Genomic DNA, 57,671 nt, shown 5'->3' on the forward strand with positions numbered 1-57,671 from the left:
GGAAAATAGAAAACTCTACTAAGGAGTTAAACAGAGCAGAGAAAGTTCCGTGAGTTGATAAGCCAATCACTAATGCTAATAGTAACGTGCTTTTCTCATTGCGATTGTGTTCCGTCATTGATTCTCCTTATATTATTTAGTGAGATCGGGGTCAGTTTGATTTTGTTTTTCTTGTTCACGGCGATACCAGTAATACGCACCTTTTGCGATCATGCGTAACTGAAGTACAAGCCGTTCTTCCAGATGCCGCCTTTTTTCTTCATCGATATCAAGCGCTTCTGCACCCGCGCTAAACACGATGGTCACCATAGACTCTGCTTGTAGCTCTGTAAAATAGCGTGGCATATGGCTTTCTTGTTCAAGGTAATCTGCTAATTCAGCAATAAAATGTTGGATTTCCCGTGCAACTGCAGCACGAAACTCAGCAGAAGTACCAGAGCGCTCTCGCAATAATAACCTAAAGGCATTGGGGTTATTACCGATAAATTCCATAAAAGTTGAGATTGACGTTCGGATCACACTACCGCCCTTCGCGATACGCTGCCTTGCTTGTCGCATAAGCTGGCGTAACATCAAACCACTTTCATCAACCATAGTCAGCCCTAACTCATCAACGTCTTTGAAATGACGATAAAATGAAGTGGGTGCAATACCTGCCTCACGCGCAACTTCGCGTAAGCTAAGGCTTGTAAAACTACGTTCTGCACTTAATTGGCTAAATGCGGCTTCAATGAGCGAACGACGAGTTTTTTCTTTCTGTTTTGCTCTAACGCCAATATGATTGCTCACGGTGATCCTGATTTCTATGTCATTAAACAGCCATTAATATACCAAAATATGAAAACTTGGGTGTGACCACCTCTCTAGCATACCTCAAATTTATTAGGCTGTTTGAGGGAAAAAGCGATTAAGTGTACAGATTACCGCTTTTCAGAATTTCACTAAATCATTTTTCAATAGGTGAAGGCTTTTTATTCGTAGAACCGTGCTTAATTTCCCGTCATTTGGTTAGAGAACTCGCTAAGCAATAAAAAAGCTTTTTTGTGAATACGCTTCAAAATAAAAACATTAAATAAAGCCATTAATTAAAAGTACATGAGTAAAGCGGGTAAATAATCGGCGGATATGCTAACATCATGTTGTCATTTTGTTTTAGAGCAGGTCTTACCTCATGCAACACATCCATTTTGATGCAATTGTCATTGGTTCCGGGCCGGGTGGAGAAGGCGCCGCCATGGGACTGGTGAAGCAAGGAAAAAACGTCGCCGTCATAGAACGTTATGATAGTGTCGGCGGTGGCTGTACCCACTGGGGAACCATTCCCTCCAAAGCCCTCCGCCATGCAGTTAGCCGAATTATCGAATTTAACCAAAATCCACTCTACAGCGATAATTCTCGCTCCTTACGCTCCTCTTTCTCTGAAATCCTCAAGCATGCTGAAAGCGTGATCAGTCAACAAACTCGTATGCGCCAAGGTTTTTATGAGCGTAATGGCTGCCAAATGTTCTCTGGTGAAGCCACTTTTATTGATGAACGCCATGTGAGTGTTCGCTATTCCGACGGTAGTTGCGATGTTCTCAGTGCAGATAATATCGTAATTGCGACAGGGTCGCGTCCTTATTGCCCATCCGATGTCGATTTTAACCACTCTCGTATTTACAACAGTGATACCATCCTAAATCTAACCCATGAACCACGCCACGTGATTATTTATGGTGCAGGGGTGATTGGTTGTGAATATGCGTCTATCTTTCGCGGGTTAGGTGTCAAAGTTGATTTAATCAACACACGCGATCACTTACTTGCCTTTTTAGATCAAGAAATGTCAGATGCACTTTCTTATCACTTCTGGAATAGCGGTATCGTTATTCGTCATAATGAAGAGTATGAAAAAATTGAAGGTGTTCCTGATGGCGTGATTGTCCATCTTAAATCAGGTAAAAAAGTCAAAGCAGACTGTTTACTGTATGCGAATGGTCGCACGGGGAATACGGATAAGTTAGGTTTAGCGAATGTGGGTATTGAAGCAGATAACCGTGGCTTGATTAAAGTCGATAGCGCTTACCGCACTTCTAATGAACATATTTATGCTGTTGGTGATGTTATTGGCTATCCAAGCCTTGCATCTGCTGCCTATGACCAAGGTCGTATTGCCGCTCGAGCTATAGCAGAAGACTTAGGTAATGCACACTTAGTTGAAGATATTCCTACCGGCATCTATACCATCCCTGAAATTAGTTCTGTTGGTAAAACAGAGCAAGAATTGACAGCGATGAAGATCCCCTATGAAGTCGGACGTGCTCAATTTAAACATTTAGCACGCGCCCAAATTGCAGGTATGAACGTGGGCAGTCTGAAGATCTTATTCCACCGTGAAACATTGCAAATTTTAGGCATCCACTGTTTCGGGGAAAGAGCCGCTGAAATTATTCATATCGGTCAGGCTATTATGGAACAGAAAGGGGAAGGAAATACCATCGAGTATTTTGTGAATACGACCTTCAACTATCCTACGATGGCAGAAGCATTCCGCGTTGCCGCATTAAATGGCTTAAACCGCCTGTTTTAAGCTATTAAGTGATTGCCGAACCTAATACGGCAATCACTTCTCTAGCCACACCCTACTTATTAGCGCGCTTTATTACTGTAATAGCTACTCATCAAATTATAAATAGCCTCAGCAAGCTGTTCATAGCGACCACGTAACGGTGAGCCTGGGCGATAAACTAATACTACTGTACGTTTCGGCTCTGGATGAATACAGTTCAGATAGCAAATACCATCACGGCAGGATTCATGAGGCACGGCCAAATCAGGCAATAATGTAATTCCACTTCCTGCTGCCACCATATTTCTCAGCGTTTCTAGGCTTGTTGCTCGGAAATGTGTATCTTCTTTAGCACCCGCTTGAAAACAAAAGCCCATCGCTTGGTCACGTAAGCAGTGGCCATCTTCCAACATTAATAATTTCTCGCCAGATAGCTCATTCATCTCGATAGTGTCACGCCCCTGCCATGAGTGACCTTCATAGATGGCGAGCTTCATTGGCTCTTCAAACAAGGGTACAACAATAAAAGGATCTGTTTCTTTCACTTGCGCCAAAATAGCACAATCTAATTTACCGCTATCCAACTGAGCCAACAGTTGCTGTGTCTGTTCTTCATGTAGGTAAATTTCAAGTTTAGGGAAGAGCTTGTGCAATTCAGGAATGATAAGGGGCAAAAGATAAGGCGCGATCGTTGGGATCAACCCTATATGTAAAGGGCCAGACATGCTTTCCCCCTGTAGAGCCGCCATTTCCTGTAAAACTTTAATTTCGCGTAAAATCGTCCTTGCTTGTTCAACAAGTAGCAATCCTTGTTGAGTAAATAAAACCTTGCGGCTAGTCCTTTCTAGTAACATAACCCCAAGTTCTTCTTCTAGCTTACGTATTTGGCCACTCAATGTTGGTTGACTCACATGACAAGAGTCTGCTGCACGACGAAAATGCTTATGCTCAGCTAATGCCACTAAATATTCCAGATCGCGAATGTTCATTTTGTCGCCCTTCTTAATATAAACTGCCAATCAGTATACCAGATATCTAATGCTTTTAACTATCAATTAGAATTGACATGTTCAATAATTCTTCATCATTTGCAACGTGACATTTTGTCTCGCTCACTCAATTTATATCAAAATGTAAATTTAAGTGACTAGTTATGAATTAAAAAAATAGGGATAAAATAATATAATTAATTGAAATAATTATTATTTTTTATATTTTGCATGAAATAAAATTTCACCCTAAATGCAAAAAATAGAAACAATTATTCATCATATAGCAACACATTATTTACATTATTGTTTTTGATTTAGTTACTCAGGCTACGCTCAAAAAAACACCACAGGTGATAAAATATCAAACTGAATTATTAAAAATAAATGAAATTTAACTCCACAAAAACATCATCAAAGTAATTATTTTCAATATTTTACGCCAATATTTTGCAACATATTATTAACCTAAAAGGACTTTAAATTTATCAAATAGAGCTATATTTATGTAAACAAGAAGGAGAAAAATAGAGACACAAAAGGAAAAGGAAGGTTGACGTTAATGGAATAGTGATTTTCTTGAATGCTGAACACCTGATGTGGGTATAGCTAAAGGAGAAACGCTATGAAAAGCATACAACGTACCTTGAGCCATCAACTAAACCCACTCACATTCATTTATCGAGTGAGTAGATTTCAAACGCCTTGCTCACGACAGAATTACTCGATAAACAACGCATTCATCGTTTTGGGCAACGATTATCTGCCCTAATGATATCTCTTAGTCACAAATAGAAAAGCAAACCAAGTTCGATGATTGATGCTATCACTTTCATGATGAGATACACCGCTATGCTAAGAACATGACATCATGCAAAACAAGATAGTGTAAGTATGCAGGCCAACACCGACACATAAACCGTTTAATACAAAAAAGTAGGCCAATTTCATTTTAGTCAGTCAATTTTTATCGAATAGGTATAACGCTATCGTTATATAAAGAAGCTTCATCTAAAAATTAAAAATAAAACAATTAATCGCAATATGCGTATTTCAATCTGTCACCGTTTGATTACAGTGAAAACAGAATAAATCGTAGATGGCGTAATTTAATAATTCACTTACTCGATGAAATATTTAGATACATTATGTTTATTTTTATCATTGTTTTATTAATTTCCATTAAAAAATAAATAAAAAATCATTGCAATTTACTTTATATTTCTAATTAAAAAGACAACCAAAATCGCCTCTACATCAACAGATAAAACCATCAAAAAGGAGACAAAAAGAAGCATATAAAGCCAAATACCTACAATGAGTCATTATACACAGAATTAAACTCTAATTATCTTAATTGGGAGGGAATGCGTACAATCAATATTATTAATCAATTTCAAATATATTTACTCACATTTGCTTTTTAAAATTAACACCCAAAGCAAACTTTAATCTATATAATTCGCTTCATCCAAACTTGTGGAAACAATATAAGCGAATTAAGTTACTTAAATATATATCGAGGACTAATACCATGATTAAGAATACAATCAAAACAGCGTTATCTTTTGCTCTGATCGCAACTGCTTTATTTACAACTAACGTTCAAGCAAAAACTAATAGCACAACAATTACATTTAAAGCAATGATTGTATATCCTCCTTGCAACTATTCTTTTAATAACAACAATGCTCAATTAAATTGTTATAATAGTGAAGAGAATAAAGTAAAAACATCAAGTTTTAATTATACAAAGCAATCACCATCTAGCGAATGGAAGAAAACTGAAGACAACCGCAGCATTTATCAATTTAATTGGACTAATAAAGAAAAAGGCTTAGCTATGGTTTCAGTTAAATACCTCTAATATAGTAAAAGGCAATCAAAAACAGTTAGTTATAAACCATAATTCAGCAATAGGTTTTAAGTATGAAAGCGTTACACTTAAATCTGAAAAGAGTCTTATTTGCTCATTAATGGTATTATTACTCGCCCTGCATTCAGCGTTGCTGATACAGGTTCAATAAAATAAGCATACATTAGAGTGACTGTTCTGACAGGCTCTATCCTGTACGAATGGCTCTTGAAATCGATAGTTAATATTTAATTGCTTAAATGACAAAGCAAATATGACCCAAGAAAGATGAGATCTTAAGGAGCAATGAGATTCTAAAAATTGGGAAATAATTAACGATGGTCTAGGAGCTTATATTTATAACTGGATTGGCGAAAGGATACTGTTAGGCCTTTTAACAATTAACTATATTTAAGTATTAAACTTTTAATCGCATGTACGGGGTAGTTATCTACCCCGCCATTTTATCCCACTTTAAACACTATCTTGCAAATTCAATGAGTTAAATCCCTAAACGTGCTTTAGCCTCCGTAATTGCCTTAGCGACTTGTTCCTTTGAAACTCCGCCTTTTGCTAAACGCTTATCTAGACAAGATTGCAATGAGAGGATCTGATACACATCGAGTTGGATAGTATCACTGAATTTTTGCAAATCACTTAATGCCATCTCTTCCAATGCTTTCCCTTGGCTAATCGCAGCAACCACCGCCTCGCCGACAATATGGTGAGATTCACGGAAAGGAACGCCTTTAGCAACAAGGTAATCCGCCAGCTCAGTAGCATTGGCATAGCCTTGTTTTGCGGCTTCTTCACAACGATTTCGACGAATTTGAATACCATCAAGCACCAGAGCCGCCATATGGAGACAGTCTAACCAAGTATCAAGAGCGTCGAACAATCCTTCTTTGTCCTCTTGCATATCTTTATTGTAGGCTAGCGGTAATCCTTTTAAGGTCATCATCATTCCTGTTAATGCCCCTTGTACACGACCACACTTACCACGGATCAACTCAAGTGCATCAGGATTTTTCTTTTGTGGCATTAATGAAGAGCCTGAAGTGACTTTATCTGAAAGTTCAACAAACCCCGCCTCACCACTGTTAAAGAAAATAAGATCCTCTGCAAAACGGGATAAATGCACCATACCAATACTTGCATCGGATAATAATTCGAGAACATGATCCCTATCTGAAACTGTATCAAGGCTATTACGCGTTGCCGATGAGAAACCTAGCCACGATGCCAGTTGCTCACGGTCGATATCATAAGCAGTTCCCGCTAAAGCCCCACAACCTAGCGGACTAACATCTAAACGTTTTAATGTATCTTTTAGACGACTTTCATCACGCGCTAACATTTCACTATACGCTAAACACCAATGAGCAAAAGTCACTGGTTGTGCACGTTGCAAGTGGGTATAACCGGGCATGACCGCATCTTGGTTATTTTCCGCGGTGATCACTAACGCTTTTTGCAGTTCTACCACAGCTTCTAACAATAGCGCGACTTGATCTTTACACCATAATTTTAAATCGGTGGCAACTTGGTCGTTACGACTACGTCCAGTGTGCAGTTTTTTACCTAAATCACCTACTTTATCAATCAGTTTACCTTCAACCCAGCTATGAATATCCTCAGCATCGCTCTGTAAAATGCGCTCAGGATCATCTTGCACCTCTTTTAATAAGGCATTTAGCGCTTGCTCAAGAGATTGCTGCTCCGCCTCTGATAGCACCCCAACAGTGACCAACGCTTTTGACCATGCAACCGAACCAATAATGTCTTGCTGCGCTAAGCGATAATCGAAACGCAATGAATCATTAAATTGTTTAAACCGCTGATCGGCTTCTTGACTAAAACGTCCACCCCAAAGTGCCATAACTGATCCCTATCTGATTGATAAAATAAATGTGATACCCGACAGCAAATAGCTGTCGGGAAGTGTACATCAATAAAACTATTTCGCTTTGTTCTGCCCTTTTAGCGCACGAATACGCGACGAAAGAGAATACAAACGGATAAAGCCACCAGCATGGCTGTGATCATAAACTTCATCTTCACCAAATGTTGCGAACTCTTCAGAATATAAGCTGTTATCTGCTTTTTTCTGGATAGCAGTTACTTGGCCTTTATACAATTTCAGAACCACTTCACCAGTAACGTCTTGCGCTAAAGATTCTGCTGCTGCTTGCAGTGAATGACGCAAAGGCGCAAACCAACGACCATCATAAACCACGTAGGACATTTCTAAGCCTAGTTGCTCACGCCATTTAAAGCTGTCGCGATCGAGAACGAGTTGCTCAATGCCACGTAAAGCAGCCATCATGATGGTGCCTCCTGGGGTTTCGTAACAGCCACGAGACTTCATACCAACTAAACGGTTTTCAACAATATCAATACGGCCGACGCCATGTTTAGCACCGAGGACGTTTAAAGCTTCAAGACATCCCAGCGGAGATAATGTTTGGCCATTAACAGAAACCACTTCCCCTTGTTTCACACCGACAGTCACTAGCTCTGCTTCATCTGGTGCATCTTTCGGATCGACCGTCCAGACCCAGCAATCTTGGTTTGCCGCATTCCATGTGCTTTCTAATACGCCGCCTTCGGTAGAAATATGCCATGCGTTTTCATCACGACTATAAATTTTTTCTAAACTGGCTGTCGTTGGAATATGACGCTCTTTCAGGTAATCCAATAGGGCTTCACGCGAACGCAAATCCCACTCACGCCATGGCGCAACAACTTTTAGCTGTGGCGCAAGTGCGCTATAAGTGCTTTCAAAACGCACTTGGTCATTTCCTTTACCTGTTGCGCCATGCGCTACCGCGTCGGCACCAACTTTCAGAGCCAGTTCAACCTGTGCCTTAGCAATAATAGGACGTGCCATTGAAGTCCCTAACAGGTAGCTTCCCTCATAGAGCGCGCCAGTTTTCAATACTGGGTAGATATACTCTTTGACAAACTCTTCACGTAGATCGACCACATGGCATTCCGATGCACCTGATTGCAATGCTTTTTGCTCAACGCCAACGAGATCTTCTCTGTCTTGTCCTACATCGGCAACGAAAGCAACCACTTCGCAATCATCATAGTTTTCTTTTAACCATGGAATAATTGCCGATGTATCTAGACCACCTGAATATGCTAATACAATTTTTTTAATGCCCTTTTTCATAACTTACCTATCCCGATTCCGCTCAATTAAAAAGTTTTCATTCATTCTTGGTGGTCGCGCCAACCAAACGCATCCGCTTTAGGATGCTAAAATCCGTGTGCCAATAGCAGTACCGTTAAATAGAGCTGGTAGTTGCTCTGCATGACGCCAACTGGCGATATCGACAGGACGTTGCAATGTTTTGGCTGCCTCTAATGCGGCATTAACTTTTACGATCATGCCGTCCGTGATAATGCCTTGCTCAATTAACTTCTGTGCTTTTTCCGTTGTCATTTCATTAATTTTTTGACCCTTACCATCAAGGATGCCACTGACATCTGATAGCAATACGAGATCCGCATTTAACGCTTGTGCGATGGCTGTTGCGGCTTGGTCGGCATTAACATTCATCAATAACCCTTCTTCGGTCACGCCGATGGAACTAATGATTGGTAAATAGCCTGCACCGAGTAAAAGCTGTAATAATTTAGCGTCACCCGGCTTTGCATCGCCGACATGCCCAAGTTCGTCATTTAATTGAGTGACGACAGCACTTTGCCCATCCCCCAAAGATAACCCTACTGCTTGTAACTGATATTTCGTTGCCCACGCCAACAATGTTTTATTGGCGGTGCCAGCCAACGCGCCTGTGATAATGTCTATCTGATCAGCAGGCGTCACACGCAATCCTTGCTTTTTAACCACCGGTAGTTGCAGCTTTTGCATTAGCTCATCCACCAAGCAACCACCACCATGCACGATCACTAAAGGTCGTTGATGAGATTGACGATAGGTTTGTAATGCATTAAACAATCTTTCAAGCGCTTCTTCGCTATCGAGTAATACACCGCCCAATTTAATCACTAATGGTTGCATGGGGTTTATCCTTAAATAAGTTCGTTGGCACTAAAATAGTGATTGCGTTTCATTGAAACCGAAACGAATATTCATGCACTGCACAGCTTGCGCGGCAGCCCCTTTTAATAGGTTATCTTCTGTTCCGACTAAGATCAGGTGCTCACCTTTTAACACAAAGCCGATATCACAAAACGGTGTGCCTACCACTGATTTCAGGGCAGGAACACCTTTTTCATACAAACGGACTAATGGCTTATTTTGATAAGCATCTTTGAATACTTGACGAATTTGTTCGTCTGTCACTCCGCGATTCACTTTGCAGGTAATGGTGGCCAAAATACCGCGTGAAAAATTCCCCAAGTGCGGAGTAAAAATAACTTCACGACCTAAATGGGTTGCAATTTCGGGTTGATGGCGATGCGTGAAGATGCCATAGGGTTGTAAACTCACTTCACAAAAACTGTTAGTCATTGACGCCTTACGACCTGCCCCAGAAACACCACTCGTCGCATTAATCACTGGCCACATATGGTCATCGAGTAACTTGGCGTCGATCAGTGGTTTTAGTGCTAATTGAGAAACCGTTGGATAACACCCCGGCACGGCAATTAACTGTGCTTGACGAATTTTATCGGCTTGCCACTCAGCTAAACCGTAAACTGCTTGATTTAACCACTGACTGTTTGTATGTTCGAAACCATAATATTTCGGATAGAAAGCGGCATCTTGAACACGATAAGCCCCAGACAGATCAAATACGACACACCCTGCTTCTAGGAACTGAGGCGCAATGTCATGGCTAACTTCGTGAGCGGTTGCAAGAAAGACAACATCAATACCTTGTGCCGCGGCTGCAACATCGGTTAATGGCAACACGGGCATATCGATAATGCCTTTATACTGGGGATGCAACTCAGAGAAGCACTTACCTGCATCAGCACTTTGCGCTGAAACCATCAATCCCTGAAGGTTTATTTCAGGATGACGCTGCAGATAGGCTGCCAATTCCGCTCCAGTATAACCACTGGCCCCGATAATGAGTGTGTTCAACATAGATTTCTACCTTGTGCTCGTGACCCAAACAGTTTAATGTGTATTTTTATTCAAATAAAGTGCATGAATATTGATACTATTATGGATAAAGGCTGTCAACAGTGAATATTAAATTACCTGCATTTATTGAGATTTATCGCCAATTAATTGCCACTCCTTCTATCAGTGCTACTGATGCGCAACTCGATCAGAGTAATAAAGCCTTAGTAGAATTACTGGGTGGATGGCTGGAAACCCTCGGATTTACGGTCAATATTCAACCTGTACCGGATACCCGTGATAAATACAACCTACTTGCCTCAATAGGGGAAGGAAATGGCGGCCTAATGCTGTGTGGGCATACCGATACAGTTCCTTTTGATGAAGGGCGTTGGAGTAAAAACCCTTTTGCGCTATCAGAGCATGACGGCAAGTTATACGGTCTCGGCACTGCCGACATGAAAGGTTTTTTCGCTTTCATTGTCGATGCCTTACGTGATATTGATACCCGTAAATTAACTCGCCCATTGCATATACTTGCAACCGCAGATGAAGAAACCTCAATGGCAGGCGCGCGTTACTTTGCAGCCAGTACACAACTTCGTCCTGATTTTGCCATTATTGGGGAGCCGACCTCATTACAACCGATACGTGCGCACAAAGGGCATATTTCGAATGCCATCCGTATTACGGGGCAATCAGGTCATTCAAGCGACCCAGAAAGAGGCGTGAATGCTATCGAATTAATGCATGAGTCTATTTCACATCTGATGACGCTACGTAATACATTAAAAGAGCGTTATAACAATCCTGCTTTTGTGATCCCTTACCCGACGATGAATTTTGGTCATATTCATGGGGGTGATGCGGCTAACCGTATTTGTGGATGCTGTGAATTACATATGGATATTCGTCCATTGCCGGGGCTGACCTTGCAAGATTTGGATGAGCTATTAAATGAGACGTTGGAGCCTGTAAAAGCAAGATGGCCAGGACGCTTAACAATTGAGTCTCTCCATCCCCCTATTCCTGGGTATGAGTGCCCAACGGATCATAAAATGGTGGCTGTGATTGAACAGTTACTGGGTCAGAAAGCTGAGACGGTCAACTATTGCACTGAAGCGCCGTTTATTCAGGCGCTATGTCCGACACTTGTGCTCGGCCCTGGCTCGATTGAGCAAGCGCATCAACCTGATGAGTTTATCGATATGAAATTTATTGAACCGACTCGCCAACTGCTCAGCCAACTGATCGAACATTTCTGCCTGACTGAATAAAAATGTGTTGCGCGCAATAACTTCGGGTTATTGCGCCATTTGTTAACATGAATTTTTTTCCAGTTACGACTGAAAAACCCTCACAACACTATTTCATTTAAGTGTTGACTCTGCATGAATATCCGGTAATCTTTGTTTAGACGTCTAAACGTATAGACACTTAAATGGATATAATAAACTATCGATACCATAATGGTTTCGCTATATACAAAGTCATGAGGTCAGGGTATGAGTTTCTTTCACGCAAATCAGCGCGAAGCGCTAAATCAAAATTTAGCTGAATTAGATGGACAAATTAATGTCTCTTTTGAATTTTTTCCGCCGCGCACTGAAGAGATGGAACAGACCCTTTGGAAATCTATTGATAGGTTGAAAAACCTCAAACCAAAATTTGTCTCTGTTACTTATGGCGCAAACTCAGGTGAGCGTGATAGAACCCATAGCATTATTAAAGATATCAAAGAAAAAACAGGGTTAATCGCTGCGCCTCATTTAACCTGTATCGATGCAACACGCGATGAACTCAGAGAAATAGCACGTGATTATTGGAACAGCGGTATCCGCCAAATTGTTGCATTACGCGGTGATCTCCCCGATAACAGCCGTAAGCCAGATATGTATGCAGCCGATCTCGTTGAGCTGCTCAAAGCAGAGGCAGATTTTGATATCTCCGTAGCGGCTTATCCCGAAGTGCACCCTGAGGCCAAAAGTGCACAGGCTGACTTAATTAGTTTGAAAAAGAAAATTGATGCAGGAGCCAACCGTGCGATTACGCAATTTTTCTTTGATGTAGAAAGTTATTTGCGTTTTCGTGACCGCTGCGTCGCAACAGGTATTGATGTTGAAATTGTCCCCGGTATTTTACCTGTTTCAAATTTCCGCCAACTTGAGCGGTTTGCCAAACTAACCAATGTACGAATTCCATCATGGATGAGTAGAATGTACGAAGGCCTTGATAATGACCCTGAAAGCCGTAATTTGGTGGGTGCTTCAATCGCCATGGATATGGTGAAAATTTTAAGCCGTGAAGGGGTGAAAGATTTTCACTTCTACACCTTAAACCGTTCTGAACTCACATATGCGATTTGCCACACGCTTGGTGTAAGGCCATAGCCTCTATCTCCAAATAGTATGAAGGCCGCACTTTGCGACCTTCATACATCTTGTTTTATTACCAACTCCCTGACGCACCGCCACCGCCACTGGATCCACCACCACCTCCGCTGGAGCTATCACTTGATGAACTCGATGAACTCGATGAACTCGATGAACTCGAAAAGTCTGATGAGCTAAAAGAAGAGGGTAAATAATAGTAACGGCAAATATCATGCCATTCCCGTCGTTGTTGTCGGTAAGTAGGCGAAATGGTATGGATCACAAGAAACAGTATTGGAGTAGCAAACATGCTCCCTACCACAAAAAATAGCGCCACAAACAGGAATAAAATAGGGCTAAAGTCTCCTTCTAGCCATATCGCCAATAACATGAGTGCTAAATAATAGAGTATCGTCATCAACAAGGTACTAAATAACGAAGGAAAGTAGTATTTATATTGATAATACTTTTTCAGCTTGGCTAACTGTTTCTGTTTCTTTGCCCGTTTGGATTTACTCGCATACTCTATGCTATAAATTTCTTTTTCAAGATATAGCCGACGCTTTTTAGTACCATAAAATAACATCGTAAAATAAGCTGCGATAAATGATATAAAATAGAAAAGCTTATAATGTTCTACACTCTTTGGTAGCACAATTCCATTATGCACTTCCCCCATTTGATAGTCTGGTGCCTCATTCATCACATTAATCGCACGAGATACGCCATTTTGGATCCCAGCGTAATACTGGTTGTCTTTAAAATCAGGTATCATACTTTGACGAATGATACGCCCAGCAATCGCATCGGTCATGACCCCTTCATAACCATACCCAACTTCAAAGCGCATATTGCGATCGTCTATCGATACAACCAGCAATACACCATTATTTTTGCCTTTTTGGCCTAACCCCCAACGATTAAACGCGCGTAATGAAAATTGTTCTATTGTTTCATTACCTGTAGTTGGAACAATATAAACAACAAATTGTGTGCCATCACCACGCTGCTTTTCAAAATTTAATAACTGGCTATTTAAAGTGTGGTATTGCGACTCACTTAATAGGCCTGCACGGTCGAGCACCCTATCACTACCCAATGCAGGGAGTTGGATTCGCTGCGTAGCCCAGCTTCCACTGCTAAATACACAGAACAATAATAGCCAGATCACATGCCGATATTTCAATTAAAATCCACCGTAGGTACTGTTTTTATCGCCTGTTCGTTATCTGCTTTAAAATTCGCTTTTGCAGAATACCCAAAATAACTTGCAATCAAGTTGCTAGGAAACTTTCTGATTTGTGTATTGTATTGACGAACGGCTTCAATATAACGACCCCTTGCAACGGTAATACGATTTTCAGCGCCTTCCAGTTGCGTCATTAAATCTTGATATAATGGGCTGGCTTTAAGATCAGGATAACTTTCCGATATGGCTAATAAACGGGATAATGATTGCCCTAATTGTGCTTGTGCTTTTTGATACTCCGCTAAAATAGCCGGATCTGATAATGCACTTGCATCCACTTTAATTTGCCCCACTTCCGTCCTTAATTTCACAATTTCCATGAGAACTTTATTTTCATAACCAGAGTAACCTTTTACCGTATTGACTAAATTCGGAATAAGATCAGCACGACGTTGATATTGGTTAATCACTTCGGATGCGGCAGCGTCAACAACCTCATCATTTTGCTGAATACTATTGTAGTTGGTAACGACAATGACCGAAATAATAATGATAAGAGCTAAAATGGAGATAATCAGTTTACGCATTGTGATGACACTCTATCCTTCGTATATCCATTGTTGAGCACAACAGAAATAAATTGAATCTGACCTACATTCATCATTCCATTAATTCATCGATAGAAAGTGAATAGTTTGATATATGAGCGAGCTAGCTCTATTTAGTACAGAACTAATCCCTATTTTAGCAACTTAACATAAATATTGGTAAAATTCTTGCCGCCGATTTAAATAAGATAAGCGATATCACGCGGTAAAACGAAATACAGAAAAATGTGTCGGACGCTGTCAATTATTCGTCAATAGATAAATAAAAAAGAAGGCCCCATTTCAACTTGGCAGCCTTCTTACTGTTGTCGTGCGTGATGTGATATTGCACATTTTATCGGCCAAACCAGCGAATTGATCTGGCCAAAATATTATCTTCTAGCCGGTATTACGCATCCCCGCTGCAACACCTGCAATCGTCACCATCAACGCTTGCTCAACGCGAGGATCCGGATGCTCTTGCTGGCGAGAACGGTGTAGTAGCTCGGCCTGTAAAACGTTTAACGGGTCCGTATAAACATTACGTAAAGCAATTGACTCCGCAATCCAAGGTAAGTCTGCCATTAAGGCTTCATCTTTGGACACCGCCAGCACACTCTTAATATCTTCAGAGAGCTGCTCACGTAATTTCACACCCAGAGGCCAAAGGCGCTCCTCCACTAAACGGTGATCATAATATTCAGCCAGCCACAAGTCAGCCTTCGCATAAACCATTTCCAGCATGGCGATACGGGTATTAAAGAACGGCCATTGTTGCCACATTTCATCTAATATGGCTTGTTTGCCTTCTTTCTCAATCACATATTTTAACGCTGCTCCCGCCCCTAACCAAGCAGGCAACATGAGGCGATTTTGTGTCCATGCAAAAATCCATGGGATCGCACGTAATGTCTCAACGCCCCCCGTTGGACGGCGTTTTGCCGGACGAGACCCCAACGGCAACTTGCCTAATTCTAGCTCTGGTGTTGCAGCGCGGAAGTAAGGTACAAAATCAGGCTGCTCACGAACATAATCACGGTACATCGCACAAGAAACGTCAGAGAGGGTATCCATCACTGATTTCCACTCTTGTTTTGGCTCCGGTGGCGGCAGTAAATTAGCTTCTAAAATCGCGCTTGCATACAGCGCAAGGCTGCTAATCGCCACTTGTGGTAGACCAAACTTAAAGCGGATCATTTCACCTTGTTCAGTCACTCGTAATCCCCCTTTCAGGCTGCCCGGCGGTTGTGACAAGAGTGCTGAATGAGCGGGCGCACCACCACGGCCAATAGTGCCTCCACGTCCATGGAACAAGGTTAAAGTGACCCCTTCTTTGTCGCACAACTTAATCAGCGCATCTTGTGCACGATATTGCGCCCATGATGCCGCCATCACCCCAGCATCTTTTGCCGAATCAGAGTAGCCAATCATGACCATTTGGCGGTCATCAATCAGCTCACGATACCACTCAATGCTCAAGAGTTTTTGCATAACACTTTCAGCATTATTCAAATCTTCAAGTGTTTCAAACAGAGGTGCGACAGGCAGGCGAACGGATGCCCCCGCCTCTTTGAGGAGCAATTTAACGGCCAGAACATCGGAAGGAACTTTCGCCATCGAAATGACGTAAGCTGCGATGGAGTCATTTTTCGATTCTGCGATCACGCGGCAAGTTTCAAATACTTCTGCCGTTTCAGGGCTTGGTTGCCAATGACGAGGGATCAACGGCCGACGAGATTGTAATTCAGACAGTAAAAAGGCTTGTTTTTCCTCTTCACTCCAAGCTGCATAATCCCCTAACCCAAGATATTGCGTTAATTCAGCAAGCGCTTCTGTATGGCGAGTACTTTCTTGGCGAACGTCAATGCGAACGAGTTGCAAGCCAAAACTCCGTATACGACGTAACGTATCGAGTAACTGCCCATTAGCAATAATGCTCATACCACAGGCCATTAACGATTGATAACAGGCATATAGTGGATCCCACAATTGGGCATTGTCGGTCAGTAAATCGGCTGGTGGTAGTGCTTGTTCGCCTTTTACCTTGCGTTCTAAATACTCTAATGTGGAAAAGAGTTGGCTACGCAAATTTTTTGCAATTTGCCGGTAAGGTTCATCTACCTCATCTCCCCCAGCGAGCGCCCGTAACTCAGGAGTCGCTTCGGTCATGGACAGTTCAGAAACCAACACTTGGATATCTTTTAAAAAGAGATCTGCGGCTTTCCAGCGGCTAAGTAGTAATACATGGCGAGTCACTTCCGCAGTCACATTCGGGTTACCGTCGCGGTCTCCCCCCATCCAAGAAGTAAAACGAATTGGGTTTGCTTCGACAGGCAGTTCAGCACCAATTGAGTCTTCTAATTGCTCATTAAATTCACGTAGGAAAGCCGGAACCGCTTCCCAAAGTGAGTTTTCAACTACGGCAAAACCCCATTTGGCTTCATCAATTGGCGTTGGACGTATTTTACGGATTTCGTCAGTGTGCCACGACTGAGCGACCAACTGGCGTAAACGACGCATGATATTGTTGCGTTCGTAATCAGCCAGATCATCATGATCGAGTTGTGATAAGCAGGTATTCACTTCAACCAATTTATGGATCAAGGTGCGGCGTGCGATTTCAGTAGGATGGGCCGTTAGCACCAATTCGATCGACAGTTGGTTAACCGCTTGACGAAGATCACTATCGGTAAAGTTTTTCTCTTTTAAACGACTAAACAGCTTTTTAAGTGCCACAGGGTTACTCGCTGCTTCACCATGTGGCGAAATGCTATGATATTGTTCGGCAACGTTTGTCAGGTTCAAAAATTGGTTAAATGCTCTTGCAACCGGTAATAGTTCATCATTAGATAGGTTTTGCAGTGTCATCAACAGCTTTTGGCGTTGTACTTCATTGCCTGCACGCGATGATTTTGACAACTTACGAATTGATTCGACTTTATCGAGGATATCCTCACCTAATGCTTCCTTGATTGTGTCGCCAAGTAGCTTACCCAGCATACTGACATTACTGCGCATTGCGGAATATTGCTGATTCATGAGACTCCTGACCTTGTGCTTTTGGCAGAATGCTACCCCGACCTAAGTTTGCTGACGGTTAACAAACTGCGACCTAATTTCCTGTAATTAAATTTCAACCAACTGCGATAGAATTATTGTTTTGTGATGCAATCGCCAAATTTTACCCTTGCCTCTATATAGATATCAGAAAAAAAGCGCTTTGGGGGATTTTTCTGAAATTTAATTACACCCTCATTCTTATTAGTTTTTCTTATTTAAGTCTTGTTTTAGCGCAATATATTGTCGATTCAGCACTTTTAAGACATGAATCTTGCTTAAGATTTAAATCATCAGAACAAAAAGGCAAAAAATAAAGAGGAAAAAATTAAGCGGTAGATAGGCACCGTCGCCGATGCCTATCTTTAAACGAAATTAAAGTAGTTGTGAAAGGCGATTAAGGTCGGATTGGATCGCCCCCGCGGTAACATCACGACCAGCGCCGGGCCCCCGTATGACTAATGGATTATCACGATACCAACGACTTTCAATAGCAAACACATTATCACCCGGCAGCAGCGATGACAGTGGATGATCAGGCTTAACTGCCTCTACACCAACCCGAGCACGCCCTTTTACCGCATCAAACCGTGCAACATAACGCAACACCATTCCCATTTCTTGAGCCGCTTCTAAACGTTGCTGCATCTGCTCATTGATAACTGCACTATTTTCAAAGAACTCATCCAAAGAGCCAGACTCTGCTTGGGCAGGTACTAATGATTCAACACGCACATCACTCGGCTCAATTTCATAACCTGCTTCACGCGCTAAGATGATCAATTTACGCATCACATCTTGCCCTGAAAGGTCAATGCGGGGATCTGGCTCCGTCAAACCTTGCTGCCATGCTTGTTCCACTAATTCACTAAACGGCACTGAGCCATCGAATTGTAAAAACAGCCACGATAACGTCCCTGAGAAAATACCACTTATCGCTAAGATGGCATCACCACTCTCTTTCAGGTCACGTACCGTATAGTTAATAGGTAACCCAGCCCCAACTGTCGCGTTATATAACCAATGGCGGCCAGTTTTCGTAAAAGCATCACGTATTTGACGATATTGTTGGGTCTGTGCGGCTCCCGCAATTTTGTTCGCACTGATGACATGGAACCCATAGCTGGCAAAATCCACATAGCTTTCAGCAAGAGATTCGCTCGCGGTCACATCAAGCACGACTAGATCATCATATGGATGGGCGCGCATCCATAAAAATAGATTATCATCTTCATGCTCGACAGCTTCATCATCAAAGAAAGCGAGTGCTCGGCTTGGATCAATGCCTTGATAATTCAGTAAACTACGGCGGCTATCGACTACCCCTGCTAGGACAAAATCAAAATCACTGCGTGCCGAGATATTTGGTTGCTCGGCAGCAAAAAGCTCCAACCAACGCGCACCAATATTGCCCTTCCCAAACAAGACTAAGCCAATGCGTTTTTCAGCACGGAAGAGGCTTTGGTGCATACCTTGAATTAAAGGGTCGGTCTGGTTTGAACGCAATACTGCGACGAGGCTGATCCCCTCTTCTGAGTGCCAAACAAACTCGACAGGTTGATCTTTTAACTCCTCATAGAAACGATGGCTATGCAGTGGGTTCTTGCACACCCCAGCCCCCACCAATGCAACTAATGAAAAACCTTCACGAAGTGATAAGGTGCCCGGTAACCCAGCTTCTTCTAAAACATTCAGTGCACTTTCAACCACTTCAGAGGTATAGCAGAACTGTAATAAGTTTCTATCTGAGTGGATGCCATGAGCCAGTGGCCGTAACTGAGTACGTTTTAATAATAAGTCGATATCTTTATATATCTGATTAAAATCGCGCCCCTGTGCCAGCCTTAACTCAATTAGGCAAACATCATCATGGCTAGTGACTATTTTAGCACCTGTTCCTGAAGCCAAAACACGCTCAATCTTTGTCGAACCCTGCTCAGGCTGATAGCTACATCTTAACTGTAGATCGATATTACTGACGGAAACGGGTTGCAACGTGCGAGTGTGCAGCACCGGCGCAGCAAGACGAGCCAACTCACTTGCCTCATCCAGCCGCAACAATGGCAGTAAACATGCGTCTTTGATTTTACGAGGATCCGCACTGTAAACCCCCGCCACATCACTCCAAATGGTGACTTTCTCGACCCCTGCTAATGCGCCGACTTGTGTTGCAGAGTAATCGCTCCCATTACGCCCTAGTAGAACAGTCTCTCCCGCATGGTTACGAGAAATAAACCCTGTAACAACAAGGCGATGCTGAGGATATTGCACTAAAATCTGTTGTAATAAATGGCGTGATTGCGATTCATCGACCTGAGGCTGAGCCGCTCTTTCTGCACGTAAAAACATACGTGCATCAAGCCAAGCACTTTGCATACCCGCCTCTTCTAATACTGCCGACATGAGACGAGCAGACCAAATTTCACCATGACCGACCACTTCAGCGTAAGAAGCATCATTAATAGGTTTATCTAACAAAGCGCTTAAGCGTTCGAGATCTTCAACAAACTGGCGATTTAATTGTTCTGCTTTTTCTTCAGGCAATAGCCCATGGATCAATTCTTGCTGATAGCGACGTAAATATTGTTGAACTTGATGAGCCGAAATGCGATCACTTTGACTCAATTTCAACCAATTAATAAGCTGATTTGTTGTACTTCCAGCGGCGGACACGACCATTAAGTCACCAGATTGGCTATAATTCGCCATAATGTTGGCAACTCGCTGATAACATTTTACATCGGCTAAACTACTACCCCCAAACTTATGTAACTGGCGATGGCATGGCCCCGCCTCGACTGCTGTCAGTACACTCATCAAATACTCCACTAACGTTGTGCTGCTATCCTAAATGCATTGTCTAAATCTGCAATGAGATCTTGGCTATCTTCGATGCCCACAGAAATGCGCAATAAACTATCTGTGATCCCTGCTGCCGCCCGAGCCTCCGCCGACATACCTGCATGTGTCATGGTGGCAGTATGCGAAATAAGCGTTTCAACACCACCTAATGACTCAGCAAGTGTAAATAATGACAGTGTACTCAAAAACCGACGTAACTGTTGTTCATCGCCATTAAATTCAAAACTCAACATCGCCCCAAAACCTTTTTGCTGTTTCACAGCAAGATCATGGCCGATATGATCTGCTAACCCAGGATAATATAACTTTTTCACCAACGGTTGGGCTTTAAGATAATTGACGATTTCTTGGGCGTTCGCCTGCTGCTGCTTAATTCTGGGTGACAGCGTTCTCATTCCTCTTAACAACAGATAACTATCAAATGCCCCACCAGTGACGCCAATATTATTCGCCCACCATGCTAATTCTATGGCCCATTTTTCCTCTTTGGCAATCACTGCCCCCGCAATAATATCTGAATGACCATTAAGATATTTTGTACAAGAATGCACCACAAAATCGGCACCTAACGCGATAGGTTGTTGTAAGACAGGGCTTAAAAACGTGTTATCTACAACAACAAACGCCCCTGCATCATGCGCTAATCGTGCAATCTGCTCAATATCATAAATACTTAATAGTGGGTTACTTGGTGTTTCAATTAAGACTAACTTCGGCTTTTTCGCTAACGCCGCAAGAAGCTCTGATCGGTTATTTTGATTAATAAACTGAACCTGATAGGCTCCCCGTTGGTGCTGGCTATTAAATAAACGATAGCTCCCCCCATAACAATCATGTGGGGCTACCAAGAGATCACCCGGTTGCAGAAAAACAGTGCATAAAAGATGTAATGCCGACATTCCGCTGTTGGTCATTACCGCACCGCTGCCGCCTTCAAGTTGTGCAAGTGTCCTTTGCACAATATCGCGCCCAGGATTACCTCTACGCGAATAGTCATGAACTCGAGGCTCATTAAAGCCGGTAAAATTATAAGTACTCGATAGGTAAATAGGGGGCACGACGCAGCCAAACTGCGAGTCTTCATTTAATCCATTGTGAATAGCGATAGTCGACGGTTTGAGGGCCATAAACGCTTCTCCTGATTGACGGTGAGTCAAATAATACCCACTGGATGTTTGGACGTCAATATATCTAGACGTCTAAACCTCTTTACGTTTATATCAAGTAATGGAATAATCATCCCTAATGATTATGCGTAAATTGATTGTAATTTGCGCAATGTAAATTAACGCATTAATTTAAAACAGAAATTATGATAATTTATGTGATGCGTATACTAACTTATATGTCGGTTTGAGATCTGAGATTATTCATATTTGTTCTTTGAAAGATGACGGGCATATTATTTTTTTATTATTGATGAAACTAACCAAGGTAACTCATGGCTGAATGGAACGGTGAATATATCAGTCCGTATGCTGAGCATGGCAAAAAAAGTGAGCAAGTTAAAAAAATTACAGTCTCTATCCCATTAAAAGTGCTGAAAATTTTAACTGATGAGCGCACTCGTAGACAAATCAATAACTTGCGTCATGCAACGAACAGTGAATTACTGTGTGAAGCTTTCTTGCATGCCTTCACTGGACAGCCGCTGCCAAATGATGAAGATTTGCGTAAAGAGCGCAGTGATGAAATTCCTGAGGCTGCAAAAGAGATTATGCGTGAATTAGGTATTGACCCAGAAACTTGGGAATACTAAACGCTATCCCCTTATCTTATTCGTCTTAATTGGCGAAGAGTGATCAATCACTAAGATAAGGGGAATTATTCCTATTTATTTCTATTTCAGACTTTCCTTCAAGCTTTATTTTTTGTGCTTATTTACACTTTACGTGCTTCTTCCATAGAAAATAAAATACGTAAGGATTAAAGTCATGAGCTCCTATTTTCAAGCTACTGCGACGTTATTCGGTGCCGCTTTGTTGGTCACTACTGGCTGCTCTTCTTATCCACGACAAGTGGTAGACTCTCGCTCAGATGTGGCATATGAAGCACAATCTACATCCAGTGCAAAAACATTGGGTACACAATGGGGTGAAGATATCCGCTCTTCCGTCCAAGGTGTGACAGCCACTCGCATGACGAATCAACCCTATGATACTGTCACTATTTATTATCAAGGTGAACGCGTACCAAATCATGCTTACACCCAACCTTATATCAAGGTATTTCCTCTCTCTGTCGCAGTAATCAATGAGTATGGGCAACCAATGCCAATTTACCGCAATTCCCAAGGGCAATATAAACTGCCAGCCACTGAGGGTATGCGCTATACATTGCGGATCCTAAATAGCGATAGAAATAAAACTTATGAGGTAGTGACAACGGTCGACGGCCTTGATGTCCTCAATGGGCAAGCAGGTTCTTACCAAAATAATGGTTATTTAATTCGACCAGGCAAAAAACTGACCATTGAAGGTTTTCGCAAGAATAACAACCAAGTTGCCGCATTTCGTTTTGCAGCGCCTGAATCATCCTACGTGAATCAAAACGTACAAGGCGATGAACGAAATATTGGCGTTATCGGTATCGCTTTTTTTGAAGTGCGCGAAACCTTACCATTATGTGACGCTAATCCGTTCCCTGCGGATACACAATATGCACCGGCACCTTGCCGCAAATATTAATAGCTATATAGGACAATTAGCGTATTAACCAATACGCTAATATTGGTGTAATATAGATTACTCATAATCTCCAAATTAAAATTAATTGTTCCTCATTAAAAACAAAAAAAATGACTTTGTTAGATTAAAATTCAAAGTCACAAGCGATAAGTATCATTATTACTGATTTAATATTTTTCTTATTTACATTTCTATTATATAAAAAATACGCTTTTCTTTAGAAAAAAAATATTTATATTGAGCACTATTCTTTCATAGACATCCTAAAACACAATATTCAACACCCTGATTCAGCTTATTATTTTGATTTAAACCCAAACTCAACATTAAACGTTTTGTTTATTTTTCATTCTATTATAATGAGCTAATAATTGTCGAGGTAATATTAGAACATTTACTTAACAAGTAATTTGATAACTCATTATCTCATTCTACTTCCTACTATTATTACGTAATAAATTATGAGAAAAAATAAAATCAGCACATTTGTCGCTATTGGTATTTCATTACTAGCAGCACAAAGTTATGCGGCAGAAAAACCACTTGAAATAGAAAAGAAAATAAATTTGGATAACCGAAAAGGATTTTATTCTGAGGCATTGCATATTTCTGCAGATGGCAAAATCATTGTTATGAATCTTGCTAGCGATACGCAAAGAGACAATCTTTTCCGTTGGACTGAAAAAAGTGGTCTGGTGAGCTTAGGAACACTGAAATCAGATAATAGTGGCAGCATATCAACCAATGGCATATCAAAAAATGGTTCAGTTATCATCGGTTATTCAGAGACTGACGATGGGCAAGGTAATGCATTTCGATGGACTGAAAAAACGGGGATACAAAGCTTAACCCCAAATGCACACTCCTATGCACAAGCTGTTTCTGATGACGGAAGCGTTATTACGGGCCAGATATTTACAAATGATGGCAGTCACTTAGGAAATGCCTTTATCTGGACTGAAGATAAGGGCATGCGTAGCTTAGGGACACTAAAAAGCGATAATTCAGGCCGTTCCGATCCTAATGGCATCTCTGCGGATGGTTCTACTATTGTCGGTGATTCAAGCACTGACAATAATGCGATGAATGCTTTTAGATGGACAGAAAAGACAGGAATGCAGGGGTTAGGCACCTTAAAATCTGATGGTTCCGGTAACTCTGCAGCCAATGCGACTTCTGCAAATGGACTCGTTGTCGTTGGCTTCTCAGACACCGATAACAATCAAAATAATGCTTTCAGATGGACAGAAACCACAGGCATGATTGGCCTCGGTACACTTAGAGCGGATAAAAGTGGTCAGTCTAGTGCTGATTTTGTCTCAAAAGACGGCTCTGTTGTGGTTGGGAGTTCAGATAGTGAGTTTGCCCATGAACAACAAACTTTCCGTTGGACAGAAAAAACAGGCATGGTTAGCCTTGGTTCATTAAAAGCCGATAACTCTGGATTCTCCGAGGCTCTTGATATGAATGGGAGTGGTTCTGTGATTGTTGGCGAAGCCTATAATGATCACAATGAACTTAGTGCGTATCGCTGGTCTGAAAGTACAGGGATGGTTGGTTTAGGCACTCTAGCATCTGATAATAGAGGCTCCTCAACGGCATATGCCGTTTCCGAAGATGGCTTGATTATTGTTGGTGCCGCTCAAACAGATGAAGATGATATCCATGCAACCCTTTGGAAGATCAAGGGTTCAGAAACTGAACCGAATATCGTGACCGTTGACGCCACTCATTCAAGCTATGCAATGTCACGCACGGCAAACCGAGGGTTTAAAGTTCTCGATTTTTATCAAAGTAGTTTAAATCATTTAAGTAATAGCCGTTGCCAATTAGGCGACAGTAGCTACTGTGTTGGTCTTTTCTCTCAATATGATAGCCTAAGTGATAATCATCGCGTTGCAACTGGTCTGTATAGCGCATTACGTTTACCTGCTGAAAATTGGACTGTCGGTGCAGCAGTGAATTTTGCTCATAATACGACCTTAGCGGATAATTATGACACCCGAAACAATAGCCGCCCGGCTATTGGTTTATTCACTCGCTATCAACAAAACCTGAATAACAACGGTCTATATGCAGACTTATCCGCTTCATATCTAAATCAAGATGTCCGTATCACTCGTGATACATTGAAAAATACAGAAGCAGGGGAAGGAAATGCAACCATCAAAGGCTATCAAGCACGCCTAAGTATTGGTTATGGTCTTCCATTAACCTCTCAGACGCGGTTAATGCCTGAAGTTGCTTTATCCTATAAAAAAATTAGCCGTAGCAGCTATACCGAGACCAAAAATGCTGAATTTGCAGCAGAATATGCCCGTATGGGTAACAAACGTACCGATCTGCAATTAGGAATGAATATCAAACATAATCTCAATGAGGTATTCCAAGTAGATGGTAAGATTGGTACAGATATTAAACTCAATAGTGATCGTGATGCGTTTACGGGTTACATCCCTTATGTCGGTGCGTATACCTACGATAAAGGTGATGAGCGTACTGTTAACCCTTACGCAGTTGCAGGGCTCAATATTAACGTTACCCAAAACTCAACAATACGCACCAGTGTCGGTTGGCAACAAACTGACTACAAACATGACAGTGTAAATGTAGGTTTAGGCTATTCTTATCACTGGTAAGAACCCAATGGCTGGAAGGCGTTAAATGATTTTCAGCCATATTACCCCCATTAAAAAAGGGAAACTGAGTTTCCCTTTTTTTTGCATTTCACAGGCTTGATTACTTCTTCGCGCCTGGGATGCTGAAACGTTTGTTAAAGCGATCAACACGACCACCGGTAGCAACGTCACGCTGTTTACCAGTATAGAACGGGTGGCAATTACCACAAACGTCCAGGTTCAATGAGTGACCTGCAGTTGAATTGATTTTCATAACATTACCGCAAGAACAAGTTGCAGTAACTTCTTCGTATTTAGGATGAATACCTTTTTTCATGGGAAAACCTCTATTAAGGCCGTGTCGCCATTCCAGCCCTAACGCCGGACACCACACGTCGTGTTGATTAAAAATGTTTTATTGGCAAAATTAGATACCAAAGGCGGCGGATCATACAGAAAATCTCTGTATCACGCAATGAAAACCACGTAGTTTTTATGGTACCCTAACAAAATAATGAAACTATTCTCGCACAAAAACCAGACGGAATTCCAGTTATGATCGTCGTTCAGGTGGCTTTACCTGTTCCTTTAAACCGCGCATTTGATTACCGCTTAGCGGATAACATGCCAATTCCACCGATTGGCAGCCGTGTTTTGGTGCCTTTTGGTAAACGGCAAGCACTCGGTGTTGTTGTGGATCATAGCCATAGCAGCGAACTTCCTGAAGATCAGCTAAAAACCGTTGACCTTGTGCTCGATCATGAAACCTTATTCCCTGATGACCTCTGGCAGCTATTGCTGTGGTCTGCACAATATTACCATTACCCTATTGGCGAAGTGTTGTTCCACGCACTCCCCATTTTGTTACGTCAGGGGAAACCGGCTGAATTTTCACCTATTTGGCAATGGCAAGCTACACCGCTCGGGCAAGAGTGTGACCTAAATACTTTAAAAGGTGCACCTAAGCAACAACAGGCACTCGCCCTACTACGCCGCCGCCCTGTGTATCGTCATCAAGTCAGTGAACTTGAATTGAGTGAAAATACGTTACGGACTCTAAAAAAGAAAGATTATATCGAACTTTACCCCGTCCAACCCGTCACCGAAAAATGGCAGTCACAATTTGCCGTATGTGGCGAGCGTTTACGCCTTAATAGCGAGCAAGCCACCGCAGTTGGGGCCATTCGTGCAGAAGATGATCACTTTTCACCTTGGTTACTTGCAGGGATCACTGGTTCGGGTAAAACAGAAGTGTATCTCAGCGTATTAGAAAATATTCTCGCTCAGGGTAAACAAGCGTTAGTACTCGTTCCTGAAATTGGATTAACGCCACAGACCATTAGCCGATTTCGCGAGCGCTTTAATGCCCCCGTAGACGTTCTTCATTCAGGTTTGAATGATAGTGAGCGCCTTGCTGTGTGGTTACGTGCGAAACAAGGTACCAACGCAATTGTGATTGGCACACGCTCCGCACTTTTTACCCCGTTTTCCCGTTTAGGGATCATCATTATTGATGAGGAGCACGATAGCTCTTATAAACAGCAAGATGGATGGCGTTATCATGCACGTGACCTTGCTGTATTTCGAGCCAAAAAAGAAAATATTCCCATTATTATGGGCACGGCAACGCCCTCTTTAGAAACCTTATATAATGTTCAGCAGAAGAAATATCGTCAGTTAAACTTAACATTACGGGCAGGTAATGCACGTCCTGCGACACAGCATCTTATCGACCTAAAAGGGCAGCCACTAAAGTTTGGTTTATCCCATTTATTGATTAAACATATTCAAGATCACCTCGCACAAAATAATCAGGTGATCCTTTTCCTAAACCGCCGAGGATATTCACCTGCGTTGCTCTGCCATGAGTGTGGCTGGATAGCTGAGTGTCAACGGTGTGATCACTATTATACCTTGCACCAACAATTCCATCAGTTACGCTGCCACCATTGTGATAGCCAAAAACCTATCCCCCGACAATGCCCTCAATGTGGCTCAACCCACCTTGTTCCTGTGGGTATGGGAACCGAGCAACTCGAAGAAGGGATCAATACGTTATTCCCCAATGTCCCTGTTACGCGTATTGACCGAGATACTACTAGCCGCAAGGGTGAATTAGAGCAGCATTTGAATGAGGTACACGCGGGTGGCGCGCGTATTCTCATTGGCACACAAATGCTAGCAAAAGGGCATCACTTCCCTGACGTCACCTTAGTTGCCTTACTGGATGTCGATGGGGCACTGTTTTCCAGTGATTTTAGAGCTGCCGAGCGCTTTGCTCAGCTCTATATACAAGTATCAGGTCGTGCTGGCCGAGCAGGTAAACAAGGGGAAGTATTTTTACAGACTCACCACCCTGAGCACCCACTATTACAGACCTTATTAGAAAATGGTTATGATGCGTTTACCCGTGAAGCGATGGACGAACGCCGCATCGCCATGTTGCCCCCCTTTTCCAGCCATATTTTAATCCGTTCAGAAGATCACAATAATCAGGATTCAAGGCAGTTCTTACAGAAAGTCCGTCACTATATTTCTGAGCATCCACACAGTGATTCACGCTTATGGATTTTAGGCCCCACCCCTGCCATTCAAGCTAAGCGTGGCGGGCGTTTCCGCTGGCAACTGCTTTTACAGCATCCATCACGAGGTTATTTGCAGCAATTTGCCGCTCAAATTTTACCAGAGTTGCAGAGCCAGCCAGAAAGCCGCAAGGTGAAGTGGAATATTGACGTGGATCCAACGGACTGCTAGGGGATGGTGAAAGGTATTCAGCGCTTCGCCTCTCCTACTGCCATGATAAAATATCATTTCTTGATATTATTTAAGAGCTTGACCTCTAAAAATGACCAATATCCCATCATGCACCAACGCTATCACGACTAAAATAACGTCAGCAAAAACCCGTTTTAACCGAACTGTGCACCTCCCCCAATAATTAGTGATAGATATCAATCAATTAAAAAATAAGGGGAGAGATAGGCAATATCCGCCCAAACACTCTCCTCAAGCAATAGCAACAACCTAACGCTTTGTTTATAAATATTTAATACTTAATGACAGAATAATAACTCAATTTATTTCGCTTTATTAGAGATAAAAATCGCAGTCGTTAAAAAATTCCGTTCCTTTTATCTCGTTTTTAGATGATATTTTTTTACACTTATAAAACAATAGGTTAAAGCAATTAAACGTTAGGAATTTTCTGGAACGTTTTTTCGCTCAATGTACATAGATTTTTGCTAATATTTTCGATAGTTAAGCGTTTTTCATCAAAATAACGAACAAAAGCGAAAATACTTCACTCTGTTTTCACGCCTAAAATGCCATTTCGAAAGTAGTAAATATCGTCATGACAATTATTTTACGCTAAGTCACTTATCCTAGGCCGTTCGGACTATTCCGATATATTTACATCCCTACCCTCGATATATATCATTCCCCCTAACCAAAATCACCGTGCGCATTGGCTGATATTAATGATATTGAGCAAGGAATATATTGCTCTTGTTGCAATAAACCATCGTTACTCATCACCTGACTTATTATGATAACTCAGGATAATAAAAGGACGCATTATGCCAACTCCATGTTATATCTCTATCGAAGGTAAAACGCAGGGCAACATCACTGCGGGAGCATTTACCCCTGAATCCGTCGGTAACATCTATGTACAAGGTCATGAAGACCAAATGCTGGTGCAAGAGTTTTCCCACATTGTGACCGTACCGACTGACCCCCAATCCGGTCAACCTTCAGGCCAACGTGCTCACAAGCCATTCCGTTTTACGGTGGCATTAAACAAAGCGGTCCCTCTGCTGTACAACGCACTGGCGTCCGGTGAAATGCTGCCAAAAGTGGAACTGAAATGGTACCGCACGTCTGTTGAAGGGAAGCAAGAGCACTTCTTCACCACCACGCTGACCGATGCGACTATCGTCAACATCGATTGCCAAATGCCACACTGCCAAGATCCGGCCAAAGCGGATTACACGCAGCTCATCGAAGTGTCGCTTTCTTACCGTAAGGTCGACTGGGAGCACACAGTGGCAGGCACTTCCGGTGCTGACGACTGGCGTGCACCGCTGGAAGCGTAATCGCCTCATTCGACGAGCTCACCCGGGCTCGTCCTTGTCTGTTTTAACGTGATGCACTCTCCCCGTTAACCCGGAGCCTGACCATGTTCTCAAAAGATCCGAAAAAATCATCCCCTGATCTGGCGTCGATGCTGAAGGACGAAGCCATTAACCAAGCCAAGGAAGCGGCGATGTCAAAGGCATCTGCGCGAACACAACAAGCCGTCAATTTGGCCCAACAAGCGGCCAGTGCGGCGTCCTCGTTGCAGGCCCCCGCCGCGATGTTGACCCCCGGCGGCGGGCTGACAGGGGGGCTCAACCCTGCCGATCCGGATACCGCGCAAGCGGCCTTACGCAGCGCGTTAGGGTTAACCGCCGAGCCGAGCGGTTTAGTGTTTACCTGTGAAATCGGCTTATTTCCTGCGGGCACCTTTCAAGTCACCGATTTTACCCTCACCGAAGGGCTCTCTTCCTTATATCACCTTAGCCTGAATGTGGTGAGTTTGTTGCCTTATATTGAATTCCAAACGCATTTAGGCCAAGCCGCCTCACTGACGGTCAAACGGGATGGGCAGATTGTGCGCACCGTCAATGGCATTCTTGCGGGCGGTGTCCAAGGCAATACCGATGGCGTGAAAACGTGGTACCATTTTGATATCCGCCCTGAAATGTGGATCATGACCCTCAATCAGGACAGCCGTATCTTCCAAGACCAAAACGCCCCCGCGATTTTAAAGACGTTATTGGATGAAGCGCACGTCAAATCAGACTGTCTTTTTTACCGTGAAGCGCTGCATCCGGAACGGACCTACACCACGCAAAAACGGGAATCCGCCTATGACTTTTGGTGTCGCTTAGCCTTTGAGGAAGGGATCAACTTCTGGTTTGAAGAAGATCAGATGTTCTACAGTGATGAGCACATGGGCATGACCGCGGGGATCTCGTTGACTTACAACCCGCAAGCGAACACCGATATCACCGACAGTACCGCCACCACATGGCAGTACGGAGAGTATCTGTGCCCCGATCAACTGATCCAAAAAGACAACAACTATGTGCGCCCCTCTTACCCGCTGATGCACCAAGATCAGCAAGCAGGCGGTGGGCAGCACAGTGTGTTTGAAAGTTACGGGCGTTTTCAATTGGATGCCGAAGGGGAGCCCCTGACCAAAGCCCGTTTTGAGCAGTTACGCAGCGGCAGCCGCGTGGGCAATGCCACCACGAACTGCTTTGCCTTGCGCCCAGGCAAAATTTTCACCCTGCAAAATCACCCACACGCCCCGATGAATGACAGTTGGCAAGTCATCACGGTCACCCATCACGGCGTGCAACCCTTAGCCGACAATGGCGGGGGCGAAGGAACGCAATTAAGTAACACGGTCTCCTTTATACCGGGTCGTGAGGAGTGGCGTCCGCCACACCGTTATAAACCGACGGCCGATGGGGATGAATTGGCGACCGTGGTGGGGCCGCCGGGGGAAGAGATTTACGTCAATGAGTACGGCGCCGTCAAAGTGCATTTCCATTGGGATCGCTACGGCAAGCCCGATCACAGCGCTTCCTGTTGGGTGCGTGTCGCCATGGGATGGAGCGGCAACGGTTACGGCTTTTCGGCCGTGCCCCGTATCGGCACCGTTGTGCAAGTCAGTTACCTGAACGGGGATATTGACCGCCCCATTATCACGGGATGCACTTACGATGGCCGCAATGCTCCCCCTATTCGTTTTCCTGAGAACAAAACACGCACCACGTTCCGCACTCAAACCCATAAGGGCGAGGGCTTTAACGAGTTACGTTTTGAGGATGAGGACGGTAAGCAGGAAGTGTTTATTCATGCGCAAAAAGACATGAATACGGTAGTACGGGATAATCGTTCGACGACCGTGGGGGCCAACCACAAAGAAGTCATCCTACAAAACCAAACGGTTTCAGTGCATGGCTCTCAATCGACCTCAGTACAGTCTGACCAAAAGAATGTCGTCTTTGGGAATCAACAGTCTATTGTCGATGGTGAAGTGGTCATCGCTTCCGCAAAAGGGATCCGTCTTATCAGCGGTACGTCCGTTCTTCAATTGAGTCCCTCGGGGAGGGTCACCATCGCGTGTGAAAATTTTGATTTTTATGCCAGTGGTTCAGGGCAAATTGCCACGGGTGAGATCCTCGATCTCAATATGGACAATGCCGCGCCAGGGATCACTAAAATAGATCCGAATACCGACACCATTGCCAGCACAAAATCCCAATTTTTTCCTGAAAAATAAGGTTGAGTATGCATTACTTATTTCAAGAGGGTCGCCTCACACTACCCAGTGATAAATATCAAGATAATACCGTGAATATGCTGCGTTTTCCTGCCCTAGAAGGCAGCATCTCCATCACCCGTGAGGCACTGTCGCCAGACATCGAGCTAAGTGATTATCTCGCCGGACAGCTAAGCGCCATTAAACGTGAAATAAAAAATGCCGTCGTTAAAGCGCCAACCGCTTTTCGCACAGAGCAAGGTCTCACGGGGAGTGAAATTTACTGTGAGACCAAACAAAAAGGCATCAGTATTTATCAATGGATAGCGGCATTTCACGTGGAAGGCAACGTCTTAGTCGTCACTTATAGCCAAATTAAACCGTTTTCAAATGCAGAGCTCGCACACTGGCGCACCCTGCGGGACAGCTTTACACCGCACTCAAATTAACCGAAAGCAGACTTGAATTCACAATGACCATACTGACGATTGAATAAGGACATACTCATGGGAAATGAATTTTTCGCGGCGAAGCAAGGCGATAAATTGATGCACTCGTCAATATGGGCAGATATTGTCTGTGGTGTGGTTAAAGGGGCGGTCTATGCGGCGGTAGGGGCTGCTGCAGTTGTATTGACAGGCGTAACTGCCGGTGCAGCAACGGCTGTTTTTATTGGCGCGGGATTGGCGACCGGATTTGCTCTCGGCAGTGTTATTGATGCTGCTGCGGATTGGGTCGCGGATGGGATTGATAGCCTCTTTGGGCTCAGTTCGCCTGATGGCGAAATAAAAACCGGCTCACCCAATGTGCGTATCAAGGGAAAACGGGCAGCAAGAGCGGCAGGAAAACTCCCTACCCCCTTGTTATTAGCGTCTATTGCAGAAGACAATGCGCCCCCTAAAGAAAAAAAAGGGCTCGATATTGCCTTGAGTATTTTGGAAAAATCCACAATGCTTATTCCGGGCATGCTTCCCTTTGCGTTAGCCAAAAAAGCACTTAGCACCCCGAATAATGCGGCGCCTATTGACCCCCTGTCTGACGAATACCCAGAATATCCATCGCCTAAGCAAGGCTTTTTTGACAGCATACTGTCCCCCGTTAAGGCGAATAAGCACCCTCATGCTGAACCGATGCCCCTCGATATTATCAAATGTGATAAATGGCATTGTGCAAGTGAGCCCTACTTTTTAGCGGAAGGATCAAAAAGGGTTCAAATCAATAGCCAGCCGGCGTGCCGTAATGGGGATAGAAGCACCTGTGAAGCCAAAATCGATGACAATCAAGAAAAAGGGATTGTGCGCATTGGTGGGAACAGTGTGGTGGTACGCGACATCATGAGTGGCCGTAACCCGTTTGCAGAGATGTTCGGTGAAATTCTTGGCGGCCTCTTTGTGGGGGGGCTGCGAACCTTAATGCGAAAAGGCGGAATGGCTGCCATTAAGCAGTGTTTAAATAAAGTCGGTTGTACGCTGGTAAGTGAAATTGTCGGCACCGCGGTTGGTTCGATGGTGACGGCAACGGTGGTACAAGCTTTCAATAGTTTACACCATCCCGTTCATGCCGCTACGGGGTCGAAAGTCCTCAATGGTGAAAATGATACGGACTTTATTATTGAGGGGGCTTATCCGTTAGTCTGGTCACGTATCTACCAAAGTCGGAACCAACGCGAGAGCCGATTGGGCCGTGGTTGGGCAATGCCGTTTGATGTGTCCTTGGAAATCGAGTCAACCGGCAAGGGGCTTGAAAATGAAAATATCTACTACCATGACGCATCGGGGCGCCGTTTAGCCCTGGGGAAAATAGCCCTCGGCCAAACAGTGTTTTATCAGGATGAAGGGTTTAAAGTTTATCGCACCGTGAATAATATTTTCCTTGTCGAATCCACTGACGGTGACTATCAACTGTTTGAAGCCAACCCCCATAAAATCAACACCCTGCGCTTAATGAAAAGCGCTGACCGCCATAACAATGCCTTAAATTACCGTTATGCCAATGACGGTGAACTGGTGCAAATTCATGATGATGCGTATTTAACGGATATCCGCTTGCACTATGACGCACTTTCACAGCGATTAACGTCGGTAACGCATCATCAAGGGCAAGCTGAAAAAACCCTGGTGACCTATGATTACGATGAACAGCAGCGGTTAATTCAGGTCACTGACGCGGATAACCGTATCACGCGCCGTTTTGGCTGGGATGAAGAGTCCGGCTTAATGGCGATGCACCAATATGCCACGGGGTTGAGTAGCCATTATCGCTGGCAACGCTTTGACACCTTTACCCTTGAAGACAATGAACCGGAGTGGCGGGTCGTTGAACACTGGTTAAAAGAAGAAGGCCAAACGTGTTTAGAGCACACAGAACTCATCTACGATTTAGCCGAGCGCACCGTCAAAACCGTTCAGCATGGTTTAGGAAGCACCTTCCGTCGCTGGAATGAACAACAGCAAATCATTGAATACACCAATGAGCTCAATGAAACTTGGTACTTTGAGTGGGACACCAATCGCCACTTAACCAAAGCCATTGCGCCAGATACCAGTGAGTGGGTTTATACCTATGATGAACGCGGAAATTTAACGCAATCGACGGATCCCGAAAACCAATCCACTTGCTACGATTGGGACAAGGATTTTGCCTTTCCGACCGTGCAAACCTTGCCCAATGGGGCGGCGTGGCATTGGGAATATACCGATAAAGGCGATGTCCGCCGTGTGATTGACCCCTTGGGGCACATCACGGCGTTTGTTTGGGACGAGCAAGGCAATTGCATCGGGCAAGTGGATGCCAAAGGCAATGAAACCCACTATCGCTATAACCCACGCGGTCAGCTTATTCGCCAAACCGACTGTTCCGGTTACCCCACCACCCTCACCTATGATGAGTGGGGGCAATTGCGCAGTATCACTAATGCGCTCAATGAAACCACCTATTACACGTTCAGTGAAACAGGCTTATTGCTGTCAGAAAAGTTGCCCGATAACACGGAAAACCGCTACGACTATGATGATGCGGGGCAACTGGTCGGATTAACCGATGTGGGTGACCAGCACACGCTACTGCGGCGTAATCGTCGGGGGCAAGTCATTGCACGTCGTGACCCCGCGGGGCATTGGCTGCATTTTCACTATGACGCGTTAGGGCGCATGAATGCATTAGAAAATGAGCACGGCGAACAGTACCGCTTTGGCTACGATGCCCTTCATCGCTTGACCCAGGAGCAAGACCTTATTGGTCAACAAAAACAGTATCAGTATGACGAGGTGGGAAACCTGACGCAGATACTGACTACCCCCGCCAAGCCGCTGAACGGAAGTGCCGCCCTCGCGCCAGTCCTGATGCAACTGCATTACGATAAGATTGGTCGTTTACGGTCTCGTGAGAACGGGGAATACCGCACGGAATATGGGTATAGTCAGAACCAAGTGACCGTGCGTCAGGTGCCGATAGCGCGCTGGTATGAGGCGCAACGGACGGGGGCGACGGTGAGTTATGACGATGAGTTGACCCTCACTTACGACACACTGGGGCAGTTAGTCAGTGAGCGCAATGCCACCGGGGAATATCATCATCAATACGATGTGTTGGGGAATTTAACCCAGACACAACTGCCGAATAACCGGGCTTTTGAGTACCTCTACTACGGCTCCGGTCACTTACAGCAAACCAACTGGCGTGATAACGACCAACTCACCGTCTTAGCGGAATATCAGCGAGACCGTTTGCACCGTGAAACGGGCCGCACCAGCGGGTTATTGGACAATGAAACGGGGTATGACACCCGAGGGCGTATCACCCATCAAGTCGCCCGTCGGATGAATGAATCGGTGTTCACGACGCCGGTCCTTGACCGCCGCTACCGCTGGGATAAGCGCAATCACTTGATTGAGCGCAGTGTCAGTTACGGCCAAGGGAATGATTTATTTACGTCAGGGCACTGGTACTATAACAGCTATCAGTATGACCCCTTAGGGCAATTAACCCAGCATTTAGGCTCGGTGCAAACGGAACATTTTCGCTACGATGAAGCGGCAAATTTATTTAAAGATCGTCAGCAAAGTGCCCTGCATAACCAAGTGCACCATAGCGACCAATTTGATTATCAGTATGACGGTTTTGGGCGCATGGTTTCACGTTGTGAAAAAGGCAGCACTTCCGGACAGCATTATCATTACGATGCAGAAAACCGGATTATTGCGGTCGATATTCACCAAGGCCCACTGGGTTATGAGCGCGCGGAATACCGTTACGATATCCTCGGGTGGCGGATTGAAAAACGCTTATGGAAAGCCAGTGCGATAGCCAATACCCTCACTTACCCCACCCGTGAGCCGGATGAAGTGCAAACCTTTGGCTGGGTGGGGATGGTGCTTACCCATGAGCACAGTAGCACCAAACCGCACACCACGGTGTACCATGCGTATAATGACCACAGTTATACCTCCTTAGCCCGTATTGAGTGCACGGATACCCCCGCCAATCCACGGTGCGCCATCTATTACACGCACAGTGGCTTAAACGGATTGCCGGAGGCGCTCACCAACAGTGACGGTCATCTCGTTTGGCAAGGTCAATATGGTGTTTGGGGGAATTTACAGCGTCAGGCCCGCCCTACCGGTGAGTTTAACAGTGAACAAAACTTGCGTTTTCAAGGACAATATTTCGACAAAGAAACCGGCCTGCACTATAATACCTTCAGGTACTACGCCCCAGATTTAGGCCGCTTTACCCAGCAAGACCCCATCGGGCTGGCAGGCGGATTGAACCTGTACCAGTATGCGCCAAATCCGCTGACGTGGATCGATCCGTGGGGGCTGTCTGCATGTGGAGTTAAAGCAAGAGCATATGAGCAAAAAGTACAAGATTTGTATGGAGGAAAGTTATCTCAATCATCAAGAGAATATACTGCAATAGTAGATGGAAAAAGTGTTAATGGGATAGCTGATCATGTTGTTAATTTAAATGGAAAAGTAACAGCTATAGAAGCAAAATATGTGGATAGTTGGGCTAAATCAATACGCAATCCAGAGAGTTCAATTGGAAAAGCATCTTTTGCAATAAAAGAGCAGCAAACAGTTTTATCTCAAGCAAAAAAATATTCAGCTGCATTTGATGAAGTTATATACCATACAAATAGTGCCGATTTTGCAGCACACTATAATACGATTTTTAAAAATGCAGGGTTGGAGAACATAACATTCAAGGTGATGGAATGAAAATAAGCGATAAAGCACCAGGGGCAGTACCAGTTGAGTGGAGAGAGTATCGTTATGTGTCCGATGATGGAAGCAATAACTTTGTTGGTAACGGATTATTTAATAAAATAATCAATAAGATAACTCCAATCATACCTACTAGTGGAGGAGCAATAAGTGAAAACTGTAAACTATGGACTCCTGATGGAAAACTCTTTCATGCTCTCTCATACAAAGGAGACTTAAATGGGTGGCGTAAGCAAATTGAGAAAGGTGCTGCTAATTTAGGATTGATTACAGGTAAGATAATTGATAACAAACTAATTTTAACTACGGGTGAGAATTATAATATAGAAGACTGTAAGATTGAATTTTATTGAGGTGTGTCACTCAGAACCTCGGCTGACGCTTAGCCTTAAAAACCAAGCTTATTTTTTAACACTTCATACGGTGTTTTACCAGCATGAGCTGAGTGGAGACGATGACAATTATAAAATACTTCCCATTCAGCTAACTTTTCATGTAAATCGACATCATCTTTATAATCGATTAATTGATAAAATTCCTGTTTATCTGTTAAATGAGAACGCTCTACTTTCCCATTCAATCTTGGCATAGAAATACAAAAAAAAAGGAAAATCAGGAGAATGGAAAAAGTGGAAGAAGATATGCTAACTAATTTCAAAAGTGAAATGATACTTTTGCTAAAAAATAAGTTAAATTTCTTTTTAAATTCAAGAGCAAAAGAAATAAACATGAGTATTTTTTCTTTTGAAAAAGATACTTATGATGAATCTCTTTATTTGAAGTTAAAGATTAAAAATCATAAGTGTGATTTAATAAGATGGACTGATGATTATCATTCTTTTGATGATACAATAAAAAGAATGGAATCAGCAGGATATAGCAGTCAAGATATTGATATTATAAATGTTGTCTTGTCACGGTTTGGATATATTTTTCGAGTTGAGACAAAAAAAAAGACAAATAGAGATTTGAAATTATTTTTTTTCATCCTTCAAATGAATAAGATTAGTAATAGTGATGAGTTTACGGACGAAATAAAAACTGAACTCTTACAGTCATTTTTATGCGAACTATTCTTACATTATGAAACCTTTTCTAGATTTAAGTATATAAAAAATAAAATTTTTTTCTTATCCGACAATCTTGGTTACATTGATTTCTTAGATGCTATAAATGAAATTCATGATAGAAAAGAAGATATTTATCACGGGATATACATTAAATTATTTCATACTGAAATACTGAAATACATATCATTTGGTGATAGCGATCTTTATAAAGAATTAGAAATTTCATTTAATGATAGATTAATTGAACACTTAAATCCTGTGAGATTTATCAATTTAACCAAAAAAAATGAAAGCGGATTTTTTAGTATATTAAATGATATAACTGAGCCTCTACAATCAACACAAGAGCTTTTCATATCAAATTTAATTTTAATAAACTATACATTTTTCATTTTAAAAAAAATGTACCTAATATTATAGAACTGAGGAAATATATTAATAATGATGAGTATTTTATATTTATATTAAAATTGATAATTAATAGAACCATAATGTTACCTAAAAGTAAACTTATTAATATAGGCTTATCCGATTGCTTAGCTAAAATTAATGACTCTGAATGTGAACATCTAAGTAATGTACTTACTGAGTTAATATATGACCCACCGCAATTTGATAAATCTGAATCATAATATCCAAGCTATCAATTGAATTTAATTAACAAATCATCAAGAGATTTATTACACTCACAGCGGTCTGAATGGGTTACCGGAGGTGTTGAACAAATATAACGGAAATATTGTGTGGCAAGGGCTGCATCGCGTTTGGGGTAATTTACAGCGTCAGGCCCGCCCTACCGGTGAGTTTAACAGTGAACAAAACCTGCGTTTTCAAGGACAATATTTCGACAAAGAAACTGGCCTGCTCTATAATACCTTCAGGTACTACGCCCCGGATTTAGGCCGCTTTACCCAGCAAGACCCCATCGGGTTAGCGGGTGGATTGAATCTGTACCAGTATGCGCCGAATCCGCTGACATGGGTGGATCCGTGGGGGTTGCATGTTCAGCATGGAATCGATGTATTAGCTGAAGATTGATGGGTTCAAGGTGCTCACGCTCATATTGATAAAATAGCAATTGCAATTACATCAGGTAAGTATGGGAAAATAATTTATACCCTGTTTTTAGTAAAACAAATGTAGACACAATTGCTTGGAAAAAAACAGAAAAATCAGATCAATACCTAACAGAACCCAAAAATAAAGCTAAAGTAATAACTTATCTAGAGATATGCTAAAGTAAGATGGCCTACTAAAGCCGCAGAGTGGAGTCACTTACAAAAAGTATTGAATAATAATAGGTTAGTAAAAGGTGTAACAGAAAAAATCAAAGCTGTTAGAGATGAAAAAAATAATTGATATAATTGATATAATTAAATCCAAAGGTTTTTTTAACTCAATATATTTGGATGAGGATAGGAAGTACCTTTTGTCGCTTTGTCAAAAAGAGAGTTTTAAATCAGCAGAAATTTATACTATTAATATAAGTAATTTTTCTATTGAGTTATGTATAGCGAGACAAAAAAATAAAAGTTATGAAGCTATTAGTGTTTCTCAATGTACTGATAATGCTAATATTAATATGCATATAACGGATAATTTAGGAATAATGAATACCCCCCTAAATCAGTTTTTTCAGTTACAAGGTTCATCATTGCCAACATTTTCTGTTTGTTCTAAAGATGACATAGAGCAGATAGAATTACATTTTACTAATGGCTGTAAACTTATCTATGAAAACAAAAAGTCCGTACCTAACATTCTATTTAATTTCCTGTTTACAAATAATGGTTAGTTTTATAATCCTGATAAAGTTGACAGATGGTTTAAATTTTTAGCAGTATGCGCCGAATGGGGTAGGTTGTGTGGAACCATTGGGATTGAGTTGTAGTTTTTATGGTAAATCAAAGCGATGGCGAAATAATGAAACCGGACGTTATACAAAACGGCCAACGGATCCATATGAATTAGTTCATAATGACTAAGTAAAATATGGCAATGTTACTGTCCACTCCCCATTAATTAAGACACTTCAAATTAGAGATTTCTAACTGTTTACGGTATGTCTCCGGTGGGAGGTTATTTAAACTTTCGTGGGTTCGATTTAGATTGTAATCTTGCTGCCAAAACCACACCATCTCTCGTACTTGGCTTAATGATTCAAATAAATAGGCATTTAAAAATTCACGACGGAATGAGCCATTAAAACGTTCGATAAAGCCATTTTGTTGTGGTTTACCGGGTTGAATATGACATAGCTCAATCTGATTATTTGTACAATAATTCAATAGGTTGGTTGAAATAAGCTCAGGTCCATTATCCACGCGAATTTGTTTCGGCAATCCTCTATCGATTTTCAAACGTTCTAGTACTCTAATGACTCGTTCAGCAGGCAATGACGTATCAACTTCAATTGCCAGGCACTCACGTGTCCCCTCATCAATAATATTCAAGGTTCTGAAGCGTTTACCACAGTACAAACTGTCGTGTACAAAATCCAAAGCCCATTGAATATTCGGGACTTTTTCTATCACTAATGGTCTTTTTTCACGCTTAGGAAGCACCTTTTTAACCCGTCGTTTCAAGTTCAATCCTAATCGACAATAAACGCGATAAACTCGTTTATGATTAAAAGAATAGCCTTGAAATCGCAGCCGAAAATAGCATTTCCAAAATCCTGATTGTGGTGATTTCGCTAACACAGATTGTATGGCATCGATCACCACTTGATCTTTTTTACGCCAATCTAACGGTTGACGGTAAAAAGTAGCTCGGGGCAATGAAGTTAGTTTGCAAGCCTTACTGACTGATAAACCTGCCTCTTTTAATGATTGTGCACAGGACTTCTTTTCAGTCACTACCAACCCTTTTTTGCAAAAAGCTCCTTCATCGCATGATTTTCAAGGCTGACTTCCGCAAAGAGCTTTTTCAGTTTCGCATTTTCCTCCTCAAGCTCTTTTAATCGTTTAACATCATTAGCTTCCATGCCACCATATTTTGATTTCCAATTAATGGGATGGACTACCTCCTCCCTCTGAGGTTAACTGAATAAAATATACTCAGCAGGAGCATTATCATGAATGTTATCTATCTCGGTATTGATCTGGCTAAAAATGTTTTTCAGCTTTGTGGATTAAATCAGGCGGGTAAACCGGTTTATAAAAAACGCACTGATCGTAAAACGTTACTACAGACTATCGCGAATATTCCGGCCTGCCTGATTGGTGTGGAAGCCTCCACGGGAGCATTTTACTGGCAGCGTGAGTTCGAAAAACTGGGACATAAGGTAAAAGTGATCAGTCCCCAGTATGTAAAACCCTTTGTCCGCGGGCAAAAAAATGACGGTAATGATGCACAGGCTATCGCAATTGCTCTGATGCAGCCAACAATGCAGTTCGTACCACCCAAAAGCCCTGAACAGCAGGATATTCAGGCTCTGCACCGTGCAAGACAGCGTATTGTTAATCACCGCACTGCGACAGTTTGTCAAATCCGGGGACTGCTGCTTGATCGGGGAATAACAATCGGCTCGGCAGTCTCAAGAGTTCGTCGTGCTGTTCCGCTTATTCTTGAAGATGCTGAAAATGGTCTTAGCGTTAGAATGCGCAGGACGATTGCAGAACTTTATGATCTCTTTAACGATCTTGGTCGTCGCATAGGCTTTTTTGATAAAGAAATTGATGCTGTGTTCAGGCAATCAGAAGCCTGCCAGCGCATTGCCAAAGTTAAAGGCATTGGCCCTAAAACAGCAACAGCTGTTGTTGCCGCGATAGGCAAAGGAACTGAATTTAAAAATGGTCGTCACTTTGCCGCATGGCTTGGTCTGGTTCCACGACAGCACTCGAGTGGTGACAGGCAGGTACTGATGAATATGACGAAAAAAGGCGACAAGCATTTGCGAACCTTATTTATTCATGGAGCCAGGGCAGTCGTTAGAGTGGCTGCAAATAATAATGAGGGTTATTTAAATCAATGGGTTAATCAGCTAAAAGAGCGACGAGGATTTAACAAAACGACCGTTGCAGTCGCCAATAAAAATGCCAGAATTATTTGGTCAATTCTTCACAATGAAACCGAGTACAGACTGGCAGTGTAATAGCATACCTTTAAAAGTTGCAAAGTATTGAAAAATGGTCACAGGTTAAACCTGCACGATCGGAACCTGATTATTATATTGGCCTTCGTGGCCGTCCAGTTGTTGAGGCGATTGTGTGCGGATTACCCATTTGGGCACAGATATTTCTGATGCCGGATAGATGTAAGCAACAACCTAAAACCTGATTCAGTACTTGCAAAACGGAGGTAGTCCATAGATATAATAAGTCGCGTTACTGATCCCATTTTGGCGACAAATGTCTTCCACTTTCATCCCTGAATCAGCGAGCTTTAAAATATTAACGATTTGAGTTTCAGTAAAACGGGCTTTTTTCATCATGACCTCTGCAATTTTTAGGGCAGAAAATCTAATTATCGCTGTCTTATTTTAAGGGAAGCGGACAATAGCAAACTGCTCCACTTGATATTGCCCTTATGTTTCATATGGAAACTTTATGGTAACTATTTTCAATATTTGCGAAGTAGCTCTAAAAAATGACGCAAGTCACAGTTTTTATGTAAACTAGGTAACAGATATTATTGTTAAACCATTTAGAATAACTCGTTACTTGATGTGATGACGTCTTTACGCCATTCAAAAAAAGCAATCGATTAACTAAACGTAAGGAAGACGTTGTGGAACAGAAACAACACAGTGGTACTGCAACCATGAAAGATGTTGCTAATGCAGCGGGCGTATCAACGGCAACGGTCTCTAGAACATTAATGACACCTGAAAAAGTCTCTTTACAGACACGTCAGAAAGTAGAGCAAGCTGTGATGGATGTGGGCTACTATCCACATAACTTAGCAAGGAGCTACAAACGTAACGAATCAAAAACGATCTTGGCGATCGTTCCCGATATTAGTGATCCCTTTTTCAGTGATGTGATTTGTGGACTGGAAAAAGTTGCCGCGCAAGAAGGTTATTTTGTCTTGATTGGCGACTGCAAACATCAACAAAAACAAGAAAACGCCTTCATTAATCTGATTATTACGAAACAAATCGACGGGATGGTACTGTTAGGCTCGAATTTACCTTTCGATGTCTCTGCTGAAGAACAAAAAAATCTCCCCCCTATCGTGATGGCTAACGAGTTCTCTCCTGAACTTAAACTACCAACCGTACATATCGATAACCTAACATCTGCGTTTAATGCTACGCACTATTTACAGAAATTAGGTCATAAACGTATCGCTTGTATCGCGGGGCCTGAACATATGCCACACAGCCAGTATCGTTTAGAAGGGTATAAAAAAGCCATGCTGCGTACGGGTGAAAAATTACGCGAGCAATATATCGTTCGTGGTGATTTTACGCATGAAAGCGGTGCTGAGGCTGTCAAAACTTTACTTGCCCTACCTGAACCACCCACAGCGGTTTTTTGTCATAGTGATATCATGGCAATCGGTGCAATGTGGCAAGCAAAAAAATCAGGACTCATCCTTCCCGATGACCTATCTATTGTTGGGTTCGATAATCTAGAGCAGGCTCAGTATACATTGCCAGCCTTAACAACGATAAATCACCCTCGCGATGAAATTGGTCGCCATGCCATGTTATTACTGCTGGAACAACTACAAGGTAATAGTGTCACCCCTGGCTCTCGTCTCCTAGATTCTGATTTAATCATTAGAGAGAGTACAAAAGCGCCTAAAAGCTAGGCAAAGTCGTTCAGGTTAAGTAACATGTACCACCTAAATCATTCAAGCTGCAGTTTGTTGCTAAAACATCACCAACAATACTGCAACTTGAAATACGACGAGTATAAAACTGAATAATCACAGACACTCAATAACCTAGTGAATTAACAGCGTGGCACAAAAAGATTATGTAGCTCGCGGGCGGTCATCTGCCCGCCGTAAAACCAGTAAAGGCAAAGCCAAGAAAGCGCAAGGCCTACCGATGACAACATTAGTTGTTGCTGTCGGAATTGTTGTCTTGTTTGTGGGCGGCCTTTTCTATATCACTCAAAATAAGAAGGAATCCCCCCAAAGTACGGGAAGCCATTCATCATCAGTACCTGTCGATACTTTACCGCCTAAACCTGAAGAACGCTGGCGCTATATTAAAGAGCTAGAGCGTCGGGGTGTTGATACGCCAAACATTGAGCAGACGCAAAAGAGTACGGGTAGCAACATTATGCGCCCATCGGAGCTAACCCCTGAGCAGCGTCAACTACTAGAACAGATTGATTCGGATAGACGTGGCCCTGTGACGAATTTACCGGAAGTGCCTTATAATGGGCAGCCGGTTCCTCGTTCACAAGTGATCATTAAAGAACCAACTCAACCCGTCAATCCACCAGTACAACGTAAACCTGTCACCTCGACCGAGGCAAAAACAGAAAATCGCCCTGTACAATCAACGCAGCCTGCACCCGTTGAAAGCAAACCCGCGAATAATTTACAAAATATGCTGGTTCAATGTGGTTCTTTCCGTACCGCGGAACAAGCAGAGTCCGTTCGTGCTACACTCGCTTTTGCTGGCATAGAAAGCCGAGTCACTGTTGGCGGCGGCTGGCATCGTATCGTACTTGGCCCTTATTCCAAGTCAACGGCAGAAAAAATGCGCGATCGTGCAAGCGGTGTTGGTGTCTCAGGTTGTATTCTTCGTGCCTCTGGGGGTTGAAAAATACAATCCCCTCCCCCATGTACTGTTTTAACGTACTATCAAGAGCGGCTATTACAGCATTTTGCTTGCTTCAAGTTACCCGTTTAAGAAGGCTGGTAACTTGAAAAATTGATACCCGCATTTTTTTCGTCATAAAACCAGGGGCTAACTCATGACAACAATCGTAAGTGTTCGCCGTAATGGCCAGGTCGTAATTGGTGGAGATGGGCAGGCGACGATGGGTAACACCGTCATGAAAGGCAATGTCCGCAAAGTTCGTCGCTTATATAACGACAAAGTTATTGCCGGATTTGCCGGTGGCACTGCCGACGCATTTACTCTTTTTGAACTGTTTGAGCGCAAGCTTGAACTACACCAAGGCCATTTAACGAAGGCCGCTGTTGAGCTAGCAAAAGATTGGCGTACTGACCGTATGTTACGCAAACTTGAAGCTCTGCTAGCCGTAGCCGACGAACACACCTCTCTTATCATCACAGGTAACGGTGATGTCGTTCAGCCAGAAAATGATTTAATTGCTATAGGTTCAGGTGGCCCATATGCGCAAGCTGCGGCACGCGCACTACTTGAAAACACAGAATTAAGTGCTCGTGAAATCGCTGAAAAAGCACTTTCTATTGCCGGCGATATCTGTATCTATACCAACCACAATGTCAACTTTGAAGAAATTTCTTCAAAATCATAAGGATTACAGTATGTCCGAAATGACTCCACGCGAAATAGTTAGCGAACTCGATAATTATATTATTGGTCAAAACAAAGCTAAACGCTCTGTTGCAATTGCCCTACGTAACCGCTGGCGCCGTATGCAGCTGAATGAAACGTTACGTCACGAAGTCACACCAAAAAATATTTTAATGATTGGTCCAACGGGTGTCGGTAAGACTGAAATTGCTCGCCGCCTTGCAAAACTCGCTAACGCGCCATTCATCAAAGTTGAAGCGACAAAATTTACAGAAGTGGGTTATGTCGGTAAAGAAGTTGACTCTATCATTCGCGACTTAGCTGATTCTGCTGTCAAAATGGTCCGTCAACAATCCATTGAGAAAAACCGTTACCGTGCTGAAGAACTAGCTGAAGAACGTATTCTTGATGTTCTGATCCCACCTGCAAAAAATAATTGGGGTCAATCCGAGCCTGTTGATGAACAATCACCTGCTCGCCAATCTTTCCGTAAGAAATTACGTGAAGGTCAATTAGACGACAAAGAAATCGAAATTGAAGTCGCTGCGGCACCAATGGGTGTTGAGATCATGGCTCCTCCTGGCATGGAAGAGATGACTAATCAGCTACAATCTATGTTCCAAAATCTTGCGGGCCAAAAACAAAAAGCACGTAAGATGAAGATCAAAGAAGCGTTTAAACTGCTAGTGGAAGAAGAAGCCGCTAAGCTGGTCAACCCTGAAGAGCTGAAAGAGCAAGCTATCGAAGCGGTTGAACAGCACGGTATCGTCTTTATCGACGAATTCGACAAAATTTGTAAGCGCGGTGGTCAAACCTCTGGCCCTGACGTTTCTCGTGAAGGCGTACAGCGTGACCTGCTGCCACTGATCGAAGGTTGTACCGTTTCGACTAAGCATGGCATGGTCAAAACCGACCATATCCTCTTTATCGCATCGGGTGCATTCCAAGTTTCTAGCCCATCAGACTTGATCCCTGAATTACAAGGCCGTTTGCCAATTCGTGTTGAGCTACAAGCGCTGACAACAGAAGACTTTGTGCGTATCCTCACTGAGCCAAGTGCCTCTTTAACTGAGCAGTACAAAGCTTTGATGGCAACAGAAGGTGTGACGATTGAGTTTACTGACGATGGCATTCGCCGTATTGCGGAAGCGGCATGGCAAGTCAATGAATCAACTGAAAACATCGGTGCACGCCGCTTACATACCGTGTTAGAACGCTTGATGGAAGATATTTCCTATGATGCTAGCGAACGTAACGGCCAAACCATTCAAATCGATGCCGAGTATGTCAGACAGCACCTTGATGAACTGGTTGCAGATGAAGATCTAAGCAGATTTATTTTATAAGCTTATTAATTATCAGGTTTTCATGTATCCTTAAGATACGTCTAATAAAGTACAACGGTGACCCATCGTTGTACTTTATAATTTTACGTTAGACGGTAAATATTTAGCCTGTCGCGCAGCCATTACATCGCTTTCCATATGCACGTTTTCATGGACAAGCCGTATACGGTTTTTCACGCGAGGGCTTTTAATGTATTGTACACAACAAACCTGTGAAATTATTGAATGAGCTCATCTACTTCTATTAGCCGTAAGCAGGCTTGGCTAGAAAGTTTACGTCCTAAGACCTTACCATTAGGAGTCATAGCCATTATTACTGGCTCCGCACTGACCTATTTAACGGGTAATTTTAAATGGCCTGTTGCCCTATTAGCCATTATTACCGCAGGCTTACTGCAAATACTCTCTAATCTTGCAAATGACTATGGTGATGCCGTAAAAGGCTCAGATACCGCTGAACGTATTGGCCCTTTGCGTGGTATGCAAAAAGGGGTGATTACCCAAGCAGACATGAAAAAAGCATTAAAAATTAATATTATTGCTGCCTGTATTTCAGGCTTGCTGCTGGTTGTTGTCGCTTGTGAAAAACCTGAAGATGCCATTGGCTTTTTAGTGTTAGGCTTAATCGCGATTGTCGCCGCTATCACCTATACCGTCGGGAAAAAACCTTATGGCTACTTAGGGTTAGGTGATATATCCGTCCTAATTTTCTTTGGCTGGCTGAGTGTGATGGGGACTTATTACCTACAAGCCAATACACTGAACATGATCACCTTTTTACCTGCTACGGCCTGTGGTTTACTCTCCGTTGCCGTACTGAATATTAATAATATGCGCGATATCGAAAATGACGTAAAAGCAGGTAAGAATACCCTTGCTGTGCGTTTAGGCCCATCAGGCGCGCGAATCTATCATGCTATTATTATTATTGTTGCTATACTCTGCTTAGCTTTCTTTAACTTACTTTATCTTCGTGGCTGGACGGGGTGGTTGTTCTTGCTTGCCGTTCCCATGTTAATGAACCATGTGCGTCGCGTACTCAGTGATCCAACCCCTGAAGGGATGCGCCCAATGTTAGAAAACATGGTAAAAGCCGCACTATTCACTAACGTTCTCTTTTCTATCGGTGTAATATTGAGTAAGTAATTGCTTATTTTTTGACTTAGCCCCCTTGTTTTTGGGAGGTGGATTTTGCCAATCACCTCTCAAAAGGGATATACTTTATCTTTCTTGCAGCAAATAAAGACCTATACACTATGAAATATGATACTTCCGAACTCTGTGATATCTACCAAGAAAGCGTCAATGTGGTAGAGCCTCTCTTTTCCAACTTTGGTGGACGTACTTCATTTGGCGGTCAAATCATTACGGTCAAGTGCTTTGAAGACAATGGCCTACTATATGATTTGCTGGAAGAAGACGGTCATGGTCGTATTCTCCTTGTCGATGGCGGCGGCTCTGTACGCAAAGCCCTCATTGATGCGGAACTTGCTCGCTTAGCCGTTGATAACCACTGGGAAGGTATTGTGGTTTATGGCGCTGTACGCCAAGTAGACGCATTGATGGAGTTAGATCTGGGTATTCAAGCAATTGCCGCCATACCAGCAGGCTGCCCAGATGAAGGTATTGGCGAAAGCGATATTCGCGTCAATTTTGGCGGCGTTACCTTCTTCTCGGGTGACTATCTCTATGCAGATAACACAGGCATCATCTTATCAGAAGAACCACTTTCAACTCAGGATGGTAGCGAGTTTGAAGTACTAGACGACGACCTCTAATCATCAATCGCATGATCATACGGTTTCAAAAAAGAAGGGCTGATAATGATATCAGCCCTTCTTTTTATGGTTCTGTGGTACAAAGTACAATTTGGCTATTCCCCTATCACAGGGGATAGCAACGTAAAAATCCTAACGACTCATGCCAAGCTATTTCAACTTTTGATATCAATAGATAACCTACAATCATCAGCAACAGCTATAACTTATTGACCCTATGTACCCCTAGATAATTCGTGTTGCTGCTCGTCAGCGGTCATAGGTTATCGCGATGAGCATACATAAGTATGCCATTCAGGTAACCAAAAGAAGCCAACAACGCTGCTGCGCGAAATATAACCGGTATTTTAGACTTCTTCCATTTTACCCAGCAAACCACGCAGACGCTCTTGCCACGATTGTTGCTCTTGTTTCAGTTGTTCGTTTTCACGTACCAGTGATTCGGTGCCCGATTTCGCATTATCCAGTTCTTGAACAAGCGCACTATTTTTATCTTTTAGCTCATCGATTTCCATTTGTAACAGTGTGATGGTATCAATCGCTTGTTGGACTTTTGCTTCTAGTTTCTCAAATACTTCAAATGACATTCTTCTGACCTCCCATGTAAGCTTTAATATCGATTGTAAGTAGCATGATCCTCTGTGTCTAGTGGCTTGACTCTGATTCCCCAAATCCCTTATTTTAAAACACTGGTCTGATCACATCGTAAAGGTCGATTGCGTCACTATTTTTGGTCGTTTTCTTTCGTTTTGGTGATGTAACACACATATTTCAATTTCGATATTTCTCGTTTGCGCTCATTAACGATAAATTTACACTATAGGTTTTCACTTTGAAGATCTTAACCTGAAAAACATTACAATAATTTTAATTTTCGTAGGATAGAAGATATGAGCCAAACGACCACGACTACACTTACCGGTCAGTGCATCTCAGAATTTTTAGGTACTGCACTCATCGTATTCTTTGGTTTAGGCTGTGTTGCAGCAGTCCGAATCGCCGGAGCACAACTTGGCCTCTGGGAAATCAGTATCATATGGGGCTTTGGTGTTGCACTCGCTGTATACTTAACCGCTGGCATCTCTGGGGCTCACCTTAACCCTGCCGTAACCATTGCACTTTGGTTATTTGCTAGCTTCGAAAGACATAAAGTCGCACCTTACATCGTTGCACAAATGTTAGGAGGTTTCTTCGCTGCCGCCTTAGTTTATGCGATGTACTCACCTGTATTCATTGATTACGACCAAGTTCACCACATTATTCGTGGCACACAAGAAAGCCTCTTTACTGCTGGTGTATTCTCTACTTACCCAGCCCCACAAATTAGCGAAATGCACGCCTTCTTTATTGAGGTGGTTATCGCTGCCATCCTCCTGTGCCTAATTTTGGCTTTAACCGATGATGGTAACGGTATTCCACGTGGGCCTCTAGCACCGCTATTAATTGGTATTCTGATTGCCGTTATTGGTGGTTCATTCGGCCCACTAACAGGTTTCGCCTTAAACCCTGCTCGTGATTTCGGACCAAAAGTTGTTGCTTATCTCGCAGGCTGGGGGGATATTGCCCTGACAGGTGGACGTGAAATTCCTTATTTCTTAGTACCATTGATTGCTCCTATCGTTGGCGCTCTGATTGGTGCATTCGGTTACCGCATGCTGATCACTCGTCACTTACCAGGTTTCGTGCATACGAAAAAAGACGAGCCATCAAAAACATCTAGTAAAAACGCTTAATCATCACCGGAACAGGTTTAAATTATGACAACAGAAACAAATATCGAGAAAAAATATATTGTCGCTCTTGATCAGGGAACAACCAGTTCGCGGGCCGTTGTACTCGATCACGACGCCAATATCATCAGTATTTCACAGCGTGAGTTCACTCAAATCTATCCTAAGCCAGGCTGGGTAGAACATGACCCAATGGAAATTTGGGCAACACAAAGCTCAACGCTTATCGAAGTATTGGCAAAAGCAGATATTCGTACCGATGAAGTTGCAGGTATCGGGATCACTAACCAACGTGAAACCACCATTGTTTGGGAAAAAGCAACAGGTAAGCCAATTTATAATGCGATTGTTTGGCAGTGCCGTCGTACTGCGGATTTCTGTACTCATCTCAAGCAGAATGATAAAGAGCTAGAAGAGTATATTCGCCAAAATACTGGCCTCGTTGTTGACCCCTATTTCTCTGGTACTAAAGTGAAATGGATTTTAGACCATGTTGAAGGTGCTCGCGAACGCGCTGAAAAAGGGGAATTACTATTCGGTACAGTAGATACATGGCTCGTATGGAAAATGACCCAAGGCCGTGTTCATGTAACCGACTACACGAACGCTTCTCGTACCATGATGTTTAATATCCGCAATCTGGAATGGGATGATAAGATCCTTAAAGCGTTGAATATTCCGCGTGCAATGCTGCCAGAAGTTCGCCCATCGTCTGAAGTTTATGGCCAAACTAACATTGGTGGTAAAGGCGGTACTCGTATTCCTATCTCTGGTATTGCAGGTGACCAACAAGCCGCACTCTATGGCCAGTTATGTGTGAAAGAAGGCATGGCAAAAAATACCTATGGTACAGGTTGCTTCTTGCTAATGAACACAGGTGAAACAGCGGTTCGTTCAAACCATGGCCTGCTGACAACTATTGCGTGTGGCCCAAGAGGCGAAGTGAACTATGCCCTTGAAGGTGCGGTATTCGTTGGCGGCGCATCTATTCAATGGCTACGTGATGAGCTGAAACTGATTGATGAATCCACCGACTCTGAATATTTCGCAACAAAAGTGAAAGACAGCAATGGCGTCTATGTGGTGCCAGCCTTCACCGGTTTAGGCGCACCATACTGGGATCCGTATGCGCGTGGTGCTATTTTCGGCCTAACACGTGGTGCTAACCGTAACCATATTATCCGTGCAACACTGGAATCTATTGCTTATCAAACTCGCGATGTGCTAGATGCGATGCAAGCCGATGCGGAAACGCGCCTTGCAGCACTCCGTGTAGATGGTGGTGCGGTTGCGAACAACTTCTTAATGCAGTTCCAAGCAGATATTTTAGGAACGTCTGTGGAACGCCCAGAAGTTCGCGAAAGCACGGCTTTAGGTGCAGCTTACCTTGCAGGCCTTGCGGTTGGTTTCTGGAAAAGCCTCGACGAGCTACAAAGCAAAGCAACAATTGAGCGTGTGTTCAAGCCAGGTATTGAAACAACCGAACGTAACTATAAATACGGTGGTTGGAAAAAAGCCGTGGCTCGCGCACAAGAGTGGGAAGACCGCGCGTAATCCCTCTTCACTCCTGATATAGATCCATAAGGCAGCACCTTACCGTGTTGCCTTATTTATTTCATATCATAGCTAATTAATTATTTATTAAATAGTTAGCTCATTAGTGTACAAATAATAAATTAGACATTCTCTATGCCTCATTGAAAAATGCAGAAATCCTAAATGGGATTAATGATATTTTTTAAGATGATGGAGAACGGCGATGGATAGCCAGAACAAATATGTGACTGCTCCCCGCCCTGTCGGGCGAGGCTTCCCACTTCTTAGGCCGCAACCGTCTGTGTGACGGATTTACGCTGGCCTCCATGGGCAGAAACGACGAGTCCCGCCGCTTGTAATTCCAGTATGCCCTTGCGTTCGATGTTGATCGCCGCATTGATATCACGGTCATGTTCAACTCCACACTCTGGACACTGCCATATGCGCTTATGTAATGGCATTTCCGGCATCTTGTGACCGCAACAATGGCAGGTTTTCGAACTGGCGAACCATTGATCCAGTTTCACCAGATGCACGCCTTTCTCTGCGGCTTTGTATTCCAGTTTTGTGATGAATCCAGACCATCCCGCATCGCCTATCGCACGCGCCAGATGGTGGTTTTTCATCATATTTGCCGCTTTCAGCGTCTCGACAATTACCGCTTGGTTTTCGTCAACAATTGCACGAGATAACTTGTGCTGAAAATCGGCACGGGCATTGGCTACCCGTTCGTGAACGGATGCAAGTTGTATTCTGGCTTTGCGTCTGTTTGCGCTCCCTTTTTTCTTCCGGGAGAGGGCTTTCTGCTTCCGGCGCAGGTTGTGGCTGGCGTTGATAAGGTGGCGTGGATTGGCAATTTTATTACCGTCGGATTTGATGGCAAAATGCGTCAGCCCCATATCCAGCCCCGTCACGTTTGATATCAGTGCCGGCTTCTCTGGCGCTTCCATTCCGTCGTCACAGAGTAGCGAGGCGTAGTATTTCCCAGTTGTGCTGCGGCTCAGGGTGATACTTTTCAGCATTCCCGTAATTTCACGATGTAAACGCGCTTCAATTGGTGCAATTTTAGGGATTTTTATCGCGCCATCAAGGACTTTGATTCCAACACAATGATAGCTGGATTGTTTACCATGCTTACTTTTAAACGTCGGGAAACGAGCTTTCAGTTTCGGATTGAAAAAGTTGGAAAAAGCCACGTCGAGATTAATCACCGCCTGCTGTAACGCTATGGAATCATACTCTTTAAGCCATGCGTATTTACGGGATTTCTTCGCCACTGCAAGCAGTGGCTTGAGGTCTTTACGCGGGTTTAAATTTACGCCGTGCCGCTGGTAAGCCTGTTTTTTAATGTGAAGAGATTTGTTGTACGCGAAACGAACCGCCCCAAACTGAGCATTGAGGTATTCAGCCTGTTCTGGTGTCGGGTAGATGCGTACTTTTGTTGCTCTTAACATAATCAGTGCTCATTGATATAATGTTTTTATTTTAACATGTTAGGTGAATATATCAATTGAGTAATCATGATGATTTACTGGCGGGATTCCTCCGAAAGCGGCACAGTGTCAGTAAACTGGTCGTGCATCTGATCTTTACGACGAAGTACCGACGTAAGCTATTTGACGGACTGATGATCGCTCAACTGCGTGAGGCTTTTGGCTCCGCTGCGGCAAAACTTGAATGCGAAATTATTGAGATGGACGGAGAGCCTGACCATGTGCATCTGCTGGTTGCTTACCCGCCAAAACTGGCGGTCAGTGTGATGGTAAACAATCTGAAATCAGTATCGTCGCGCCTGCTGCGCCAGCAAAACACACATTTACGGATGCAAAGTAAAACGGGGCTTTTGTGGTCGAGATCATACTTTGTCTGTAGCACCGGAGGGGCAACAATTGAAACGCTCAGAGCCTACGTTCAGAGTCAGTCAACGCCTGATTGATCTTTAAAGCCCTGCGGACTTTTCGCCTTATATCCCCGCCCGCATTGGGCGAGGGTTTACGGCGGATTTTGCTAATTTTTATGCCTCTACATTGACCATGCCGCAATACGATAAAAGAAACCCGTTCTTTGATCCTGCTAACTTGCAAATTGCATGGACCTACCAACAAAGTGATTGGATAAAAAAGGCTAATGGTACGCACCATGAGTTATATTATACGGCGATACAACCATCGATTTACGGTTCATTGCTGGGAATGGCGTCACCACTTTTTGGTGGCGGGATCGCCCAATCAGATGTGTTATGGCATGAAATATTTGGGCATGGCTTAGGATTATCGCATACGAATCACCCATATTATCCATTTTCCAAACAGAGTAATGGCCCTGAAATTGCTTATGACCAAGCACGTAGCGCCTATATTACCTATCGTTATACTCACCCCGAAAATAGAAGCACTCAAGAGATCCGGCCTGCCATGTACCCAACGGCGGGGGAAAACAATAAGGCACCCTATGATGCATTTATTCCCCATTCATCTCACTACAACCAGAAAATTCAGCGGTTTTTATCACGGCCAATACCAACATCGAACAGACAGCAAAACCACCCTGTTTATTGGGTCAGTGGTTCGATAGTTACCTTACCCGATGGTAATAACCATCCTTATAGCCACCTTAATATTCAGCGTACTCTTGGGGATCTCCCTATCGTGGCACAACGAGACAAATTGCGTGATATACCCCATGTGTACTTATTAGTTGCCACTTATGCAACCCAAAATGGACTCATGACGACAGATAGCTGCCCGATTGAAGATATTAAATCCATTAGCTTAAATATGGCTGATCATGGCGAATTAGTGAAAATTCAAATAATGAAAGCCGATAATCAACAGCCGATTTACACCTATGCCAATCAGCCATTACAATATGTCACTCTCGATAATTACTGGTGTGGTAGCCCGCTGTTCTGGTCTGCTACCGATCCCCATTTAATCGACTTTTCAACGGGTCGGGTCAACAATCAAAGGATAACCCCAAATAGCGCTCTGTGTGCTACTTGGATTAGCGATGGACAACGCCACCAACAATACTTCTCTTTGAGTGACCCTTGGGGTAAGAATGGGCAAATCAATACAAAGCAACCTTTTCTCCCCATCAACCACTTAACCTTGCAGGCTGACAGGCGAACAACACCCTTGGCGCATTACAATATCGAAGCGAATGCCCACTGCTTGCCGATGTTTACATTAATCAAACTGTTGATATCACAACGCTACAACTCCCTAAAGAGCAACAGCATTATTGGGTAACCTTATTGGTCGAAGATCCATCAGGTGATATTCGTGAACAAACCCCATTAGCGCCGTGGCAGATCACTCGCCAAGGGGAGCTATTGTCGATTATTGGTACCACCGACAGCACACCAAACCTGAAAATAACGGCAATCCGAATTTATCTCGACAAACACCTGCAAGATGACACGCCCCCAAGTACGGTGACATTGACGCGAAACCACACCGCCACCATCACCGAAAATACACGCTTTTTGGATTATAACCAGCCAGTGATATTCAATCACATAGAGCAGCAACCGGAGCTAATCGCCATGATGGAGAAAACAGCAAATCAAACGATGGCAATAAATGAAGGGAGATTACCGAGCACGCCAAGGGTCATTTCAGCGCCCCTTACCGTATAAAACTAAGCAGGCGATGAGTGATCGCCTGCTATCACTGATTAAATCGTATGCTCTGTTCGATTCAAACGATGAGCCAACGGTAGCCAGCACAATAGCACTAACATAGACATCAGCAGCATCAATAAGCCCAAACTAAACTGCCCATTTTGCGGCAACAGTGCGGAAACCCATGTTGCCACCCCTGAACCCACATTTTGCATACCGCCGACTAATGCCCCAGCGGCTCCGGCCAAATAAGGGAAAGGCTCCATTGCCCCTGTTGTTGCTAAAGGGAATAGCATGCCCGCGCCGAAGAAAAACACCGAGGCGGGCACCAATAGCGTCCAGATATTCATCACTCCAAACCAGCCGGGGATCCACATTAGCAGCCCTGCAATCAAGCAGCAGATCACGGACTGCCACATTAAATGGTAAAAACTTTTACCTTCTCGCCCTGCATACCAAGCGCCAAAAAATGCGGCAGGAATAGGAATAATAAATAAGATACTGACAGTAATACTATTCAAACCAAGTACACCGCCCATCAAAACACCGCTACTGGCTTCGAAAACCGCAATACCCGCCAGCGCACCGATCAACATAATTAAATAAGAAACAAAGGAGCCACTCGACAGTAACTGGTGATAAGAACTCAACATTCTGCGTTTTTCTGAAGACTCAGGGCGTGTTTCAGGTAGCCAGCGATACATGCTCACCAGCACAAAAGCGCCAAGAATAAACAAAAAGATATAACAGGCATGCCAACTCCAAAAATGAGCAAGCAATCCACCAAACATAGGCGCGAGCAGTGGGCTAACTAATACGCCCATGTTTAATAAGCTATTTGCATAGCGCAATGAGGTTCCTTTGTAGAGATCACGAGGCATCGTACGCACCATGACCCCAGCCACCCCTGTACCCAGCCCTTGCAAGCCACTGGCGAGCACTAAAATATCCAGCGTTGGGGCAAAAAGTGCCAGCGTTGTCGCGAGTAAAAAGATGCTCATCCCAACTAAAATAACCGGACGGCGGCCAACTTGGTCAGATAACGGTCCATATATCAGTTGAGAGAAACCATAAGTAAACAAGTAAGCCGCCATGACTCGCTGCACTGAGCCAGACGGTTCACCAAAGTACACAGCGATGTCTGCAATAACAGGTACATAGACAGTCTGTGTCATTTGCCCTACCGCTGCTAGGGCGATCAGCAAGATCAGTAAATTAAAATGTTCCAGTTTTCTCATTTTCTTCTCAAAACCAATTTATCAACCTGAATGCACAGCCTAGCCATGTTATTCAATACAAATAACATGAAGGTTTAATTTCAGAGTGAAACCACAAAGAGTTATTGATTGTTTTCTTTGATAAAACGGTTAATCGGCAGTACATCATGCTCATGTCACCGTTGCGTGACTAAGATAACAAAACTAATTTTTTTTTCGAGGTAGGACAGCATTTTAATTAATGGTGCAATGTCAGCGATATTCGCCGGATATGGCAATAAAACTGTACATTAAATTTGTTTGTGATCTCTTAAAAAGAATAATTCACTAGAACACATTATCGATAAGCGCAAATAGTAAACTGATTTAGTATGAAACTCTGATAAGCAGCAAAGTTAGAAAAAAATCCAGAGGTGAATATTTATGGCTAATTGGGTTACCGGAACCGTTATTGAAGCAAAATTTTGGACAGATTCTTTATTCAGCCTAGTGATCAACGCCCCTATCAAACCTTTTATCGCCGGCCAATTTGCAAAACTTGCTCTCGAAATTGAAGGTGAACGAGTGCAACGTGCTTACTCTTACGTTAACGCCCCGAGTGACGAT

Annotated in this window: 44 protein-coding genes and 4 pseudogenes (2 of these 48 cut by a window edge); 29 read left to right on the forward strand and 19 right to left on the reverse strand. The window is 43.2% G+C overall.

Going from position 1 to position 57,671, the window contains the following annotated elements:
- Together I3B46_RS20855 and fabR are read right to left on the reverse strand one after the other, a co-directional pair.
- Positions 1-118: the beginning of a YijD family membrane protein gene (locus tag I3B46_RS20855; protein ID WP_004924454.1), read on the reverse strand. 272 nt of this gene lie to the left of the window's left edge; the window shows 118 of its 390 coding nt (coding positions 1-118); the start codon lies at positions 116-118; its stop codon lies beyond the left edge, outside the window.
- A gap of 14 nt (positions 119-132) precedes the next feature.
- A complete protein-coding gene (gene fabR, locus I3B46_RS20860) occupies positions 133-789 on the reverse strand; it encodes an HTH-type transcriptional repressor FabR (RefSeq protein WP_004924455.1) in 657 nt (218 codons plus the stop codon).
- Positions 790-1,171: 382 nt separating this feature from the next.
- On the opposite strand from fabR, the gene sthA reads away from it, so the two are divergent.
- Positions 1,172-2,569: a Si-specific NAD(P)(+) transhydrogenase gene (gene sthA / locus I3B46_RS20865; RefSeq protein ID WP_004924458.1), complete on the forward strand. Its 1,398-nt coding sequence runs from the start codon at positions 1,172-1,174 to the stop codon at positions 2,567-2,569.
- A 59-nt stretch (positions 2,570-2,628) separates the two neighbouring features.
- Here the strand turns inward: sthA and oxyR are convergent, their stop codons facing one another.
- On the reverse strand, positions 2,629-3,537 hold the full coding sequence (oxyR, locus tag I3B46_RS20870) for a DNA-binding transcriptional regulator OxyR (protein ID WP_014657264.1): 909 nt from the start codon (positions 3,535-3,537) through the stop codon (positions 2,629-2,631).
- A 1,534-nt stretch (positions 3,538-5,071) separates the two neighbouring features.
- Here oxyR and I3B46_RS20875 point away from each other — a divergent pair.
- Positions 5,072-5,404, forward strand: coding sequence for a hypothetical protein (locus tag I3B46_RS20875; RefSeq protein ID WP_004924557.1), 333 nt, complete (start codon positions 5,072-5,074; stop codon positions 5,402-5,404).
- A 490-nt stretch (positions 5,405-5,894) separates the two neighbouring features.
- On the opposite strand, the gene argH is transcribed toward I3B46_RS20875, so the two are convergent.
- From argH to argC, 4 genes are all read right to left on the reverse strand, one after another.
- Positions 5,895-7,271, reverse strand: coding sequence for an argininosuccinate lyase (argH, locus tag I3B46_RS20880; RefSeq protein ID WP_104873156.1), 1,377 nt, complete (start codon positions 7,269-7,271; stop codon positions 5,895-5,897).
- Between the two features lie 78 nt (positions 7,272-7,349).
- The gene (locus I3B46_RS20885; RefSeq protein ID WP_004924564.1) at positions 7,350-8,570 is read right to left on the reverse strand and encodes an argininosuccinate synthase; all 1,221 of its coding nucleotides are present in this window, start codon (positions 8,568-8,570) and stop codon (positions 7,350-7,352) included.
- Positions 8,571-8,648: 78 nt separating this feature from the next.
- Positions 8,649-9,425: an acetylglutamate kinase gene (gene argB / locus I3B46_RS20890; protein WP_004924569.1), complete on the reverse strand. Its 777-nt coding sequence runs from the start codon at positions 9,423-9,425 to the stop codon at positions 8,649-8,651.
- A 30-nt stretch (positions 9,426-9,455) separates the two neighbouring features.
- The gene (argC, locus tag I3B46_RS20895; RefSeq protein ID WP_102781204.1) at positions 9,456-10,460 is read right to left on the reverse strand and encodes an N-acetyl-gamma-glutamyl-phosphate reductase; all 1,005 of its coding nucleotides are present in this window, start codon (positions 10,458-10,460) and stop codon (positions 9,456-9,458) included.
- Between the two features lie 101 nt (positions 10,461-10,561).
- Between argC and argE the strand changes: the two genes are divergently transcribed.
- On the forward strand, positions 10,562-11,716 hold the full coding sequence (gene argE / locus I3B46_RS20900) for an acetylornithine deacetylase (RefSeq protein WP_104873155.1): 1,155 nt from the start codon (positions 10,562-10,564) through the stop codon (positions 11,714-11,716).
- A 228-nt stretch (positions 11,717-11,944) separates the two neighbouring features.
- On the forward strand, positions 11,945-12,829 hold the full coding sequence (metF, locus tag I3B46_RS20905) for a methylenetetrahydrofolate reductase (protein WP_004924579.1): 885 nt from the start codon (positions 11,945-11,947) through the stop codon (positions 12,827-12,829).
- A 58-nt stretch (positions 12,830-12,887) separates the two neighbouring features.
- Here the strand turns inward: metF and I3B46_RS20910 are convergent, their stop codons facing one another.
- The 5 genes from I3B46_RS20910 to metB all read right to left on the reverse strand — a co-directional run bounded on the left by I3B46_RS20910 (position 12,888) and on the right by metB (position 21,633).
- Complete coding sequence (locus I3B46_RS20910; protein ID WP_196993120.1) at positions 12,888-13,997, reverse strand: TPM domain-containing protein; 1,110 nt, start codon at positions 13,995-13,997, stop codon at positions 12,888-12,890.
- Positions 13,994-14,587: a LemA family protein gene (locus I3B46_RS20915; RefSeq protein WP_163762207.1), complete on the reverse strand. Its 594-nt coding sequence runs from the start codon at positions 14,585-14,587 to the stop codon at positions 13,994-13,996. Before I3B46_RS20915 ends, I3B46_RS20910 begins: the two co-directional genes overlap by 4 nt.
- A 399-nt stretch (positions 14,588-14,986) precedes the next feature.
- On the reverse strand, positions 14,987-17,626 hold the full coding sequence (gene ppc, locus I3B46_RS20920) for a phosphoenolpyruvate carboxylase (RefSeq protein WP_004924587.1): 2,640 nt from the start codon (positions 17,624-17,626) through the stop codon (positions 14,987-14,989).
- A gap of 393 nt (positions 17,627-18,019) precedes the next feature.
- On the reverse strand, positions 18,020-20,461 hold the full coding sequence (locus I3B46_RS20925) for a bifunctional aspartate kinase/homoserine dehydrogenase II (RefSeq protein WP_042117148.1): 2,442 nt from the start codon (positions 20,459-20,461) through the stop codon (positions 18,020-18,022).
- A gap of 11 nt (positions 20,462-20,472) precedes the next feature.
- Entirely contained in the window at positions 20,473-21,633 is a 1,161-nt protein-coding gene (gene metB / locus I3B46_RS20930; protein ID WP_014657255.1) for a cystathionine gamma-synthase, read from the reverse strand.
- 314 nt (positions 21,634-21,947) lie between these two features.
- On the opposite strand from metB, the gene metJ reads away from it, so the two are divergent.
- The 3 genes from metJ (at position 21,948) to I3B46_RS20945 (ending at position 25,832) form a co-directional block, all read left to right on the forward strand.
- Positions 21,948-22,265, forward strand: coding sequence for a met regulon transcriptional regulator MetJ (metJ, locus tag I3B46_RS20935; RefSeq protein WP_004924597.1), 318 nt, complete (start codon positions 21,948-21,950; stop codon positions 22,263-22,265).
- Between the two features lie 175 nt (positions 22,266-22,440).
- Positions 22,441-23,193 carry a hypothetical protein gene (locus I3B46_RS20940; RefSeq protein WP_004924598.1) on the forward strand — a complete coding sequence of 251 codons (753 nt, stop codon included), beginning with the start codon at positions 22,441-22,443 and terminating at the stop codon, positions 23,191-23,193.
- 461 nt (positions 23,194-23,654) lie between these two features.
- Positions 23,655-25,832, forward strand: coding sequence for an autotransporter domain-containing protein (locus tag I3B46_RS20945; RefSeq protein ID WP_163762208.1), 2,178 nt, complete (start codon positions 23,655-23,657; stop codon positions 25,830-25,832).
- Positions 25,833-25,932: 100 nt separating this feature from the next.
- Here I3B46_RS20945 and rpmE read toward each other — a convergent pair whose 3' ends face one another.
- Positions 25,933-26,148, reverse strand: a complete 216-nt coding sequence (rpmE, locus tag I3B46_RS20950; RefSeq protein ID WP_004924604.1) for a 50S ribosomal protein L31 — start codon at positions 26,146-26,148, stop codon at positions 25,933-25,935.
- 218 nt (positions 26,149-26,366) lie between these two features.
- Here rpmE and priA point away from each other — a divergent pair, with 218 nt between their 5' ends.
- The 6 genes from priA to I3B46_RS20980 all read left to right on the forward strand — a co-directional run bounded on the left by priA (position 26,367) and on the right by I3B46_RS20980 (position 37,705).
- On the forward strand, positions 26,367-28,565 hold the full coding sequence (gene priA / locus I3B46_RS20955; protein WP_004924606.1) for a primosomal protein N': 2,199 nt from the start codon (positions 26,367-26,369) through the stop codon (positions 28,563-28,565).
- A gap of 824 nt (positions 28,566-29,389) precedes the next feature.
- Positions 29,390-29,908, forward strand: a complete 519-nt coding sequence (locus I3B46_RS20960; RefSeq protein WP_004924610.1) for an Hcp family type VI secretion system effector — start codon at positions 29,390-29,392, stop codon at positions 29,906-29,908.
- A gap of 83 nt (positions 29,909-29,991) precedes the next feature.
- Positions 29,992-32,148 carry a type VI secretion system Vgr family protein gene (locus I3B46_RS20965; protein ID WP_163762209.1) on the forward strand — a complete coding sequence of 719 codons (2,157 nt, stop codon included), beginning with the start codon at positions 29,992-29,994 and terminating at the stop codon, positions 32,146-32,148.
- 8 nt (positions 32,149-32,156) lie between these two features.
- Complete coding sequence (locus I3B46_RS20970) at positions 32,157-32,576, forward strand: DcrB-related protein (RefSeq protein ID WP_104873148.1); 420 nt, start codon at positions 32,157-32,159, stop codon at positions 32,574-32,576.
- A 57-nt stretch (positions 32,577-32,633) separates the two neighbouring features.
- Positions 32,634-37,346 (forward strand): RHS repeat-associated core domain-containing protein, encoded by a 4,713-nt coding sequence (locus I3B46_RS20975; RefSeq protein ID WP_163762210.1) that lies wholly within the window; start codon positions 32,634-32,636, stop codon positions 37,344-37,346.
- A complete protein-coding gene (locus I3B46_RS20980) occupies positions 37,343-37,705 on the forward strand; it encodes a hypothetical protein (protein WP_004924618.1) in 363 nt (120 codons plus the stop codon). The genes I3B46_RS20975 and I3B46_RS20980 overlap by 4 nt, the downstream gene beginning before the upstream one ends.
- A 35-nt stretch (positions 37,706-37,740) precedes the next feature.
- Here the strand turns inward: I3B46_RS20980 and I3B46_RS20985 are convergent.
- Positions 37,741-37,938: pseudogene (locus I3B46_RS20985) on the reverse strand (integrase core domain-containing protein); the annotation flags it as partial.
- 34 nt (positions 37,939-37,972) lie between these two features.
- Between I3B46_RS20985 and I3B46_RS20990 the strand changes: the two are divergent.
- From I3B46_RS20990 to I3B46_RS21000, 3 genes and pseudogenes are all read left to right on the forward strand, one after another.
- Positions 37,973-38,842, forward strand: coding sequence for a hypothetical protein (locus I3B46_RS20990; RefSeq protein ID WP_104873146.1), 870 nt, complete (start codon positions 37,973-37,975; stop codon positions 38,840-38,842).
- A gap of 255 nt (positions 38,843-39,097) precedes the next feature.
- Positions 39,098-39,421 (forward strand): annotated as a pseudogene (locus I3B46_RS20995) (RHS repeat-associated core domain-containing protein); the annotation flags it as partial.
- A gap of 343 nt (positions 39,422-39,764) precedes the next feature.
- Positions 39,765-40,217, forward strand: coding sequence for a hypothetical protein (locus I3B46_RS21000; protein WP_014657247.1), 453 nt, complete (start codon positions 39,765-39,767; stop codon positions 40,215-40,217).
- Between the two features lie 223 nt (positions 40,218-40,440).
- Here the strand turns inward: I3B46_RS21000 and I3B46_RS21005 are convergent.
- A pseudogene (locus I3B46_RS21005) lies at positions 40,441-41,432 on the reverse strand (IS3 family transposase); the annotation flags it as partial.
- 66 nt (positions 41,433-41,498) lie between these two features.
- Between I3B46_RS21005 and I3B46_RS21010 the strand changes: the two are divergent.
- Positions 41,499-42,518 (forward strand): IS110 family transposase, encoded by a 1,020-nt coding sequence (locus I3B46_RS21010; RefSeq protein ID WP_040132571.1) that lies wholly within the window; start codon positions 41,499-41,501, stop codon positions 42,516-42,518.
- Positions 42,519-42,737: 219 nt separating this feature from the next.
- On the opposite strand, the pseudogene I3B46_RS21015 reads toward I3B46_RS21010, so the two are convergent.
- Positions 42,738-42,854 (reverse strand): annotated as a pseudogene (locus I3B46_RS21015) (transposase); the annotation flags it as partial.
- 299 nt (positions 42,855-43,153) lie between these two features.
- On the opposite strand from I3B46_RS21015, the gene cytR reads away from it, so the two are divergent.
- The 6 genes from cytR (at position 43,154) to rraA (ending at position 48,957) form a co-directional block, all read left to right on the forward strand.
- Positions 43,154-44,182 (forward strand): DNA-binding transcriptional regulator CytR, encoded by a 1,029-nt coding sequence (cytR, locus tag I3B46_RS21020; RefSeq protein ID WP_004924634.1) that lies wholly within the window; start codon positions 43,154-43,156, stop codon positions 44,180-44,182.
- 151 nt (positions 44,183-44,333) lie between these two features.
- The gene (gene ftsN / locus I3B46_RS21025; RefSeq protein ID WP_004924637.1) at positions 44,334-45,149 is read left to right on the forward strand and encodes a cell division protein FtsN; all 816 of its coding nucleotides are present in this window, start codon (positions 44,334-44,336) and stop codon (positions 45,147-45,149) included.
- 154 nt (positions 45,150-45,303) lie between these two features.
- On the forward strand, positions 45,304-45,834 hold the full coding sequence (hslV, locus tag I3B46_RS21030) for an ATP-dependent protease subunit HslV (protein ID WP_004924640.1): 531 nt from the start codon (positions 45,304-45,306) through the stop codon (positions 45,832-45,834).
- Between the two features lie 10 nt (positions 45,835-45,844).
- On the forward strand, positions 45,845-47,179 hold the full coding sequence (gene hslU / locus I3B46_RS21035; RefSeq protein WP_014657242.1) for an HslU--HslV peptidase ATPase subunit: 1,335 nt from the start codon (positions 45,845-45,847) through the stop codon (positions 47,177-47,179).
- 225 nt (positions 47,180-47,404) lie between these two features.
- Positions 47,405-48,325: a 1,4-dihydroxy-2-naphthoate polyprenyltransferase gene (locus tag I3B46_RS21040; protein WP_004924644.1), complete on the forward strand. Its 921-nt coding sequence runs from the start codon at positions 47,405-47,407 to the stop codon at positions 48,323-48,325.
- A gap of 110 nt (positions 48,326-48,435) precedes the next feature.
- A complete protein-coding gene (rraA, locus tag I3B46_RS21045) occupies positions 48,436-48,957 on the forward strand; it encodes a ribonuclease E activity regulator RraA (protein WP_014657241.1) in 522 nt (173 codons plus the stop codon).
- Between the two features lie 347 nt (positions 48,958-49,304).
- Here the strand turns inward: rraA and zapB are convergent, their stop codons facing one another.
- Complete coding sequence (zapB, locus tag I3B46_RS21050) at positions 49,305-49,544, reverse strand: cell division protein ZapB (protein ID WP_004924650.1); 240 nt, start codon at positions 49,542-49,544, stop codon at positions 49,305-49,307.
- A gap of 303 nt (positions 49,545-49,847) precedes the next feature.
- Between zapB and I3B46_RS21055 the strand changes: the two genes are divergently transcribed.
- Together I3B46_RS21055 and glpK are read left to right on the forward strand one after the other, a co-directional pair.
- On the forward strand, positions 49,848-50,690 hold the full coding sequence (locus tag I3B46_RS21055) for an MIP/aquaporin family protein (protein ID WP_004924651.1): 843 nt from the start codon (positions 49,848-49,850) through the stop codon (positions 50,688-50,690).
- A gap of 24 nt (positions 50,691-50,714) precedes the next feature.
- Positions 50,715-52,241, forward strand: coding sequence for a glycerol kinase GlpK (gene glpK, locus I3B46_RS21060; RefSeq protein ID WP_004924654.1), 1,527 nt, complete (start codon positions 50,715-50,717; stop codon positions 52,239-52,241).
- Between the two features lie 266 nt (positions 52,242-52,507).
- On the opposite strand, the gene I3B46_RS21065 is transcribed toward glpK, so the two are convergent.
- Positions 52,508-53,677 carry an RNA-guided endonuclease InsQ/TnpB family protein gene (locus I3B46_RS21065; protein WP_004924658.1) on the reverse strand — a complete coding sequence of 390 codons (1,170 nt, stop codon included), beginning with the start codon at positions 53,675-53,677 and terminating at the stop codon, positions 52,508-52,510.
- Positions 53,678-53,733: 56 nt separating this feature from the next.
- Between I3B46_RS21065 and tnpA the strand changes: the two genes are divergently transcribed.
- The 3 genes from tnpA (at position 53,734) to I3B46_RS21080 (ending at position 55,863) form a co-directional block, all read left to right on the forward strand.
- Positions 53,734-54,159 (forward strand): IS200/IS605 family transposase, encoded by a 426-nt coding sequence (gene tnpA / locus I3B46_RS21070; protein WP_004924660.1) that lies wholly within the window; start codon positions 53,734-53,736, stop codon positions 54,157-54,159.
- A gap of 97 nt (positions 54,160-54,256) precedes the next feature.
- A complete protein-coding gene (locus I3B46_RS21075; RefSeq protein ID WP_004924662.1) occupies positions 54,257-55,474 on the forward strand; it encodes a hypothetical protein in 1,218 nt (405 codons plus the stop codon).
- A gap of 5 nt (positions 55,475-55,479) precedes the next feature.
- The gene (locus I3B46_RS21080) at positions 55,480-55,863 is read left to right on the forward strand and encodes a hypothetical protein (RefSeq protein ID WP_004924665.1); all 384 of its coding nucleotides are present in this window, start codon (positions 55,480-55,482) and stop codon (positions 55,861-55,863) included.
- A 38-nt stretch (positions 55,864-55,901) separates the two neighbouring features.
- Here the strand turns inward: I3B46_RS21080 and emrD are convergent, their stop codons facing one another.
- Positions 55,902-57,086 (reverse strand): multidrug efflux MFS transporter EmrD, encoded by a 1,185-nt coding sequence (gene emrD / locus I3B46_RS21085; RefSeq protein WP_004924667.1) that lies wholly within the window; start codon positions 57,084-57,086, stop codon positions 55,902-55,904.
- A gap of 402 nt (positions 57,087-57,488) precedes the next feature.
- Here emrD and fpr point away from each other — a divergent pair, with 402 nt between their 5' ends.
- Positions 57,489-57,671: the 5' portion of a ferredoxin--NADP(+) reductase gene (fpr, locus tag I3B46_RS21090; protein ID WP_040132576.1), read on the forward strand. Its footprint extends 564 nt past the window's final position; 183 of the gene's 747 nt are visible here — the first part of the coding sequence; its start codon is at positions 57,489-57,491; the stop codon falls past the right edge of the window.

This window comes from Providencia sp. 2.29 (genome assembly GCF_015832305.1).
Classification (GTDB): domain Bacteria; phylum Pseudomonadota; class Gammaproteobacteria; order Enterobacterales; family Enterobacteriaceae; genus Providencia; species Providencia stuartii.

Excerpts from the sequence above, each read along its gene's own strand:
- I3B46_RS20970 (WP_104873148.1), top strand. The coding sequence starts at position 32,157 with ATGCATTACTTATTTCAAGAGGGTCGCCTCACACTACCCAGTGATAAA.
- metF (WP_004924579.1), top strand. The coding sequence starts at position 11,945 with ATGAGTTTCTTTCACGCAAATCAGCGCGAAGCGCTAAATCAAAATTTA.
- I3B46_RS21075 (WP_004924662.1), top strand. The coding sequence starts at position 54,257 with ATGCCGCAATACGATAAAAGAAACCCGTTCTTTGATCCTGCTAACTTG.
- argB (WP_004924569.1), bottom strand. The coding sequence starts at position 9,425 with ATGCAACCATTAGTGATTAAATTGGGCGGTGTATTACTCGATAGCGAA.
- I3B46_RS20975 (WP_163762210.1), top strand. The coding sequence starts at position 32,634 with ATGGGAAATGAATTTTTCGCGGCGAAGCAAGGCGATAAATTGATGCAC.
- I3B46_RS21000 (WP_014657247.1), top strand. The coding sequence starts at position 39,765 with ATGAAAAAAATAATTGATATAATTGATATAATTAAATCCAAAGGTTTT.
- ppc (WP_004924587.1), bottom strand. The coding sequence starts at position 17,626 with ATGAATCAGCAATATTCCGCAATGCGCAGTAATGTCAGTATGCTGGGT.
- I3B46_RS20885 (WP_004924564.1), bottom strand. The coding sequence starts at position 8,570 with ATGAAAAAGGGCATTAAAAAAATTGTATTAGCATATTCAGGTGGTCTA.
- I3B46_RS20980 (WP_004924618.1), top strand. The coding sequence starts at position 37,343 with ATGAAAATAAGCGATAAAGCACCAGGGGCAGTACCAGTTGAGTGGAGA.
- argC (WP_102781204.1), bottom strand. The coding sequence starts at position 10,460 with ATGTTGAACACACTCATTATCGGGGCCAGTGGTTATACTGGAGCGGAA.
- I3B46_RS20965 (WP_163762209.1), top strand. The coding sequence starts at position 29,992 with ATGTTCTCAAAAGATCCGAAAAAATCATCCCCTGATCTGGCGTCGATG.
- priA (WP_004924606.1), top strand. The coding sequence starts at position 26,367 with ATGATCGTCGTTCAGGTGGCTTTACCTGTTCCTTTAAACCGCGCATTT.
- I3B46_RS20960 (WP_004924610.1), top strand. The coding sequence starts at position 29,390 with ATGCCAACTCCATGTTATATCTCTATCGAAGGTAAAACGCAGGGCAAC.
- I3B46_RS21010 (WP_040132571.1), top strand. The coding sequence starts at position 41,499 with ATGAATGTTATCTATCTCGGTATTGATCTGGCTAAAAATGTTTTTCAG.
- I3B46_RS21055 (WP_004924651.1), top strand. The coding sequence starts at position 49,848 with ATGAGCCAAACGACCACGACTACACTTACCGGTCAGTGCATCTCAGAA.
- I3B46_RS21040 (WP_004924644.1), top strand. The coding sequence starts at position 47,405 with ATGAGCTCATCTACTTCTATTAGCCGTAAGCAGGCTTGGCTAGAAAGT.
- hslV (WP_004924640.1), top strand. The coding sequence starts at position 45,304 with ATGACAACAATCGTAAGTGTTCGCCGTAATGGCCAGGTCGTAATTGGT.
- hslU (WP_014657242.1), top strand. The coding sequence starts at position 45,845 with ATGTCCGAAATGACTCCACGCGAAATAGTTAGCGAACTCGATAATTAT.
- I3B46_RS20990 (WP_104873146.1), top strand. The coding sequence starts at position 37,973 with ATGGAAAAAGTGGAAGAAGATATGCTAACTAATTTCAAAAGTGAAATG.
- glpK (WP_004924654.1), top strand. The coding sequence starts at position 50,715 with ATGACAACAGAAACAAATATCGAGAAAAAATATATTGTCGCTCTTGAT.
- metJ (WP_004924597.1), top strand. The coding sequence starts at position 21,948 with ATGGCTGAATGGAACGGTGAATATATCAGTCCGTATGCTGAGCATGGC.
- I3B46_RS20945 (WP_163762208.1), top strand. The coding sequence starts at position 23,655 with ATGAGAAAAAATAAAATCAGCACATTTGTCGCTATTGGTATTTCATTA.
- I3B46_RS21065 (WP_004924658.1), bottom strand. The coding sequence starts at position 53,677 with ATGTTAAGAGCAACAAAAGTACGCATCTACCCGACACCAGAACAGGCT.
- oxyR (WP_014657264.1), bottom strand. The coding sequence starts at position 3,537 with ATGAACATTCGCGATCTGGAATATTTAGTGGCATTAGCTGAGCATAAG.
- I3B46_RS20875 (WP_004924557.1), top strand. The coding sequence starts at position 5,072 with ATGATTAAGAATACAATCAAAACAGCGTTATCTTTTGCTCTGATCGCA.
- rpmE (WP_004924604.1), bottom strand. The coding sequence starts at position 26,148 with ATGAAAAAAGGTATTCATCCTAAATACGAAGAAGTTACTGCAACTTGT.
- I3B46_RS20915 (WP_163762207.1), bottom strand. The coding sequence starts at position 14,587 with ATGCGTAAACTGATTATCTCCATTTTAGCTCTTATCATTATTATTTCG.
- I3B46_RS20940 (WP_004924598.1), top strand. The coding sequence starts at position 22,441 with ATGAGCTCCTATTTTCAAGCTACTGCGACGTTATTCGGTGCCGCTTTG.
- zapB (WP_004924650.1), bottom strand. The coding sequence starts at position 49,544 with ATGTCATTTGAAGTATTTGAGAAACTAGAAGCAAAAGTCCAACAAGCG.
- I3B46_RS20925 (WP_042117148.1), bottom strand. The coding sequence starts at position 20,461 with ATGAGTGTACTGACAGCAGTCGAGGCGGGGCCATGCCATCGCCAGTTA.
- argH (WP_104873156.1), bottom strand. The coding sequence starts at position 7,271 with ATGGCACTTTGGGGTGGACGTTTTAGTCAAGAAGCCGATCAGCGGTTT.
- emrD (WP_004924667.1), bottom strand. The coding sequence starts at position 57,086 with ATGAGAAAACTGGAACATTTTAATTTACTGATCTTGCTGATCGCCCTA.
- metB (WP_014657255.1), bottom strand. The coding sequence starts at position 21,633 with ATGGCCCTCAAACCGTCGACTATCGCTATTCACAATGGATTAAATGAA.
- sthA (WP_004924458.1), top strand. The coding sequence starts at position 1,172 with ATGCAACACATCCATTTTGATGCAATTGTCATTGGTTCCGGGCCGGGT.
- rraA (WP_014657241.1), top strand. The coding sequence starts at position 48,436 with ATGAAATATGATACTTCCGAACTCTGTGATATCTACCAAGAAAGCGTC.